The organism is Streptomyces sp. NPDC104096 (assembly GCF_055584385.1).
Map to the genome: position 1 here is coordinate 56,759 of NZ_JBVJMD010000007.1, position 56,371 is coordinate 113,129.

The 56,371-nt window shown below is 72.2% G+C and carries 52 protein-coding genes (2 of these 52 cut by a window edge); 24 read left to right on the plus strand and 28 right to left on the minus strand.

All coding sequences use genetic code 11. The annotated features are described in order from the left end of the window. The 3 genes from ACZ60B_RS10460 to ACZ60B_RS10470 all read left to right on the plus strand — a co-directional run. On the plus strand, nt 1-351 hold the 3' portion of the coding sequence (locus ACZ60B_RS10460) for an MGH1-like glycoside hydrolase domain-containing protein (RefSeq protein WP_469385606.1). It extends 1,122 nt beyond the left edge of the window; the window shows 351 of its 1,473 coding nt (coding positions 1,123-1,473); the start codon falls outside the window, past its left edge; the stop codon is at nt 349-351. Continuing rightward, nucleotides 348-2,282, plus strand: a complete 1,935-nt coding sequence (locus tag ACZ60B_RS10465) for an amylo-alpha-1,6-glucosidase (protein WP_469385607.1) — start codon at nt 348-350, stop codon at nt 2,280-2,282. Before ACZ60B_RS10460 ends, ACZ60B_RS10465 begins: the two co-directional genes overlap by 4 nt. A gap of 845 nt (nt 2,283-3,127) precedes the next feature. Continuing rightward, nucleotides 3,128-4,690 (plus strand): CDP-alcohol phosphatidyltransferase, encoded by a 1,563-nt coding sequence (locus ACZ60B_RS10470; protein ID WP_469385753.1) that lies wholly within the window; start codon nt 3,128-3,130, stop codon nt 4,688-4,690. Here the strand turns inward: ACZ60B_RS10470 and dusB are convergent, their stop codons facing one another. After that, complete coding sequence (gene dusB, locus ACZ60B_RS10475; RefSeq protein WP_469385608.1) at nt 4,691-5,833, minus strand: tRNA dihydrouridine synthase DusB; 1,143 nt, start codon at nt 5,831-5,833, stop codon at nt 4,691-4,693. A 96-nt stretch (nt 5,834-5,929) separates the two neighbouring features. Between dusB and ACZ60B_RS10480 the strand changes: the two genes are divergently transcribed. From ACZ60B_RS10480 to ACZ60B_RS10490, 3 genes are all read left to right on the plus strand, one after another. Then, nucleotides 5,930-7,381 (plus strand): MFS transporter, encoded by a 1,452-nt coding sequence (locus ACZ60B_RS10480; RefSeq protein WP_469385609.1) that lies wholly within the window; start codon nt 5,930-5,932, stop codon nt 7,379-7,381. A gap of 146 nt (nt 7,382-7,527) precedes the next feature. After that, complete coding sequence (locus ACZ60B_RS10485) at nt 7,528-7,743, plus strand: hypothetical protein (RefSeq protein WP_469385610.1); 216 nt, start codon at nt 7,528-7,530, stop codon at nt 7,741-7,743. Between the two features lie 62 nt (nt 7,744-7,805). Then, a complete protein-coding gene (locus ACZ60B_RS10490) occupies nt 7,806-8,954 on the plus strand; it encodes a serine hydrolase domain-containing protein (RefSeq protein ID WP_469385611.1) in 1,149 nt (382 codons plus the stop codon). Between the two features lie 6 nt (nt 8,955-8,960). Here ACZ60B_RS10490 and ACZ60B_RS10495 read toward each other — a convergent pair whose 3' ends face one another. The 3 genes from ACZ60B_RS10495 to ACZ60B_RS10505 form a co-directional block, all read right to left on the minus strand. Then, entirely contained in the window at nt 8,961-9,548 is a 588-nt protein-coding gene (locus tag ACZ60B_RS10495; RefSeq protein ID WP_469385612.1) for a TetR/AcrR family transcriptional regulator, read from the minus strand. A 25-nt stretch (nt 9,549-9,573) separates the two neighbouring features. After that, entirely contained in the window at nt 9,574-10,584 is a 1,011-nt protein-coding gene (locus ACZ60B_RS10500) for an aldo/keto reductase (protein WP_469385613.1), read from the minus strand. Nucleotides 10,585-10,743: 159 nt separating this feature from the next. After that, nucleotides 10,744-12,126, minus strand: coding sequence for a glycine--tRNA ligase (locus ACZ60B_RS10505; protein ID WP_469385614.1), 1,383 nt, complete (start codon nt 12,124-12,126; stop codon nt 10,744-10,746). Between the two features lie 193 nt (nt 12,127-12,319). Between ACZ60B_RS10505 and ACZ60B_RS10510 the strand changes: the two genes are divergently transcribed. From ACZ60B_RS10510 to ACZ60B_RS10525, 4 genes are read left to right on the plus strand one after another with little or no spacing between them, the layout of a single operon-like run. Then, nucleotides 12,320-13,291: a metal ABC transporter substrate-binding protein gene (locus ACZ60B_RS10510; protein WP_469385615.1), complete on the plus strand. Its 972-nt coding sequence runs from the start codon at nt 12,320-12,322 to the stop codon at nt 13,289-13,291. Nucleotides 13,292-13,311: 20 nt separating this feature from the next. Next, nucleotides 13,312-14,079 (plus strand): metal ABC transporter ATP-binding protein, encoded by a 768-nt coding sequence (locus tag ACZ60B_RS10515; protein WP_469385616.1) that lies wholly within the window; start codon nt 13,312-13,314, stop codon nt 14,077-14,079. After that, the gene (locus ACZ60B_RS10520; RefSeq protein ID WP_469385617.1) at nt 14,079-14,981 is read left to right on the plus strand and encodes a metal ABC transporter permease; all 903 of its coding nucleotides are present in this window, start codon (nt 14,079-14,081) and stop codon (nt 14,979-14,981) included. The genes ACZ60B_RS10515 and ACZ60B_RS10520 overlap by 1 nt, the downstream gene beginning before the upstream one ends. A gap of 59 nt (nt 14,982-15,040) precedes the next feature. After that, nucleotides 15,041-15,460 (plus strand): Fur family transcriptional regulator, encoded by a 420-nt coding sequence (locus ACZ60B_RS10525; protein ID WP_469385618.1) that lies wholly within the window; start codon nt 15,041-15,043, stop codon nt 15,458-15,460. A gap of 30 nt (nt 15,461-15,490) precedes the next feature. On the opposite strand, the gene ACZ60B_RS10530 is transcribed toward ACZ60B_RS10525, so the two are convergent. From ACZ60B_RS10530 to ACZ60B_RS10575, 10 genes are all read right to left on the minus strand, one after another. Further along, entirely contained in the window at nt 15,491-16,024 is a 534-nt protein-coding gene (locus tag ACZ60B_RS10530) for a YcxB family protein (protein WP_469385619.1), read from the minus strand. Between the two features lie 78 nt (nt 16,025-16,102). Beyond that, nucleotides 16,103-17,443 (minus strand): histidine-type phosphatase, encoded by a 1,341-nt coding sequence (locus ACZ60B_RS10535; protein WP_469385620.1) that lies wholly within the window; start codon nt 17,441-17,443, stop codon nt 16,103-16,105. Between the two features lie 60 nt (nt 17,444-17,503). Next, entirely contained in the window at nt 17,504-18,346 is an 843-nt protein-coding gene (locus ACZ60B_RS10540; RefSeq protein ID WP_469385621.1) for an isoprenyl transferase, read from the minus strand. A gap of 31 nt (nt 18,347-18,377) precedes the next feature. Then, nucleotides 18,378-19,127, minus strand: coding sequence for a DNA repair protein RecO (recO, locus tag ACZ60B_RS10545; RefSeq protein WP_351601675.1), 750 nt, complete (start codon nt 19,125-19,127; stop codon nt 18,378-18,380). 74 nt (nt 19,128-19,201) lie between these two features. Further along, nucleotides 19,202-20,188: a hypothetical protein gene (locus ACZ60B_RS10550; protein WP_469385622.1), complete on the minus strand. Its 987-nt coding sequence runs from the start codon at nt 20,186-20,188 to the stop codon at nt 19,202-19,204. A 39-nt stretch (nt 20,189-20,227) separates the two neighbouring features. Then, nucleotides 20,228-21,211 carry an SCO2521 family protein gene (locus ACZ60B_RS10555; protein ID WP_469385623.1) on the minus strand — a complete coding sequence of 328 codons (984 nt, stop codon included), beginning with the start codon at nt 21,209-21,211 and terminating at the stop codon, nt 20,228-20,230. 1 nt (nt 21,212) lies between these two features. Beyond that, complete coding sequence (locus ACZ60B_RS10560; protein WP_469385624.1) at nt 21,213-22,196, minus strand: SCO2522 family protein; 984 nt, start codon at nt 22,194-22,196, stop codon at nt 21,213-21,215. Next, nucleotides 22,193-23,110, minus strand: coding sequence for an SCO2523 family variant P-loop protein (locus tag ACZ60B_RS10565; RefSeq protein WP_469385754.1), 918 nt, complete (start codon nt 23,108-23,110; stop codon nt 22,193-22,195). The genes ACZ60B_RS10560 and ACZ60B_RS10565 overlap by 4 nt, the downstream gene beginning before the upstream one ends. A gap of 2 nt (nt 23,111-23,112) precedes the next feature. Continuing rightward, complete coding sequence (locus tag ACZ60B_RS10570) at nt 23,113-24,951, minus strand: SCO2524 family protein (RefSeq protein WP_469385625.1); 1,839 nt, start codon at nt 24,949-24,951, stop codon at nt 23,113-23,115. Nucleotides 24,952-24,991: 40 nt separating this feature from the next. Next, a complete protein-coding gene (locus tag ACZ60B_RS10575; protein WP_469385626.1) occupies nt 24,992-25,804 on the minus strand; it encodes an SCO2525 family SAM-dependent methyltransferase in 813 nt (270 codons plus the stop codon). 160 nt (nt 25,805-25,964) lie between these two features. Here ACZ60B_RS10575 and ACZ60B_RS10580 point away from each other — a divergent pair, with 160 nt between their 5' ends. The 8 genes from ACZ60B_RS10580 (at nt 25,965) to ACZ60B_RS10615 (ending at nt 34,935) form a co-directional block, all read left to right on the plus strand. After that, complete coding sequence (locus tag ACZ60B_RS10580; RefSeq protein ID WP_469385627.1) at nt 25,965-26,417, plus strand: GNAT family N-acetyltransferase; 453 nt, start codon at nt 25,965-25,967, stop codon at nt 26,415-26,417. Nucleotides 26,418-26,474: 57 nt separating this feature from the next. Further along, on the plus strand, nt 26,475-27,023 hold the full coding sequence (locus ACZ60B_RS10585) for a SigE family RNA polymerase sigma factor (protein ID WP_469385628.1): 549 nt from the start codon (nt 26,475-26,477) through the stop codon (nt 27,021-27,023). After that, nucleotides 27,020-28,015 carry a hypothetical protein gene (locus ACZ60B_RS10590; RefSeq protein ID WP_469385629.1) on the plus strand — a complete coding sequence of 332 codons (996 nt, stop codon included), beginning with the start codon at nt 27,020-27,022 and terminating at the stop codon, nt 28,013-28,015. Before ACZ60B_RS10585 ends, ACZ60B_RS10590 begins: the two co-directional genes overlap by 4 nt. Nucleotides 28,016-28,376: 361 nt before the next feature. Continuing rightward, on the plus strand, nt 28,377-30,008 hold the full coding sequence (locus tag ACZ60B_RS10595) for an ABC transporter substrate-binding protein (RefSeq protein ID WP_469385630.1): 1,632 nt from the start codon (nt 28,377-28,379) through the stop codon (nt 30,006-30,008). 16 nt (nt 30,009-30,024) lie between these two features. Beyond that, nucleotides 30,025-30,984 (plus strand): ABC transporter permease, encoded by a 960-nt coding sequence (locus ACZ60B_RS10600; protein WP_469385631.1) that lies wholly within the window; start codon nt 30,025-30,027, stop codon nt 30,982-30,984. Further along, a complete protein-coding gene (locus tag ACZ60B_RS10605) occupies nt 30,981-32,984 on the plus strand; it encodes a dipeptide/oligopeptide/nickel ABC transporter permease/ATP-binding protein (protein ID WP_469385632.1) in 2,004 nt (667 codons plus the stop codon). Before ACZ60B_RS10600 ends, ACZ60B_RS10605 begins: the two co-directional genes overlap by 4 nt. Further along, nucleotides 32,981-34,000, plus strand: a complete 1,020-nt coding sequence (locus ACZ60B_RS10610) for an ABC transporter ATP-binding protein (RefSeq protein ID WP_469385633.1) — start codon at nt 32,981-32,983, stop codon at nt 33,998-34,000. The genes ACZ60B_RS10605 and ACZ60B_RS10610 overlap by 4 nt, the downstream gene beginning before the upstream one ends. Further along, nucleotides 34,000-34,935: a dihydrodipicolinate synthase family protein gene (locus ACZ60B_RS10615; RefSeq protein ID WP_469385634.1), complete on the plus strand. Its 936-nt coding sequence runs from the start codon at nt 34,000-34,002 to the stop codon at nt 34,933-34,935. Before ACZ60B_RS10610 ends, ACZ60B_RS10615 begins: the two co-directional genes overlap by 1 nt. A gap of 157 nt (nt 34,936-35,092) precedes the next feature. On the opposite strand, the gene ACZ60B_RS10620 is transcribed toward ACZ60B_RS10615, so the two are convergent. The 5 genes from ACZ60B_RS10620 to leuA all read right to left on the minus strand — a co-directional run bounded on the left by ACZ60B_RS10620 (nt 35,093) and on the right by leuA (nt 41,974). After that, nucleotides 35,093-35,755 carry a response regulator gene (locus ACZ60B_RS10620; RefSeq protein WP_152884116.1) on the minus strand — a complete coding sequence of 221 codons (663 nt, stop codon included), beginning with the start codon at nt 35,753-35,755 and terminating at the stop codon, nt 35,093-35,095. Further along, complete coding sequence (locus ACZ60B_RS10625) at nt 35,752-36,918, minus strand: sensor histidine kinase (RefSeq protein WP_469385755.1); 1,167 nt, start codon at nt 36,916-36,918, stop codon at nt 35,752-35,754. The genes ACZ60B_RS10620 and ACZ60B_RS10625 overlap by 4 nt, the downstream gene beginning before the upstream one ends. 224 nt (nt 36,919-37,142) lie before the next feature. Next, nucleotides 37,143-39,218: an MMPL family transporter gene (locus ACZ60B_RS10630; protein ID WP_469385635.1), complete on the minus strand. Its 2,076-nt coding sequence runs from the start codon at nt 39,216-39,218 to the stop codon at nt 37,143-37,145. A 147-nt stretch (nt 39,219-39,365) separates the two neighbouring features. After that, nucleotides 39,366-40,064, minus strand: a complete 699-nt coding sequence (locus ACZ60B_RS10635) for a TerB family tellurite resistance protein (RefSeq protein ID WP_392616360.1) — start codon at nt 40,062-40,064, stop codon at nt 39,366-39,368. Between the two features lie 188 nt (nt 40,065-40,252). Beyond that, nucleotides 40,253-41,974: a 2-isopropylmalate synthase gene (gene leuA / locus ACZ60B_RS10640; protein WP_469385636.1), complete on the minus strand. Its 1,722-nt coding sequence runs from the start codon at nt 41,972-41,974 to the stop codon at nt 40,253-40,255. A 332-nt stretch (nt 41,975-42,306) separates the two neighbouring features. On the opposite strand from leuA, the gene ACZ60B_RS10645 reads away from it, so the two are divergent. The 4 genes from ACZ60B_RS10645 to ACZ60B_RS10660 all read left to right on the plus strand — a co-directional run bounded on the left by ACZ60B_RS10645 (nt 42,307) and on the right by ACZ60B_RS10660 (nt 46,324). Beyond that, complete coding sequence (locus ACZ60B_RS10645) at nt 42,307-43,371, plus strand: M4 family metallopeptidase (RefSeq protein WP_469385637.1); 1,065 nt, start codon at nt 42,307-42,309, stop codon at nt 43,369-43,371. A 21-nt stretch (nt 43,372-43,392) separates the two neighbouring features. Beyond that, nucleotides 43,393-43,659 (plus strand): protealysin inhibitor emfourin, encoded by a 267-nt coding sequence (locus ACZ60B_RS10650; RefSeq protein WP_469385638.1) that lies wholly within the window; start codon nt 43,393-43,395, stop codon nt 43,657-43,659. Nucleotides 43,660-43,724: 65 nt separating this feature from the next. Further along, nucleotides 43,725-45,059, plus strand: coding sequence for a GH1 family beta-glucosidase (locus ACZ60B_RS10655; RefSeq protein WP_469385639.1), 1,335 nt, complete (start codon nt 43,725-43,727; stop codon nt 45,057-45,059). Continuing rightward, the gene (locus ACZ60B_RS10660) at nt 45,056-46,324 is read left to right on the plus strand and encodes an MFS transporter (protein WP_469385640.1); all 1,269 of its coding nucleotides are present in this window, start codon (nt 45,056-45,058) and stop codon (nt 46,322-46,324) included. Before ACZ60B_RS10655 ends, ACZ60B_RS10660 begins: the two co-directional genes overlap by 4 nt. A 94-nt stretch (nt 46,325-46,418) precedes the next feature. On the opposite strand, the gene era is transcribed toward ACZ60B_RS10660, so the two are convergent. Further along, a complete protein-coding gene (era, locus tag ACZ60B_RS10665; protein ID WP_469385641.1) occupies nt 46,419-47,381 on the minus strand; it encodes a GTPase Era in 963 nt (320 codons plus the stop codon). A 165-nt stretch (nt 47,382-47,546) separates the two neighbouring features. Here era and ACZ60B_RS10670 point away from each other — a divergent pair, with 165 nt between their 5' ends. Together ACZ60B_RS10670 and ACZ60B_RS10675 are read left to right on the plus strand one after the other, a co-directional pair. After that, nucleotides 47,547-48,881, plus strand: coding sequence for an ammonium transporter (locus tag ACZ60B_RS10670; RefSeq protein WP_469385642.1), 1,335 nt, complete (start codon nt 47,547-47,549; stop codon nt 48,879-48,881). Next, a complete protein-coding gene (locus tag ACZ60B_RS10675) occupies nt 48,878-49,216 on the plus strand; it encodes a P-II family nitrogen regulator (RefSeq protein WP_469385643.1) in 339 nt (112 codons plus the stop codon). Before ACZ60B_RS10670 ends, ACZ60B_RS10675 begins: the two co-directional genes overlap by 4 nt. On the opposite strand, the gene ACZ60B_RS10680 is transcribed toward ACZ60B_RS10675, so the two are convergent. The 8 genes from ACZ60B_RS10680 to ACZ60B_RS10715 form a co-directional block, all read right to left on the minus strand. Then, nucleotides 49,110-50,186: a COG1470 family protein gene (locus ACZ60B_RS10680; RefSeq protein ID WP_469385644.1), complete on the minus strand. Its 1,077-nt coding sequence runs from the start codon at nt 50,184-50,186 to the stop codon at nt 49,110-49,112. The two genes, ACZ60B_RS10675 and ACZ60B_RS10680, sit on opposite strands and share 107 nt — an antisense overlap. A gap of 147 nt (nt 50,187-50,333) precedes the next feature. Further along, nucleotides 50,334-51,662, minus strand: coding sequence for a WxL domain-containing protein (locus ACZ60B_RS10685; protein ID WP_469385645.1), 1,329 nt, complete (start codon nt 51,660-51,662; stop codon nt 50,334-50,336). Between the two features lie 241 nt (nt 51,663-51,903). Further along, nucleotides 51,904-52,257 (minus strand): cytidine deaminase, encoded by a 354-nt coding sequence (locus tag ACZ60B_RS10690; RefSeq protein ID WP_469385646.1) that lies wholly within the window; start codon nt 52,255-52,257, stop codon nt 51,904-51,906. Between the two features lie 95 nt (nt 52,258-52,352). Beyond that, nucleotides 52,353-53,381 carry a S66 family peptidase gene (locus ACZ60B_RS10695; protein ID WP_469385647.1) on the minus strand — a complete coding sequence of 343 codons (1,029 nt, stop codon included), beginning with the start codon at nt 53,379-53,381 and terminating at the stop codon, nt 52,353-52,355. Between the two features lie 48 nt (nt 53,382-53,429). After that, nucleotides 53,430-53,789 (minus strand): MmcQ/YjbR family DNA-binding protein, encoded by a 360-nt coding sequence (locus tag ACZ60B_RS10700; protein ID WP_469385648.1) that lies wholly within the window; start codon nt 53,787-53,789, stop codon nt 53,430-53,432. Further along, the gene (locus ACZ60B_RS10705) at nt 53,786-55,096 is read right to left on the minus strand and encodes a hemolysin family protein (RefSeq protein ID WP_469385649.1); all 1,311 of its coding nucleotides are present in this window, start codon (nt 55,094-55,096) and stop codon (nt 53,786-53,788) included. The genes ACZ60B_RS10700 and ACZ60B_RS10705 overlap by 4 nt, the downstream gene beginning before the upstream one ends. Beyond that, complete coding sequence (ybeY, locus tag ACZ60B_RS10710; protein ID WP_469385650.1) at nt 55,093-55,590, minus strand: rRNA maturation RNase YbeY; 498 nt, start codon at nt 55,588-55,590, stop codon at nt 55,093-55,095. The genes ACZ60B_RS10705 and ybeY overlap by 4 nt, the downstream gene beginning before the upstream one ends. 13 nt (nt 55,591-55,603) lie before the next feature. Continuing rightward, nucleotides 55,604-56,371 carry the 3' portion of a PhoH family protein gene (locus ACZ60B_RS10715; RefSeq protein WP_152884144.1) on the minus strand. The gene runs 291 nt beyond the window's last position, so only the last 768 of its 1,059 coding nucleotides appear in the window; its start codon lies off the right edge, out of view — the gene reads right to left on this strand; its stop codon occupies nt 55,604-55,606.

A 56,371-nucleotide genomic window follows, 5' to 3' on the forward strand; every position in this document is an offset into this window, starting at 1 on the left:
AGCACCCGGCTGGTGCCGAGCTACGACCTGCTCGGCGAGGCCTTCGACCCGCACCGCTACTGGCGGGGGCCCGCCTGGTTCAACACCGCCTGGCTGCTGGAGCGCGGGCTGCGGCTGCACGGCGAACAGCCGCGGGCCGACGCGCTGCGCGCGGCGGCCCTGGAGACCGCCGACACGACCGGGTTCGCGGAGTACGTGGACCCGTACACCGGCGAGGCGTGCGGCGCGACCGGCTTCAGCTGGACCGCGGCGCTCACGCTCGACCTGCTCCACGAGCCCTTCGGGCACGGCGTGTCCGTCCCGGGCATCGGCACGTTCGACATGAGGGACAAGGGAGGGGACCGAGGATGACGGACCGGCTTCATCTGCTCGTGTACGGCGGCACGTTCGCCGTCGTGGGCGACGGTGGGGACATCAGCGGCGTACGCGGCGGCTCCCCCGACGGGCTGTTCCTGCGCGACGCCCGGCACCTCAGCCGCTGGCAGCTGACGATCGACGGCGCGGTGCCCGAGGCGCTGTCGCCGGTCGCGGACGGGGACACCGCGCGCTGTGTCCTGGTGCCGCGCGGCGGGCGCGCCGACACGCCCGCGTACACGCTCTTCCGTGAACAGGCCGTGGGCGACGGCTCGTTCGTCGAGACGCTGCGGGTCACCAGCAACCGTCCGGTGCCCACCACGGTCCGGCTGGCGGTCACCGCGGACGCCGACTTCACCGACCAGTTCGAACTGCGCTCCGACCACCGCACCTACGCCAAGGCGGGCGCGACCCGCTCCCGGCAGGTCCTCGACGACGGGGTGGAGTTCACCTACCGGCGCGGGGAATGGCGTTCCTCCACGACGGTGACGGCCGAGCCCGTGCCCGACGGCGTCGAGGAGACCGGCACCGGCGCCCGGCGGCTGGTGTGGACCCTGGAGCTCGAACCGCACGGCACGGCCGAACTGACCCTGCGGGTGATGGCCCGGCCGCACGGCGAGAAGCGGGCCCTGCGGGTGCCGCGCTCGCCCGCCGCCCTCACCGAGCAGCTCCTCGCCCTGGAGGGCACCTTCGTGGAGGGCGTGGCCTTCCCGACCGGCTGGCCGGAGCTGGCGGCGGCGTGCGCCCGCGGTCTGGCCGACCTCGCCTCGCTCCAGGTGCCGGCGACCGGCCCGGACGGCGAGGAGCTGCGGGTGCCCGCGGCGGGCGCCCCGTGGTTCCTGGCGCTGCTCGGCCGCGACGCCCTGCTGACCTCGCTGTTCGCCCTGCCCTACCGCCCCCAGCTGGCCGCCGCCACGCTCCCTGCGCTCGCCGCGGCCCAGGCCACGGACACCGCGGTGACGTCGGTGTCGCAGCCCGGCAAGATCGTGCACGAGCTGCGGCACGGCGAACTGGCCCACTTCGGGCAGGTCCCGTACGGCCGCTACTACGGTTCGGTCGACGCGACACCGCTGTTCCTCGTCCTGCTCGGCGCGTACGTCGAGCACACCGGGGACACCGCCCTGGCCCGCCGTCTGGAGTCGCACGCCCGGGCGGCGGTCGGCTGGATGCTGGACCACGGCGGACTGACCTCCCGCGGCTACCTCGTCTACCGCGCCGACCAGGGCGGCCTGGCCAACCAGAACTGGAAGGACTCCCCCGGGGCCATCTGTCACGCCGACGGCACCCGCGCCCGCGGCACGGTGCTGGCGGCCGGGGCCCAGGGATACGCCTACGACGCGCTGCGCCGTACGGCCTGGGTCGCGCGTACGGCCTGGTCGGACGAGGTCTACGCGGCCCTGCTGGAGCAGGCGGCCGCCGACCTGCGCGACCGCTTCCAGCGGGACTTCTGGATGCGCGAGCACTCCTTCCCGGCGCTCGCCCTGGACGGCGAGGGCCGTCAGGTCGACGCGCTGGCCTCGGACGCCGGGCATCTGCTGTGGTCGGGCCTGCTGGACAAGGAGTACGGGAAGGCCGTCGGCCGGCGGCTGCTGGAACCGGACTTCTTCTCCGGCTGGGGCGTACGCACCCTCGCCTCCGGGCAGCCCGCGTACCACCCCCTGTCGTACCACCGCGGCTCGGTCTGGCCGCACGACAACGCGCTGATCACCCTGGGTCTGGCCCGCTACGGACTGCACGACGAGGCCCGCACGGTCGCCCACGGCCTGGTGGACGCGGCCACCGCGACCGGGCACCGGCTTCCCGAGGTGCTGGCGGGCTACGGCCGCGACAGCCACCGGGAGCCGGTCCCCTACCCGCACGCGTGTGTACGGGAGTCCCGGTCGGCGGCGGCCCCGCTGGCCCTGCTCACCGCGGTCGGCGGCGCGTAGGGCCTTGCGACCGTCCTGTGGGATGTTGACGAGGCGTTTGCCGGGTGTTTGCCCTGGCTCGTGAACGGACACCGCGGACAGACCGTACGGGATGACGGCGGGCCCGGCCTCCCCACCACGGCCCGCCGCTCCCTCACGCGCCTCGCACGGAAGGACCTCCGTTGTCCCAGCACACGAGCACCCGCCAGGAACCGGACACGGCAGGGGTTGCCGCGGGCGAGCTCCTGGCCCCGGACAGCGACGAGGGGCCGCCTGCGACGGCGGAGAACGAGCCCGCCCGACGGGACACGTCCCCGGACCCGGAACCGGCCGGGGACGCGGAACCAGCGGCGGCGGCCGCCGGGGAGGCGGGCGAGGCGGCGGGGTCCGGGGCCGGGCAGGACGCCGACACCGAAGCCGACACGGACACCGACACCGGAGCCGGTCGGCAGGAGGGGGAAGCGGCCGAGGAGAGCGAACCGGCGGCGGCCGACGCCGTCACCGGAGCCGACGCCGGCACCGACGCCCGGGCCGCTTCGGAGGACGCGCCCGCGGCCGCGTCCGACGGCGTCGCCGAGACCGCAGTCGAAGCCACACCCGAGACCGGCACCGACGCCGTGACCGCCGCCGCCGACGCCGAGACCGAGACCGAGACAACCACCCGGACCGAGGCCGACGCCGAGACCGAGGCTCACGCCGAGGCCGGGACCGAAGCCGCCGTCGGGGACACCCCCGACGCGCCGCCCGCCCGTTCCGGGATCCGTGGGCGCTGGCGGGGCTGGCGGGCCCGGCATCCGGCCGTCTCGCGGGGGCTCTCCGTCACCACCACCGTCCTCGCCGCGCTCCTCGTCCACGTCTGCCTCCAGATGCCGAGCACGCTCTCGACCCTGCGGCTCCAGGAGTTCCTGCGGCTGCCCGCCGAGGCGGTGATGGCGGCCGTCGTGCTGCTCAGCCTGCCGCGCCGGGCACGGCTCGTGGTGTCCGCGGCCCTCGGGGCGCTGCTCGGTGCCGTGACCGTGCTGAACATGCTGGACATGGGGTACAACGACTACCTCGGCCGGCGCTTCAACATCATTCTCGACTGGGGCCTGCTCGACGACGCCCACTCGTATCTGAAGGACTCGCTCGGCGGGACGGTCACCCTGGCCCTCACCGTCGGTGTCGTCGTCGCGGTGGTCCTCCTGATCGTCCTGGTCGCGCTGGCCCTGGTCCGGCTGGGCAACCTGCTGGACCGGCACCGCGCCCGGGCGACCCGGGCCACGCTCCTGGTCGGCACCGCCTGGATCACCTGCACCGCGCTCGGCCTGGAGGTCGCGGGCGAGCCCATCGCCGCGCAGCACACGGCCGGCGTCGTCCAGTTCCAGGTGGAGACGGTGCAGCAGACCCTGCACGACGAGGCGGCGTTCCGGAAGGAGGCCGGGAAGGACACCTTCGGCAACACCCCGGCCGACCAGCTCGTGCCGGACCTGCGCGGCAAGGACATGGTCTTCACGTTCATCGAGAGCTACGGCCGCAGCGCGATCGAGGACCCGGTCATGGCGCCCGGCGTCGACCGGACGCTCGCGGACAGCACCGCGGAGCTGGCGAAGGCGGGCTTCCACGCCAAGAGCGGCTGGCTGACCTCGGCGACCTACGGCGGCAGCAGCTGGCTCGGCCACTCCACCACCCTGTCGGGCCTGTGGATCGACAACCAGCAGCGCTACCGGACCGTCATGAACAGCGACCACCTCAGCCTCACCAAGGCCTTCAAGAAGACCGGCGCCTGGGACACCGTCGGTGTCATGCCCGGCATCCAGAAGGGCTGGCCGGAGCAGCAGTACTACGGCCTCGACAAGGTCTACAACGCCTTCCAGATGGGCTACCAGGGCCCGAAGTTCAGCTGGTCCACCATGCCCGACCAGTACGCGCTGGAGGCGTTCCAGCGGCTGGAGCACAGCAAGAAGCGCGACAAGCCGCTGATGTCGGAGATCATCCTGACCTCCAGCCACCAGCCGTGGGCGCCCATCCCGAAGATGGTCGACTGGGACACCCTCGGCGACGGCTCGCTCTTCGAGGGCATCGAGAAGGCGGGCAACGACCCGGCGGACATCATCGCCGACTCCACCCGGTCCCGGGAGGAGTACGGCAAGTCCGTCCAGTACTCGGTGACCGCCCTCACCCAGTGGCTGGAGCGCTACGGCACCGACGACACCGTGCTGGTCTTCCTCGGCGACCACCAGCCGATCGCCCGGGTCAGCGGCAACCACGCCAGCCGTGACGTGCCGATCTCGATCGTCGCCAAGGACCCGAAGGTCCTCGACAAGATCGCCGACTGGAACTGGACGGACGGTCTGCGTCCCGCGCACGACGCGCCGGTGTGGAAGATGAACCTGTTCCGCGACCGGTTCCTGACGGCGTACGGCTCGACCCCGCACCCCAGCGGGAGCTGATCAGCCCCCGGACGTGTCCAGCTCCGCGTCCTCGCCGACGCCCGCGCAGTCGTAGGGGTCCTTCAGCCAGCCGTCCGGCAGCACCACACGGTTGTTGCCGGACGTACGGCCGCGGGGCCCGTCGGCGCCGGCCGGCCAGGGCTGGTCGAGATCCAGCTCGTCCAGCCCGGTCCGCAGCTCCGTCAGGGAGGACGTGATCGCGAGCCGCTTGCGCATCTCGGAGCCGACCGCGAACCCCTTGAGGTACCAGGCGACGTGCTTGCGGAAGTCGACGACCCCGCGGGACTCGTCGCCGATCCACTCGCCGAGCAGGGTGGCGTGCCGCACCATGACGTCGGCGACCTGGCGCAGGGAGGGGCGCGCGATGTCGTCGGTCCGCCCCTCGAAGGCCGCCACCAGGTCGGCGAACAGCCACGGGCGGCCGAGGCAGCCGCGGCCCACGACCACGCCGTCGCAGCCCGTCTCGCGCACCATCCGCAGCGCGTCCTCGGCCGACCAGATGTCGCCGTTGCCGAGCACCGGGATCTCCGGCACGTGCTCCTTGAGGCGCGCGATGGCCTCCCAGTCGGCCGTGCCGCCGTAGTGCTGCGCGGCCGTGCGCCCGTGCAGCGCGATGGAGGTCACGCCCTCCTCGACCGCGATCCGTCCGGCGTCGAGGTAGGTGATGTGGTCGTCGTCGATGCCCTTGCGCATCTTCATGGTCACGGGGAGGTCCCCGGCGCCGCTGACCGCCTCGCGCAGGATCGAGCGCAGCAGGTTGCGCTTGTAGGGCAGGGCGGAGCCGCCGCCCTTGCGCGTCACCTTGGGCACCGGGCAGCCGAAGTTCAGGTCGATGTGGTCGGCGAGGTCCTCCTCCGCGATCATGCGGACGGCCTTGCCGACGGTGGCCGGGTCGACGCCGTACAGCTGGATCGAGCGCGGGGTCTCGGTCGCGTCGAAGTGGATCAGCTGCATGGTCTTCTCGTTGCGTTCGACCAGCGCCCTGGTGGTGATCATCTCGCTCACGAACAGCCCCTTGCCGCCGCTGAACTCCCTGCACAGGGTGCGGAAGGGCGCGTTGGTGATGCCGGCCATGGGGGCCAGCACGACGGGCGGCCGGACGGTGTGCGGGCCGATCTGCAAGGGGGATGCGGGCGTGGGCATTACCCCATTGTCGCGTATCGGCCGTCGTGCCCCGGCGAAGACCATGTAACGGTAATTAGTTAGACGCACTATTGAAGTCGGCGTACGATGGAACGCATGCCCGAGCTCAGCCCACGGCGACGCCAACTCGTCCTCGCGATCTGCTGCATGAGCCTGCTGATCGTGAGTCTCGACGTCACCGCCCTGAATGTCGCCCTGCCGTCGATGCAGCGCGAACTCCACGCCGAGACCTCCGGTCTGCAGTGGACGATCGACGCCTACACCCTGGTGCTGGCCTCGCTGCTGATGCTCGCCGGCTCCACGGCCGACCGGATCGGCCGCAAGAAGGTCTTCATGGCGGGCCTGACGGTGTTCTCCGTCGGCTCGCTGCTCTGTTCCCTGGCGCCCAGCCTCGACCTGCTGATCGTGTTCCGGATGCTCCAGGCCGTCGGCGGCTCCATGCTCAACCCGGTCGCCATGTCGATCATCACCAACACCTTCACGGCCCCGCGCGAGCGGGCCCGGGCGATCGGTGTCTGGGGTGCCGTCGTCGGCATCTCGATGGCGGCCGGTCCCCTGGTGGGCGGGCTGCTGGTGGAGTCGGACGGCTGGCGGGCGATCTTCTGGGTCAACCTGCCCGTCGGCCTCGCCGCCCTGCTCCTGACCCTCCGCTTCGTCCCCGAGTCCCGCGCGCCGAAGGCCCGCCGCCCCGACCCCGTCGGGCAGGTGCTGGTGATCACGCTGTTCGGCTCGCTGACGTACGCGATCATCGAGGCCCCGGCCGCGGGCGCCGCCTCGGTCCTGCCGTTCGCGGCGCTGGCCCTCGTGGCCCTGGCCGGGCTGCTGTGGTACGAGCCCCGGCGCGCCGAACCCCTCGTCGACCTGCGCTTCTTCCGGTCGGCGCCGTTCAGCGGGGCCACGGTCGTCGCGGTCAGCGCGTTCGCCGCGCTCGGCGGCTTCCTGTTCCTGTCGACCCTGTACCTCCAGAACGTACGCGGCCTCGACGCGCTGCACGCGGGCCTGTGGATGCTGCCGACCGCGGTGCCGATGTTCCTGTGCGCGCCGTTGTCCGGACGGCTCGTGGGCAGCCGGGGCCCCCGGCTGCCGCTGCTGATCGCAGGCCTGACGATGACGGCGAGCGGAGTGCTGTTCGCGGCCTTCGAGGCGGAGACGTCGAACGTCACGCTGTTCGCCGGGTACGTCCTGTTCGGCATCGGCTTCGGCTTCGTGAACGCGCCCATCACCAACACCGCGGTGTCCGGCATGCCGCGCAGCCAGGCCGGAGTGGCCGCCGCCGTGGCCTCCACCAGCCGCCAGCTCGGGCAGACGCTCGGCGTCGCGGTGGTCGGGGCGGTGCTGGCGTCGGGCGTGGGGGCGTCGCCGTACGCGCGGGTGTTCGTGTCGGCCGCGCGGCCCGCGTGGTGGATCCTCGCCGGGTGCGGCTTCGTCGTGCTGGCGCTGGGCGTGCTGACCAGCGGCCGGTGGGCGCGGCGCACCGCCGAGCGGACGGCCGAGCGGCTGGAGACCGTGGAGCCGCGGGACGTGGTGGGCGCGGGCGACCGCGCCTAGGGACATCGGGCCCCGGTGCCCAGGGATCCCGGCCGGGGCGGCGCAAGGCTTGGCCAACTCGCCGTGAAGAAGTCCCCGTTGATGTTGGTCATGCTGCACACTCCTTGCGGGCCGGGGTTCGCCCGGCCGGGACCGCTGGAGGCGTCGTGCCGATCAACACGAGCAAGGTGACCCGCTGGGACCAGCACGGGCGTGAGCATGTGGTCAGGGTGCAGCGCTCGGGCGTGCAGCGCACGATCAGCTGCGACACGTGCGGCTGGCGGCAGAGCACGCAGTTCCTGCCCTGGCTGAAGGCACAGGAGCACCTGGCCGAGGCCCACCAGGCCACGGTCGACCCCACGGAGGCGCGGACGTCGCGATGACTTCCCGGCGCACGGGCAGTCGTACCCCTACGACGCTCCCGCCCCCGTCGGAAGGCCCTGCCATGAGCGCTCTGCGCGACACCCTGCGAAGGTACGTCGAGAACGGGACGGTGCCCGGAGCCGTCGGGCTGGTGGCCCGCGGCGACGACGTCGAGGTGGTGGCCGTCGGCTCCGCGGACCTCGACGGCACCGCCCCGATGGCCCGTGACTCGGTCTTCCGTATCGCCTCGCTCACCAAGCCGCTCACGGCGGCGGCGGTGCTGATGCTGGCGGAGGACGGCCGGATCGGCCTGGACTCCCCCATCGAGAAGTGGCTGCCGGAACTGTCCTCGCCGATGGCGGTGCGCACCCCGGCGAGCCCTGTCGAGGACGTGGTGCCCGCCGCCCGCCCGATCACGGTCGAGGACCTGCTGAGCTCCCGGGCGGGCTGGGGCTTCCCCGCGGACTTCTCGCTGCCCGCGGTCCAGGCGCTGTTCGAGGTGCAGAAGGACGGCCGCTTCCCGCAGGAGTGCCCGCCCCCGGACGCCTGGACGGCCGCGCTCGCCGAGGTGCCGCTGCTGCGCCAGCCGGGCGAGGCCTGGCTGTACCACACCTGCTCCGACCTCCAGGGCGTGCTGGTCGCCCGTGCCTCGGGCGGCACGCTGCCGGACTTCCTGACGGAGCGGATCCTCGAGCCGCTGGGGATGCGGGACACGGCGTTCGAGGTACCTGCCGACCGGCGCCACCGCTTCACCACGGCCTACCAGCCCGGTCCGGACGGCGCCCTCGTCCTGGCGGACCCCCCGGACGGCGCGTGGAGCCGGGTGCCCGCGTTCCCGTCCGGCGGCGGCGGGCTCGCCGCCACGGCCGACGACTGGCTGGCCTTCGCCCGGATGCTGCTGGCGGGCGGCGAGGCGAACGGCCGCAGGCTGCTCTCCCCCACCTCGGTGAGCCGGATGACGACCAACCACCTGACCGCTGGGCAGCGCGAGGCCGGCACCCTCTTCCTGGAGGGCCAGGGCTGGGGCTACGGCGGCCAGGTCGACGTCGCCCCCGTCGACCCGTGGAACGTGCCCGGCCGCTACGGCTGGGTCGGCGGCACCGGCACCACGGCCCATCTCGTCCCGGCGACGGGCACGGTCACCGTGCTGCTGACCCAGGTGGCGATGACCGGCCCCACGCCCACGCCGCTGATGCGGGACTTCTGGCGGTGCACGGCGGGCGGCCGGTAGTCGCCTTCAGCCGCGCAGGCCGCGTACCAGCAGGTCGACCAGCGACGCGAAGTCCGCCCGCGCCTCCGGCCGGGTCCACACCCGGGCGTAACCGGGGTCGTGGAAGCGGCCGGACGCCTGGAAGACGGCGCGGGCCGCGGCGGCCGGGTCGGGGACGGCGAAGGCCCCCGTCCCGGCCCCGTCCTCGATGATCCGGGCGAGCTGGCCGGTCAGGTCGGCGATGTGCGCGGCCACCGCCTCGGCGCTCTCGCCGGCCAGCACCTGGTACGTGGCGAACAGCTCCGGGTCGTCGCCCGCCTTGCGGCGCTTGGCGTCGAACAGGGACCGCAGCCAGTCGCGCAGCCTGGCCTCGGGGTCGCCGGGGCCGGAGGCGAACGCGGCGAGGCCCTCGGCGGTGCGGTCCAGCCACCGTTTGGTGACCGCCTCGCGCAGCGCGGCCTTGGTGCGGAAGTGGCGGTAGACGCTGCCGTGGCTGACGCCGAGCGCGCGGGCCACGTCCACCACGGTCGCCTTCGCCGGGCCGTGGCGGCGCAGTACCTCCTCGGTCGCCTCCAGGATGCGTTCGGCGGTCAGGGTCTCGGTGCTGGGTGCCATGCCTCAGACCGTACCCACGCGGTGCTCAGCGCTCGCTGTCGAGGTGGGCCAGGGCGGCGGCGCCGTAGCGGTCGCCGGCGGCGGCGTCGGCCGGCACCGCCTGCTCGATCGCGGCGAGGTCGGCTTCGTCCAGCCGGACGTCCAGCGCGCCCAGCGACTCCGTGAGCCGCTCCCGGGTGCGGGCCCCGACCAGCGGCACGATGTCCTCGCCCCGGGCCAGCACCCAGGCGATGGCGATCTGCGCGACGGAGACGCCCTTCTGCTCGGCGATCTTCCGCAGCGCCTCGACCAGGCCGAGGTTGTGCCGGAGGTTGTCGCCCTGGAAGCGGGGCGAGAAGGCGCGGAAGTCGTCCGCCGCGAGCTGCCGGTCGGCGGTGAAGTGCCCGGAGATCAGACCGCGCGAGAGCACCCCGTACGCGGTGACGGCGATGCCCAGCTCACGGGTGGTCGGCAGGATCGACTTCTCGATGCCCCGGGAGATCAGCGAGTACTCGATCTGGAGGTCGGCGATCGGCGCGGTGGCCGCCGCCCTGCGGATGGTCTCCGCGCCGACCTCGCTGAGGCCGATGTGCCGGACGTACCCCTGCTCGATCAGTTCGGCGATCGCGCCGACGGTCTCCTCGATGGGTACGGCCGGGTCGAGCCGGGCGATGCGGTAGACGTCGATGTGGTCGACGCCCAGGCGCTGGAGGGAGTACGCGGCGAAGTTGCGGACCGCGGCCGGGCGTCCGTCGTAGCCGGACCAGCCGCCGTCCGGGCCGCGCAGGGCACCGAACTTCACGCTGACCAGGGCCTGCTCCCGCCGGGCCGCGGGGGCGGAGCGCAGGGCCTCGCCGATCAGCATCTCGTTGTGGCCCATGCCGTAGAAGTCGCCGGTGTCCAGCAGGGTCACGCCCGCCTCCAGGGCGGCGTGGACGGTGGCGATCGACTCGGCACGGTCCGCCTCGCCGTACAGCGCGGACATGCCCATGCAGCCGAGGCCGAGGGCGGAGACCCGGGGGCCGGTGGTTCCGAGGGAACGGGTTCGCATCGTCATGCACACCAGCCTGGCATGACAGATGACAGATTTCAATATTTGTCAGCCGTTCGGCCGCCCCGCCCCGCCTGCGCGCGGCCCTCGCCCCGGGGTGGCCCCGGGAAACAAGAAGTTCCCCGCACCCGTGAAGGGGTGCGGGGAACTTCCGGCGCGTGGGACCTAGCAGCCGACCAGGCGGCCGGCGAGGTAGCCCTCGATCTGGTCCAGGGAGACGCGCTCCTGCTTCATCGAGTCGCGCTCACGCACGGTCACGGCGTTGTCGTCCAGCGTGTCGAAGTCGACGGTCACGCAGTACGGGGTGCCGATCTCGTCCTGACGGCGGTAGCGGCGGCCGATGGCGCCGGCGTCGTCGAACTCGATGTTCCAGTGCTGCCGCAGGGCGGTGGCCAGGCCCTTGGCCTTCGGGGACAGCTCCGGGTTGCGCGACAGCGGCAGGACCGCGACCTTCACCGGGGCCAGGCGGTGGTCCAGGCGCAGCACCGTGCGCTTCTCCAGCTTGCCCTTGGCGTTGGGGGCCTCGTCCTCGATGTAGGCGTCGAGGAGGAAGGCCAGCATCGCGCGGCCGACACCGGCCGCGGGCTCGATGACGTAGGGGGTCCAGCGCTCGCCGGCCTCCTGGTCGAAGTAGGAGAGGTCCTGGCCGGAGGCCTTGGAGTGCGCGCCGAGGTCGTAGTCGGTGCGGTTGGCGACGCCCTCCAGCTCACCCCACTCGTTGCCGCCGAACTGGAAGCGGTACTCGATGTCGGCGGTGCGCTTGGAGTAGTGGGAGAGCTTCTCCTGCGGGTGCTCGTACCACCGCATGTTCTCCTCGCGCATGCCGAGGCCGGTGTACCAGTTCCAGCGCTGCTCCATCCAGTACTCCTGCCACTGCTCGTCCTCGCCCGGCTTGACGAAGAACTCCATCTCCATCTGCTCGAACTCGCGGGTGCGGAAGATGAAGTTGCCGGGCGTGATCTCGTTGCGGAAGGACTTGCCCATCTGGGCGATACCGAACGGCGGCTTCTTGCGCGAGGCGCCCTGCACCAGGGCGAAGTTGGTGAAGATGCCCTGGGCGGTCTCGGGGCGCAGGTAGGCGACGGAGCCGCTGTCCTGCGTCGGGCCGAGGTGGGTGGAGAGCAGACCCGAGAACTGCTTGGGCTCGGTGAAGGTGCCCTTGTTGCCGCAGTTCGGGCAGTTGAGGTCGGCGAGGCCGTTCTCCGGGAGGCGGCCGTGCTTGGCCTCGTAGTGCTCCTCCAGGTGGTCGGCACGGAACCGCTTGTGGCACGAGGTGCACTCGGTCAGCGGGTCCGTGAACGTGGCGACGTGACCGGAGGCGACCCACACCTCGGGGGCCAGGATCACGGACGAGTCGAGGCCGACCACGTCCTCGCGCGACGTCACCATGTAGCGCCACCACTGGCGCTTCAGGTTCTCCTTGAGCTCGACGCCCAGCGGTCCGTAGTCCCAGGCGGCGCGCTGGCCGCCGTAGATCTCACTACAGGGGAATACGAAGCCACGGCGCTTGCTCAGGCTGACGATGGTGTCGATCTTGTCGGCGGCCACGGTGCTCTCTTCATAAGGACGACGGGCGGCGAAGCGAGAAGCTTCCAGCGAATGCTTCAGGGTACCGGCGGGGGCTCCCCCTCAATCAAATCGGGCCTGCTTCCGACGGCCGTCCGGGCTCATCGGGCCCTCGCCGGGCCCTCGTCGGCACGCTTGTTGACAACGGTTTCCATGTTTGTTGAAAATGACTGTCATGAACGTACGACGACGGCACATATCCGGGGTCGCGATCGCCGTGGCCTGCGCCCTCGGGCTCGCGGGCCTGTCCGCCTGCACGACCGACCGCGCGGCGGCCGCCGGCAGCGGGAAGTTCGACGTCGTCGCGTCGTTCTACCCGATGGCCTTCCTCGCCGAGCGGATCGGCGGCGGCCATGTGCAGGTCACCAGCCTCACCAAGCCCGGCCAGGAACCGCACGACCTGGAGGTCAGCGTCCGCCAGCGGGTGCGGCTGGAGGAGGCCGACGCGGTGCTCTACCTCAAGGGCCTGCAGCCCACCGTGGACGAGGTCGTCGCCCAGTCCGAGACGAGGACGAAGATCGACGCCGCCGCCCTGACCACGCTGGAGCGGCACGGCACCGAGGTCGGCGGCCACGCGGCCGAGCACGACACCCACGACCACGACCACGACCACGACGAAGCGTCCGGCAAGGACCCGCACATCTGGCTCGACCCGGTGAAGTACGCCGAGGTCGCCCGGGGCGTCGGCGCGGCCTTCGAGAAGGCGGACCCGAAGCACGCGGCCGACTACCGCAGGAACACCGCGGCCCTGGTCGAGAAGCTCGGCGCGCTCGACACCCGGTTCCGCGAGGGCCTGGCGGGCGCCGGCTCCAAGGTCTTCATCACCACGCACGCCGCCTTCGGCTACCTCGCCGAGCGCTACGGCCTCACCGAGGAGGCCGTCAGCGGCCTCGACCCCGAGTCCGAACCGAGCGTGAACCGCGTGAAGGACCTGGAGACGATGGCGAAGGCCGACGGCGTCACCACCGTGTTCTACGAGACGCTCGTGTCCGACCGGACGGCCCGGACCATCGCCAGGGACGCGGGTCTGCGCACGGACGTCCTCGACCCGATCGAGGGCATCACGGACCGGTCCCGCGGCACGGACTACTTCTCGGTCCAGGAAGCGAACCTCGAGGCGCTGCGCACCGCGCTGGGCGCCGAGTGAACCCCACGGAGGAAGCAACCATGAGCGAAGCCGTCATAGCGCTGCGCGGCGTCCGCGCCGAGCTGGGCGCGCGACCCGTCCTGCGCGGCATCGACCTCACCGTCCGCCGCGGCGAGGTCGTCGCGCTGCTCGGCGCCAACGGCTCCGGCAAGTCGACGGCCGTGCGCAGCGTCATCGGCCAGGTGCCGGTCAGCGCCGGCGAGATCGAACTGTTCGGCACCCCGCGCGCCCGCTTCCGCGACTGGCGGCGGGTGGGTTACGTACCTCAGCGCACCACGGCCGCGAGCGGGGTGCCCGCGACGGTCACCGAGGTCGTCGCCTCGGGCCGGCTGTCCCGGGCCCGCTTCGGCCTGCTGCGCAAGGCCGACCACGCGGCCGTGCGGCGGGCCCTGGAACTGGTCGGCATGGCGGACCGGGCGAAGGACTCCGTCGACGCCCTGTCCGGCGGCCAGCACCAGCGGGTGCTGATCGCCCGCGCCCTGGCCTGCGAACCCGAGCTGCTGATCATGGACGAGCCGATGGCCGGCGTCGACCTGGCCAGCCAGGAGGTGCTCGCGCACACCCTCGGCGAGCAGGTCGCCCAGGGCACCACCGTCCTGCTGGTGCTGCACGAACTGGGCCCGGTGGAGCCCCTGATCGACCGGGCGGTCGTACTGCGCGACGGCTGCGTCCTGCACGACGGCCCGCCCCCGCAGGCGGTCGGCCAGCACGCGCTGCCCGGCCACGACCATGTCCACCCGCACGCTCCGGCGGGCGCCGAACCGATCCGCACGGGACTGCTGAGCTGATGGAACTCCTCGACTACGCCTTCGTCCAGCGGGCCCTGCTCGCCGCCGTCCTGGTCGGTGTCACCGCGCCCGCCGTCGGCATCTACCTCGTCCAGCGCCGCCAGGCCCTGATGGGCGACGGCCTCGGCCATGTCGCGATGACCGGCGTCGGCCTCGGCGTCCTGCTGAACGCCTCGCCGGTGTGGATGGCGACGGCCGTCTCCGTCCTCGGCGCGGTCCTCATGGAGCTGATCCGCTGGTACGGCAGGACCCGCGGCGACATCGCCCTCGCGATGCTCTTCTACGGCGGTATGGCCTGCGGCGTGATGTTCATCAACCTCGCGCCGACGGGCTCGAACGCCAACCTGACGTCGTATCTCTTCGGCTCGCTGTCGACCGTGTCGCAGTCCGACGTGACGGCGATCTGCCTGCTCGCCGGCTTCGTCGTGCTGGTCACCCTGGGGCTGCGCCGCCAGCTCTTCGCGGTCAGCCAGGACGAGGAGTTCGCGCGGGTGACCGGGCTGCCGGTGCGGGCGCTGAACCTGCTGACGGCCGTCACCGCGGCGGTCACGGTGACCGTCGCGATGCGGGTGGTCGGCCTGCTGCTGGTGTCCGCGCTCATGGTGGTGCCGGTCGCGGCGGCCCAGCAGCTCACCCGCAGCTTCGCGGCGACCTTCGCGATCGCCGTGGCCATCGGCGTGACCGTGACGATCGGCGGCACGGTCACCTCGTACTACCAGGACGTCCCGCCCGGCGCGACGATCGTGCTGCTGACCATCGCGGCGTTCCTGGCGCTGACCGCGCTGGCCGCGCCGCTGGCCCGGCGCCGCGCCCGCGCCCTCGCCGCGGCCCAGCCCGCGGGCGACCCGGCAGAGTGCGCGATTCCGGCCAGCCGGGGGGCCGACGGCCCGGTCGGCGTCTGACCACGGGCAGGCCGGGCTGGCACAATGGCCCGGCAGGCGCAGACGTGAGGAGGCACCCCGTGACGACCGCTGGACCGCCCGTGAAGGGCCGCTCCACCCGGCAGCGCGCCGCCGTCGCGGCGGCGCTCGACGAGGTCGACGAGTTCCGCAGCGCCCAGGACCTGCACGACATGCTCAAGCACAAGGGCGACTCGGTCGGTCTGACCACGGTCTACCGCACCCTCCAGTCCCTCGCCGACGCCGGCGAGGTCGACGTCCTGCGCACCTCCGACGGCGAGTCCGTCTACCGCCGCTGCTCCAGCGGCGAGCACCACCACCACCTGGTCTGCCGCGTGTGCGGCAAGGCGGTGGAGGTGGAGGGCCCGGCGGTGGAGACGTGGGCGGAGGCGGTCGCGGCGGAACACGGCTACGTCAACGTGGCCCACACGGTGGAGATCTTCGGGACCTGCGCGGACTGCGCGCAGCCTCGGCAGGGCTGAGCCGGCGGGCGCCGGTCCGACGGGTGCCCGTCAGACGCGCGTCAGATGGCGGTCGAGCATCGCCCGCAGCCGGTCGGCGTCGGCGGGGTCCGAAAGACCCCGCTTGGGCAGCGGCGTGAAGCAGGTCGCGTTCCTGTCGTCGCTGTAGAGCGTGAACAGCTCCGCGCTCTCGCGGTAGCGGGGCTGTCCCGACCAGTTGACCGTGGACGAGCCGTGGTCCGTGGTCACCGTCACCCCGTCGTCCGTCACGGCCGCGCGGAAGACACCGTTGCGGGCGGCCGTCCGCTGCACCGCGCGCGCCTGCATCCGCGGTATGAACAGCAGCACGACCGCGCTGACGGCCGGCCAGACCGTCAGGAACAGGTCCACCGCCGCGCCGGCCGCCCCGGCGGCGGCCTGCACGGCGGCCAGGCAGAACAGCAGGCCGATCACCAGGTTGCCGCGGCGCCCGGACCTGCTGAACCGTCGGCGTTCCCACAGCACCTGGCTGAAGTCCCGTGTGGTCAGCCGGTAGGTCAGCTCGACCGTCTCCGGTGCCGCGTCCCGCCCCGTGCCTGTATCCATGTCCATGACCATGAGGCGGGATCGTACAGCGGGCGACCGAAAGACGATCATCTACGACCGAAAGGCGACCATCGGTGATCACTGACGGTCGAAGCAGCGCTCCAGCTCGTCGAGGTCGTAGAACGTGCTGCCCGCGGCGATCGGGCGGCAGCCCTTCCTGAAGGCCGTCTCCTTCTCGTTGTAGAGCATGCGCACCAGGTAGCGGCCGCCCTTGGCGAAGACGTCCCACTGGATGTTCGCGCCCAGCGGTGCCACCGAGGCGCCCCGCCAGGGGTTGGCGGCGTAGGTGTAGGGCCGGTCGGCGGTGACCGGTCGGGTGCTGCCCGGCAGGCCCATCAGGGCGGCCAGCGGGATGATCTCCTCGGCGTGGGTGAAGCGGAGTTCGGCGCCCAGGTCGCTGGTGCCGTCCCGCTTGGCCTCCACCTGCCGGAAGAAGTCGTCGAGCAGCACACCGGCCATGCCGTACGTGATGTCGCTGTCCGCGAAGCCGGGGCCCTTCTCGTAGAAGTCCTCCGCGTCGCCCAGGTATCCGAACCAGGCGGCGTCCCGGGTGGAGATCCAGCGTTCCGTCCGCCAACCCTTGCCGTCCGGGCTCTCCTGGCTCATCGCGGGGGCGATGGCGTACAGGTTGTAGACGGCCTGCGCGGCGGCGACCCGGTCGGCGTCGGGGAGCTGTTCGACGAAGTCGGCCGTGAAGATCCCGCGCAGCACCCGGCGGGCGGCCTCGTGGGTCCTTGGCCGGTCCGTGATGTCCGCCAGCGTGTCCGCCAGCCGCCGGTCGTTCGCGAGGTAGTCGCGGTAGGCGGCGCCCCCGGCGGCCTTGTGGAAGTAGAGCAGGTCCTTGTCGGTGCGCACCGGGCCGATGAGCGGTGCCAGCGCCGGGTCGGTGGCGGCGAGCGCCGCGGTGAAGAGGGTGCCGCTGTCGACGGCCCGGCCCTGGCCCGAGCTGACGACGTCGATCCGCTCGCCGTCCACGGCGATCCGCGTGAACAGGGACGGCAGCCGCTCGGCCGTGCGGACCGCCGTGTCCCGCATCTCCTGCTTGCCGCGCCCGCTGAGAGCGCCGTAGCCGACTTCGGCCATGGCGGCCTCGAGGGCGCGCACCTCGGGGCCGAACGCCTCGCCCGCGCGGGTGAGCCGGCCCTCCGCCCGCGCCCGGTCCCAGAGCGCGAGGACCAGGTCGCCGTCCTCGCTGTCGGTCGCGGCGCGGGAGCCGTGCCGGGAGACGTTCTCCGTGAAGACGGGGGTGAAGCCGGCCGGGGGCCGCCGGTAGGCGCGCGGGTTCTGCTGCGCGGAGTACGGAGCCTTGGTGCCGTAGCTGTCGAGGTGGGCGGGCTGCCGGTCCGCGGCCCGCGCGGGCAGGACCGTGACCAGCAGCGCGCACACCGCCAGCGTGAGGGTGGGAGTCAGGCGTCTCATGGACGGATCGTCGACGACCGCCGTGAACCCCCGGTGGCCCCGAGGTGGCCGTCGGCGACGCTACTCGGCGGCCGGGTCCCCGCCCTCCATCGCCAGCAGCTCCTCGTTCGGGATCGCGCCGCCGAACCGCCGGTCGCGCGAGGCGAACTCGACGCAGGCCCGCCACAGGTCGCGGCGGTCGAAGTCCGGCCACAGCACGTCCTGGAACACCATCTCGGCGTACGCGCTCTGCCAGATCAGGTAGTTGGAGGTGCGCTGCTCGCCGCTCGGGCGCAGGAACATGTCCACGTCCGGCATGTCCGGGTAGTACATGTACTTCGAGAGGGTCTTCTCGTTGATCTTCGACGGGTCGAGCCGGCCCGCCTTCACGTCCTCGGCCATGGCCTGGGCCGCGTCGGCGATCTCGGCACGGCCGCCGTAGTTCATGCAGAAGTACAGCGTGAGCGCGTCGTTGTCCTTGGTCTGCTCCTGGGCGATCTGGAGCTCCTTGGCGACCGACTTCCACAGCTTGGGCATCCGGCCCACCCAGCGCACCCGGATGCCGAGCTCGTCGAGGGTGTCGCGGGTCTTGCGGATGAAGTCGCGGTTGAAGTTCATCAGGAAGCGCACCTCGTCGGGCGAGCGCTTCCAGTTCTCGGTGGAGAAGGCGTACAGGGAGATGCTGCCGACGCCGATCTCGACCGCGCCCTGGAGCACGTCGAGCACGCGCTCGGCACCGACCTTGTGCCCCTCGGTGCGCGGCAGCCCCCGCTCCTTGGCCCAGCGGCCGTTGCCGTCCATGACGATCGCCACGTGCTTGGGGACCAGCTCGCCGGGGAGCTTGGGCGCGCGGGCGCCGGACGGGTGCGGCTCCGGCGCCTTGTACTCGCGGCGCTGGCGTCCCAGGAACCCGCGTACCACCATGTGCTTCTCGTCTCCTCTTACGGCCTACGGCTTATTTCTCAACGTACCGAAGCGAGCGCAGCCCGCGTTCCAGATGCCAGTGCAGGTAGGCGGACACCAGCCCGCTGCCCTCCCGGACGTGCCTCGGCTCGCAGGCGTCCGCGGTCTCCCAGTCTCCCGTAAGCAGCGCGCCGAGCAGCTCCAGGGTCGCCGGTGAGGGTACGACACTTCCCGGCACCCGGCAGTCCACGCACAGGGAGCCCCCGGAGGCCACCGAGAAGAAACGGTTGGGTCCGGGCATTCCGCACTTCGCGCAGTCGTCGAAGCTGGGCGCGTAGCCGTTGACGGCGAGGGAGCGCAGCAGGAACGCGTCGAGGACGAGATGCGGGGCGTGCTCGCCCCGGGCGAGGGTGCGCAGGGCGCCGACGAGCAGCATGTACTGCTGGACGGCCGGCTCGCCCTCGTGGTCGGTGAAGCGCTCGGCGGTCTCCAGCATGGCCGTCCCGGCGGTGTACCGGGTGTAGTCGGTGACGATCGGACCGCCGTACGCGGCGATGATCTCGCTCTGGGTGCACAACGGCAGCCCGCGGCCGACCAGCTCGCTGCTGCCCCGCGCGAAGAACTGCACGTCCACGTGGGAGAAGGGTTCGAGACGGGCCCCGAACTTCGACTTCGTACGCCGCACCCCGCGGGCCACCGCCCGCACCCGGCCGTGACCACGGGTGAGCAGCGTGATGATCCGGTCCGCCTCACCCAGCTTCTGGGTGCGCAGCACGATGCCGTCGTCGCGGAACAGACTCATGGGCCCATTGTCGCCTACGGCAGATGCGCTCCGGGGACGGAGCCCGGAAGGAGGCTGCGGTCAGGATGCGGCGGTCAGGAGGCGCCCGGCTCGGGCGGGGTCGTCGTCGTCCGCACGGAGTCCGGTAACCCGTTCTGGCTGATGCCCCACAGCTCGGCGAAGCGCTTGACCCGCTCCTGCACCTCCTTCTCGGTCGCGTCCACCGTCGTCCAGGAGGGCACGCCCATCTGGTCCGCGGTGATCTCGTAGGACAGCGCGCCGTCGAAGATGATGAAGTCGATCATCTTGCCGCGCTGGGCGTTGATCGGGAGGTGCGGCAGGGCCACGACCCGCACCTCGATGCCGATGCTCCGCTGCTCCTCGCAGAGCTCGTCGAGGGTGGCGATGTCCTCGGGCTGCTTCACCACGAACAGCCGCCGCACCTTGACCCTGCGCTGCGGGTCGTCGATCGCCACACGCTGTGCCTCCAGATACCGGCCGGCGGGCTCGCTGTTCCAGAAGTCGCCGTCGACGGGCGAGGTGCTGATGGCGTCGATGGAGGTCGTGGCGCACTTGGTGAGCGTCAGCAGCCAGTCGTGGTTCTCGCCCGGCGACTTGGCGTTGAGATTGGCGAAGTTGTACATGTACCCGGCGAGGCGCTCGATCTCCTGGCCCGCGAAGTCGTGCAGGATCTTGGGCCCGTTGGCGACCACCTTCGTGGCGTGCTCGGCCAGCCGGGGCACGCCGTCGCCCCGCAGTTGTTCCACCTCGTTGAAGAGCTTGGTCGCCTCGCCGATGTCCACGAAGCGCTGCTCGACCACCCCGCGCAGCTCGCCCAGCTGCTGAGCGAAGGTGATCATGAACTGGACGATCAGGATCGCCCCGCCGAACAGGACGGACAGCACCACCCGCCACAGGTCGTCCGGGCCCGGGGAGATGACGTTGGTCAGCACGTAGGCCCCACCCCCCGTCGCCACGGTGATCAGGAGTTTGCGCAGCAGCGAACGCGCGCTTTCGTCGGATCCCCGGTCCCCTCGGCCGGCCGTCGTGCTGTTGGTCCGCGTAGATATCGGAGCGTTCATCTCGTTTCTCCCCCGTCAGGATCGAGCTGCTGTGCGCGGTCAGGGCGCCATGAGGGACTCTCGCTGCGCCGATGCGGCCCGCAGGGCGAGTTGGTCCCGGACCCGCTGCACCTGGGTGTGCCACTGCCGGCTGAAGCCGGGGTCGTCCTCGAGTACGTCCCACAGGGCGACGAGCCTTCGGTCCACCCGCGCTCTCGGCATCCACAGGTGCAGCAGATGGTCGACGAGCGGGCCCAGCACCTTCAACGCGGCTGCCCCGTCCGCGGATCCGATCCGGATGCCGTCGAGTTTGTCGACGACGGTCGTCAACAACCAGTCGTGCACCGCGAAATCCTCGGCGAGCCGGGCCACGGCGGTGGGTTCGATGCCGTCCGGCACCCTCAACTCGACCAGTCGCACCCCTCCTTCGGCGACCGTGAAGCGTTCGAGCGACACGCCCGCGCCCGCCGCCGCGGGCAGCGCGGCCCAACGCAGGCTGGTGGTACGGGAGGTGAGGGGCACGTCGTAGTCGGCGAGCAGCCGGTTGCGGGAGACCGTGCCGAGGAGGCCCTCGGCCATGGAGCCGACGTCGAGTTCGTCGCCGCCGGGCGTCCGGTCGTAGGCCAGGAAGCCGTGCGCGGCCGCGGTGGCGGGGAGTCTGCCGACGGGGACGAGTACGCCCGGCCGGACCAGGTAGTAGCCCCACGGCCGGCGCCGGTCCGGGCCCGCCGCGGGGGCCGAGAAGTACGCCGACGCCTGCAGGACGCGGCCCTCCGTGAGGCTCGCGCGGGCCGCCACCGTGCCGACCACCCGGGCCTTGGCCCGGGTGGCGGTGGGCAGCCGGCAGTCGACGCCGGTGAGCACCTCGGGAGAGACCACGTACAGGTTGGGGCGCTTCGAGGTGCGGATCCGTTCGTCGGCGCGCAGCCGCAGCAGCCGTTCGGAGACGGCCGCGCCCACCGCGTCCCGGCACGGCAGCAGACAGGTGCGCACCTCGCCGCAGGCGAGCTGCGGGCGGCGCTCCGTCTCCCCCGTCGCGCCCATGTCACAGCCCCGGCGGGAACACGTAGGACGTGCGCTCCACGACGCCCTCCGGCACGGGGTGGCCCTCGGCGGCGGCCCGCGCGACGACCTGCTCCTGCGCTCCGGCGTCCACCTGGGTCTGTTCGAGGACGACCCGGACCGCGTGCTCGACGGGCAGGAAGCGGGACGGGAGAACGCTGCACGTGCGGTAGGCCGTGAAGGGCGCCGCCGAGGGGTCGAGCCGCAGCAGGCTCGGCAGGGCGTCCCAGTCCTCGGGGAAGGCGGCGCCGTCCCGGGTCTCGGGGACGAGTACGGCGTCGCCCTTGTCACGCAGCAGCCCCAGGCGGGCCAGCTGCCACACGGCGGCCAGGAAGGCGCAGGACCAGACGCGGCCGCCGGTCTGCTCCTGCCACAGTTCGACGTCGACGAAGACGGAGTGGCCGCGGGCGCCGGTCTCGCTGGGCGGCTGCCAGGCGGCCGCGGTGTCGAGGGCGGCCGTGGTGCGCCGGTCGGGGGCGCGGCGGCCGTTGCTGAGCCAGCCGGTGCGGCCGAGGGGCGGGCGGAAGCCCCTGCTGCCGGGCGGCGGTGTCTCGACGAGCCGGTCCAGGACGGCGTCGGCGAGTCCGCCGCGCTCCGGCCGCCTCGGGTCGGTGCGGGCGCAGCCGGACTCACGGGCCAGGTAGTCGATGCCCAGGCCCGCTCGCTCGGCCGCCTTCAGCAGGGGCGGCAGGAGCTCGGCGGGGGTGGCGAGGCGGCTGAAGTAGTCGTCGATCAGGAAGCAGGTGCTCACCCGGGGCGGCCTGCCGTCCGGGAGCGCGGGCACCGAGGCGAGCGCGGCCTGCACCCAGGGCCGTACGGCGGTGAAGTGGTGGTACAGCCGCTCGGGGCCCTCCGCGAAGTCCTCCATGTACAAGTGGCCGAGTTCCAGGGACAGATGGGAGAAGGGCACGGCCTCGGTGCGCGGCTGGGCACTGGTCTCCTGGAAGACGGCTCCGCTTTCGCTCACAGCTGCCCCCAGTACTTGTCGTCGGCCAGCCGTTCGGCGAGTCTGCCCATCGCCTTCCAGGTCTCGACGTTGGCGATCCCGCTGTCGAACACGTCCTGTTCGGTGATGAGTTGTTCGCGCAATTGCAGAACGGGTTCCAGCGGCACCGATCCGAGAACTCTGCTTCTGCCGATGCCCAGATCCGCGGCAATGGTCTCCAGTTGTTTGTTGTACTCGTGCATCCACGACGACTGGGCGGGCGGCACCTGGGACCACAGCGGCGATTTGAGATCGGGTACGGCCGCCCGTACGAAACGGATGGAGCCGAGCAGGGTCTGCCGGTCGTGTCCCATGGCCTCGCCGGCGCTCACGATGCCCTGTCTGCCGCCGACGAGTTCGGCGGCTGCCGTCACATGCTGGCGGGTCCAGCGGTGGTAGACGAGCCAGCGGGCCTTGATGCGCCGTAATTCCTCCTGCGCGGTGGCCGCGAGTGCCAGGTCCATCGCGTAACTGCGGCCGGCGCTCAGGTCCACGACGATCACGTGGAATTCGCGCTTCAGACGGAGGATCAGATCCACGCAACGGTGGAGGTTCTCGGTGTCGGTGACGAATTCGCCGCCGCTGCGGTCCCCGGGCAGCAGAACGAGCCGTCCGGAGCGATCGGGTTTGTCGCGCAGGACGTAATGCTCCGTGCGCGCCCAGACGTCGACGCGCATCGGTTCCCCCGTCTCGCCTTTCAGATACGAGTGCAGGCCGCACCCTTCGGCCTCCTTGAGGACGTCGGGCAGGTCGAAGACGGCCGGGGCGGTGGGCGAGCCGAAGTCGAAGTCGAGGTAGCAGACGTCGACCCCGTCGAGGGCTCTGCGGTAGGCGAGGTTGGCGCTCGTGACCGAGCGGCCGGTGCCTCCCTTGTCGGAGGCGGCGAAGACCAGCACGGTCACACCCCCGAACCGGTGTCCCTGGCCCGGGCCAGGGTGTCGAGCCTGCGCAGCACCCCGTAGGCGAGGGCGCAGGCGGTGCCCGGCTGGTTGTCGAGGACCAGGCGGGCGCGGCGCAGGTCCGCCACGACGCTCGTCAGTTCCTCGCCGCCGCGGCTCTTGGCCGGCGGGGCGGGCTTCATCTGCTCCTTGCCCAGGAGGTGGGTGGCCTCGCTGAGCAGGGCCCGCGCGAGGGAGGTCAGTTCGGTGCTGCGGATGGGCGACTGGTCGTAGAGCTGGGAGGCGGCGACCATGCACTCGGTGACGCGCTCGGTGATGCTCCAGGACAGAGGTCCGGTGCGCTCCTGCGAACTGGGATAGACCGCGTGGACGTTGTCCCACAGGCCGGCGCCCTCGCCCTCACCGACGCGTCGCCGCCACAGGTGGCCGAGGATGTCCTCGGCGAGCTGGAGCAGCCGGTCGCGGGAGGCGAGGTTGCGGGACAGGGAGCACAGCTGGATGGTCCGTTTGAGCAGCTGGGCGGAGAAGTCGGTCATGGCCCACTGCATGGCCGGGCCGTGCCGGTCGCTGCCGAGCAGGGGCAGCGAGACGCCAGGGTTGTGCAGGCGGACCGCCGGATCGTCGTCGGTGGCCCGGCTGGTGATGCGGCCGCGTTCGGCGAGCCGCTCCATGACGTCGACGGTGCGGGCGAGGTCGTCGTCGGTGGCGCGGCGGCGGACCAGGTCGTGGACGAGGATGGAGGCCACGCAGAGCGAGAAGTACTCCGACTCGAGCTGCTGGCCGGTGGTCCGCCAGGGGATGTCCTCCAGGGGCCAGCGGTCGTCGCCGAAGCGGGCGATGCCCGACCAGTACTGCTGGGTGATCTCCCACCGCAGTCGTAACGCCTCGGCCAGCCGCTGCTGTTCGGGATTCAGCAGGGCGAGGGTGAGGGTGCGGTCGGAGAACAGGTCCTGGATGCCGTCGAGGGCGACGACGGTGAAGTAGAGGTAGGGGACGGCGTCGGCGGCGCCGGGGGGCTGGGCCCCGATGTCGTCGGTGGTCTCCACCTCGGGGGCGTCCTTGACCAGGCTCCAGGCCCAGCCGCACTCGAACAGACGGTTCTCGTTGCGGAGTTGCTCCTCGACCTCGACGCCGAGGGTCAGGTTCTCGCCGACGACGGCGCGCAGTGCCTTGAAGCGGTCCTGGAACCGCTGGAGCACCACCCGGTCGGAGGCGCGCCCCCGGCCGAGGAGGCGGCACATGGCCTGTCCCTGGGAGGAGTCGACCTCGAAGACGTTGACCGTGAAGGAGCGCAGCAGACTCACCATGGCGGAGGTGAGCCGCATGCTGGTGGTGTCCCAGAGCCCCTGGATCAGTCTCTGCGTCTCGGCGCGGGTCGTTCTCGTCCGGTAGACCCGCAGGAAGCCGAGGGTGGCCAGGCACAGGGTGACGGACATCGAGAAGGAGTCGACGACCCCGAATTCCCGCTGTTCCTTGGTGAGTTCCTGCTCGGGGTCCGCCGGGAGGAAGTAGTAGCCGCCGGCGAACGTGGGGCCGAGGTCGCCGCCGTGGTGCTTGGCCATGAACTCGTTGAGCACCCGGACCAGGTTCCCGGGAATCTCGGTGGCGTCCCCCGCCTCCTTGAGGGCCTGCTCCACGTCCTCCTCGGTGACGTCGGGATTGTCCAGGCCGAATTCGGGAATCTCGGTGGCGGGATACATGAGACAGAGCAGGCGTTCGGCGTCGGCGACGCTGCTGCGGCCGCCCCATTCACCCCAGTTCCACTCGCCGCTCTCGAAGGTATGGCCGGCGATGGCCTGCCATACGTCGAGAAGCTGCGCGCGCGGTTTGATCTGCATTCCCCATGCCCCCTCACACAGGTGCGAAAAACAACCGCGGTCAGTCGTTCCGGTGACCGCAGGCCAGAATCATTCCCGTGTAGCCGTCGCGAAGGTCGTCCGGCTTTCCGAGATGCATGGGATCGACATCGCTCGCGAATCCCTTCAGCAGGTTCCTGATCTCCACGGCGCCGACGTAACTCGCCGGAAAGTCCTCCCCGCCCACGGGATATCCACGGGAATTCTCCATGAATGCGGCGGCGAACGGAGCACCCGGTTCCAGGGCGTTCATGAAACAGGCGACGCCGTCCGCGAACTCGTCCCGCGACTCGGTGATCGACTCCGCGACGAAGAACATCGTGCCCATGGCCCAGCGTTCCGTTTCGCCGTCGGGACCCGGCCTGCCGAGGTCGTACAGGTTCCCGGACCGGACGGTGACGGTCCGCCGGAACCGCGCCCTGGGGTCCGGGCCGAGCGCGGCGTACCCCTCGCCGCCCTCGCCCTCGCACAGGACGTCCCAGAACGGGTCCCAGGTGGGGGCGTAGCCGGGGAGCTGGCTGCGCAGATGGGCCACGTTGGCGGCGGACCACTCGTACTGGGTGACGGCCTCGCACCAGGGAAGCATGGTGAAGGCGGGATACAGGTTCGGTCCCGCGCCCACATCGATACCGGACCTGACACGACCCGGTTTCCTCCGAAAATGATCACCGAAGTGATCGCGGACGACCGACAGGATCAGCTTGTCGTCAGGATGAAGCGCGAGGTAGTTGCGGCTGATGTATTCCTGGGGGTCGAATTTGTCCCAGTCGACATCAGCGTTCAGCTTATCCGCACCAGTCAGCGATCCCGAGGTCATTGGCTCAATGTAGCGCACGACGGCCGTGAAGCGGGCCAGGCAATCACGTCAAGTCCCGTTGCTGTCTTGAGTGAACAGAAGAGGTCGGGCGAAGATAGGGAAACATGCGCGCCCATCCCGTTCGGTATGCATATCCCATCATTGGTATGCATCTTCGAATCTTCCACAAGGGGACGATATGCCTCCTCTTCTGCAGATCAGAGCGGTCACCGAAGCGGATCTTCCGGAACTGGTCCGCCTGGACGCGGAGGCCTTCCCCTCCGGACCGTATCCGTACTTCGTCCTGCGGCAGTTCCTCGACGCGTACCGCGACCACGTGCTGGTACTGGACGACGGCGCGAGCCTGCTCGGCTATGTGTTCGCCACCCCGCCCCACCGTGACATCAGCTGGATCCTCAGCCTCGCCATCACCCCGGGCCTCCAGGGCCAGGGACTGGGCCGCAGGATGATGTCCGAGATCCTCGACCACCTGCGCTCCGAAGGGGTGAAGGAGGTCTGGCTCACCGTCGAACCCGGCAACGACACGGCCGTCCTCCTCTACCGCTCGCTGGGCTTCACGCCGGAAGACGCGTCCCGCAAGGACTACTTCGGCCCGAACCAGCACCGCCTGCGCATGACGCTCCTCCTCTGAGGACACAGGCAACCGAATCCGCCCGAGCAGTGGTCTGACGGGCGAGGAGGGTGCCGGATGCAGGCCGAACTGGAGGCCCAGTATGAGGAGTTCGTCAGAGCGCGGTGGTCACGCCTGGTGCGTACCGCGTATCTGCTCACGGGCGACGCCCACCACGCCGAGGATCTGACGCAGACCGCGCTGGCGAAGGCGTACCGGTCGTGGCGGCGCGTCGCGCGCAGCGACAGCCCGGAGGCGTACGTCCGCCGGATGCTGGTCACCTGCAACAGCGACCGCTTCCGCAAGCGGCGGGTCGCCGAGGCGCTGACCTCGGCGCCGCCGGAACGGGCGAGGCGGGACGACGCGGTGGGGCGGGTCGAGGAGCGCGGTGCGCTGATGGCCGCGCTGGCCGGACTGCCGCCCCGGCAGCGGGCGGTAGTGGTCATGCGCTATTGGGAGGACCTGTCCGAGGGCGAGGTCGCCGAGGTGCTCGGCTGCTCGGTCGGCACGGTCAAGAGCCAGGCGTCCAAGGCGCTGGCGAAGTTGCGCGCGAATCCGGGGCTGGGGCTGGTCGCGGACGCGCCGGAGCCCAGCCGTACGTCGGCCGGACAGGGAGACAGCAGGTGAGCGAGGAAGAGCGGTGGCCGTCGGAGGCGGGTTCCGGGGCCGGATCCGGTGGCGCCCCCGCGAGCGGCGAGGACATCGACCCGCGCTTCGAGGGGCAGGTGCGCGAGTTGCTGGCCGAGGACGCGTACGCCTTCCGGCCGTCGCCCGCGCCCTATGCCGCGGTGCGGCGCCGGGGTGTGGTCGAGCGGCGCCGGCAGGTGGTGGCGGCCGGAGCGGTACTGGTGACACTGGCCGCGCTGCCCGTCGGGGCGTACGCGGCGGGTTTCGGCGGGAGGTCGGAAACCGCGTCGCCGCGGCCGTCCGCCAGCGCCCCGCCCAGCCCGCTGCCGGAGTCGTCCGCGCCGGCGTCCGCACCGGCCACGGAACCGGCCCGGCCCGCCACGGAGGGGCAGTTGCTGGACGGCATCACCTGGGAGCAGGCCACGGACGGGCTGACGAAGTGCATCGCCTACAGCAGGTCGGTCACGGGGGGCCTCGGCGGGCCGGACCTGGGGAAGGCCGCGGACTACCGGATCATCCTGGCGCTGAGCAGCACCGGCGACTCCAACGCCCCCGGTGACGGCATGTACGTCGTGGCGGTCTCGAAGCAGGCGTCGGCGGCGAAGGCGATCCGGCTGATCTGCACCGTGAAGGACGGCCGGGCGAGCGGGATCGGCACCAGCACGCAGGGCGACGCGCCGAAGGGCGTCGGCGCCGTGTACGCCGACATCAACAGCGGCAAGCTCTACCAGCAGTCGATCATGGACCGGGGCCACTGGAAGCTCCCGTTCCGCTGGGGGATCATCGGCACGGTCGACCCCTCGGTGGCCAGGATGACCGTCTCCTACGGCGACGTCGCGGGCCAGGCCGTCCTGGACCACGGCTGGTTCGTCGCCTTCGGCACCCTGGACCGGCAGGTCACCAGGGCTCCGCACCTCAAGGGCTACGACACGGCCGACAAACTCGTGTACGACTCCGACCAGGACAAGTACTACGAGAAGACGCTGCCCTAGGAACCCCGGCGGCATCAGACGCCTCACCGTGCGCCGCGCGCCCTCGGCATCAGGGGCGCGCGGCGCCGTCATGTCGGCGCGCCACCGCGCAGCGCCATCGGATGTCCCGCGTCACACGTCCGGCGGTGTCCATGGACCGTAGGGCCTGACAGGCCGTCGATTCAGGCACCTGGCCGCGCCATCGGTCGGACCTCCGGCGGATACCGCCATTCGTGTGCGGGCCCTTGACCGCCCTCACGGCCGCTCCTATGGTCGCGCTGACCACCGGACGTAGGACGTCGTATCTCCGCGGACAATTCGCCCGCCCCGGGCCCGAACCCCTCGCCCTCCTCTCCCCCGAGACCCCTTCGCTGGAGGAACCGTGCGCGACGTGACCCACGACGTTCCGGCGCCGCACCGCCGGTCGTTCCTGAAGTACACCGGCGCCCTGGGCGCGGCCGCGACGCTCTCGTCGTCGCTGGCGGCCTGCTCGACCGGGCCGGAGTCGACCAACGACACCGGTTCGGGCGCCGGCGGGCATCGCACGCTGACCGCGGTCATCGGCTACGGCAACGACGGCAGCTGGGATCCGACGCAGACGGCGTCCGCCTTCGCCATGGCCGCCAACAACCACATCTACGAGGGGCTGGTCGACACCGACCCGATCACCCGCGAGCCGTACGCCGCGCTGGCGACCCGGGTGCCGGCGGACCCGACGGGCACCTCGTGGACGTTCGCGCTGCGGCCGGGCGCGAAGTTCCACGACGGGCGGCCGGTCACCGCCGACGACGTCGTGTTCGTCTTCGACCGGATCCTCGACCCGGACACCCGGACCCTCGCCAAGGGATTCTTCGCGAGCTGGCTGAAGGACGTCCGGAAGATCGACGCGCACCACGTGGAGCTGGTGCTGAGGTTCCCCTTCCCGGAGGGGGTGTCGCGGCTCACCCTCGCCAAGATCATGCCGAAGCACGTGTACGAGCGACCGGGCGCCTGGGACGACGCGATCCGGGGCAAGGCGGTGGGCTCGGGCCCGTACCGGCAGACCGCGCACCACCCGAAGTCCAACACCACCTTCGCCGCGTTCGCCGGCTACAACGGCCCGCGCAGGCCCGCCTTCGGCAGGATGAACTGGCTGACGATCGTGGACGCCGCCCCGCGGGTCGCCCGGATCTCCGGGGCCGCCGCGGGCGCGCAGATCGCCGACAACATCCCGTACGCCGACATCCGGCAGCTCCGCAAGGGCGGCATGTCGGTGGTGGGCGGGGCCGGGATGAACAACCTGTTCCTGATGTTCAACACCCGGCACAGGCCCTTCGACGACGTACGGGTGCGCCAGGCGCTGCACTACGCCGTCGACACCGGGAAGATGGTCCAGGTCGCCCTCAAGGGCCACGGCAGGCCCGCCTCGTCCTTCCTCGACGAGGGCAACCCGTCCTACCGGCGGGCGAGGACGGTCTACGACCACGACCCCGAGAAGGCGAAGGCCCTGCTGAAGGCGGCCGGGGTGAGCGGGCTGAGCGTCGAGCTCCTCGCGGTGAACGTGAGCTGGATCGTCGACTGCCTGCCGACCGTCAAGGCCTCCTGGGACGCGATCGGCGTGCGGACCACGCTCGCCCCGCAGGAGACCACGGCCGTCTTCACCAAGCTGGACCAGAAGCAGGACTACCAGGTGGTCGCGGCCGCCTCGAACCCCAACCAGTTCGGCCTCGACGCCGACCTGATCATGCACTACAACTACGGGCCGCAGAACCTCTGGATGCAGTACGCCCGTTGGGCCGGCGACCCCGTCGCCAGGCAGCTCTTCGAGGACATGGACCGGGCCACCCGGGAACCGGACCCCGCGCGGAAGAGGGCGATGATCCAGGACTGCCTCGACGTCGTCGCCGAGCAGGCCGTGCTCTACCCGGTCGTCCACAACGAGCTGATGACCGCCTGGAACCCGAGGAGGCTGACCGGGATAAGGGCTCAGCCGTACCCGGGCGTGAACCTCCTCCAGGCCAAGTGGACCCAGTGACAGGGAAGTCGTCCTCGTGATCGCCGTCGTCAGGATCCTGGCCCGCCGTCTCGCCCTGCTCGTCCCGCTGCTGCTCGGCATCGTGCTGTTCGTGTTCCTGGTGATGCGCTTCTCCGACGTCGACCCGGCGTCCGCGTTCTTCCAGGGCGCCGACCCGACGCCGGGGCAGCTGCACGACTTCCGCGAGCGCAACGGCCTGCTGGACCCGCTGCCCGTCCGCTACGCCGATTTCGTCGGCGACCTGCTCCACGGCGATCTGGGCACCAGCGCCCTGACCCGGGCGCCGGTCGCCGACCAGGTCGCCACCGCGCTGCCGCTCACGCTCCAGCTCACCTTCCTGGGGCTCGGCATCGCGGTGGTGCTGGCGCTGGCCGGCGGGGTGACCGCCGCCGTGTACCGGGACCGGCTGCCGGACCAGGTCATCCGCGTCGTGTCCCTGACCGGGGTCGCCGCACCCTCCTTCTGGCTGGCCCTGCTGATGATCCAGTACCTGGCGGTCGACCGGGGCTGGTTCCCGGCCGGCGGTTACGTCAACCCGGCCGACTCCTTCACCGGCTGGCTGCGGACGATGACGCTCCCGGCGCTGGCGCTGTCCCTGCCGGTGGCCGCGCAGCTCACCCGGGTGGTGCGCACGGCGGTGGTGGAGGAGCTGGACAAGGACTACGTACGGACGGCGATCGGCAACGGGCTGCCGCCGCGGGTCGTGGTGGGCCGCAACGTGCTCAGGAACGCGCTGGTCAATCCGCTGACGGTGCTCGGGCTGCGGGTCGGCTACCTGCTGGGCGGCGCCGTCGTCATCGAGACGATCTTCTCGCTGCCCGGCATGGGCAAGCTGATGATCGACGCCGTGCAGAACGGCGACCCGGCCGTCGTCCAGGGCGTGGTCCTGACCACCGCGACCGGCTTCGTGGTCGTCAACCTCGTCATCGACGTCCTCTACCTGCTGGTCAACCCGCGTCTGAGGGAGGCGACATGACCTTCACCCGCGAGGGCCTGGCCCGGATCCTGTCCCGGCCCGGCATCCGGCTGCGCGGCTGGCGTCGGCTGCCGCCGCTGTCGAGGACGGCCGTGTGCTTCCTGGCCGTCGTCGCCCTGGCGGCGCTGTTCGCCCCGCTGCTGGCCCCGCACGACCCGCTCGACCAGCAGCCGCCCGTCGACGGCACCGGACATCCGTCGGCGGCGCACTGGATGGGGCAGGACAGCCTCGGCCGCGACATCCTCGGCCGGCTGATGTACGGCGCCCGCTGGTCGCTGGCGATCGGGCTGGGCGCGACCGCGCTCGCGCTGGTCGTCGGCGCCCTGCTCGGCGCGGTCGCGGCGACCTCCCGCAAGGCGGTCGACGAGACGCTGATGCGCGCCCTGGACGTGGTGATGGCGTTCCCCGGCATCGCGCTGGCGGCGGTGCTCGTCGCGGTCTTCGGCGGCGGCATCACCGTACTGATCTGCGCGATCGCGTTCCTGTTCACGCCGCCGGTGGCCCGGGTCGTACGGGCGAACGTGCTCGACCAGTACGGCGAGGACTACGTGACGGCGGAGCGGGTGATCGGCGCCCGCACCCCGCACATCGTGCTGCGGCACGTGGCCGTCAACTGCGCGGCGCCGGTCCTGGTGTTCTGCACGGTCCAGGTCGCCGAGGCCGTCGTGTTCGAGGCGTCGCTGTCCTTCGTCGGCGCGGGCGTACGGCCGCCGGACCCGTCCTGGGGCAGTGTGATCGCGGACGGCAAGAACATGGTGCTGACCGGCGGCTGGTGGGCGACGGTCTTCCCCGGCCTGCTGATGCTGGTCACGGTGCTGTCGCTGAACATCCTGTCCGAGGGCGTCTCCGACGCCTGGGCGGCCCCGGCCCCGCGCGAGGTCGCCCCGGACGCGCGGGAGGACCGGCCGGAGCGGGCCGGGCCGGGCGGCGGCGAGGTCCCGGCGCTGCCGTCGCTGGCCGAGGCGGCGGCCCGGCTGCGCGCGCGGGCCCGCCCGCTGCCCGAGGGGCCGCCGGTGCTCGTGGTCGAGGACCTCGCCGTCGGCTTCCCCGGCCGTCACCGGGGCGTCGACATCGTCGACGGCATCGGCTTCGAGGTGCGCCCCGGCGAAATCCTCGGCCTGGTCGGCGAGTCGGGCTGCGGCAAGTCGCTCACCGCGCTCACCGTCATGGGCCTCGAGCCCAAGGGCGCCCGGGTGCGCGGCCGGGTCCGGTTCGGCGGAAGGGACCTGACGGCCGAACCGGCGCGGGTGCGCCGCAGGCTGCTGGGCCACGAGATGGCGATGATCTACCAGGACGCGCTGTCCTCCCTCAACCCGGCGATGACGATCCGCGCGCAGCTCGGGCAGGTCGTGCGGCGGGGCGGGAGCCGGGAGCCCGCGGAACTGCTCGCGCTGGTCGGCCTGGACCCCGACCGGGTCCTGCGCAGCTACCCGCACGAGCTGTCCGGCGGACAGCGCCAGCGGGTCCTGATCGCCATGGCCCTGTCCCGCGAGCCGAGGCTGATCGTCGCGGACGAGCCGACCACCGCCCTCGACGTGACCGTGCAGGCGCAGGTCATGGAACTGCTGCTGGCGCTGCGGGCGGAGCTGGGCTTCGCGCTGGTCCTGGTCTCGCACGATCTGGCGCTGGTCGCGGACGTCACGGACCGGATCGTGGTGATGTACGGCGGGCGGATCGTGGAGAGCGGCGTGACCGCCGACCTGGTGGAGGCGCCCGCCCACCCCTACACGCGCGGGCTGCTCGGCAGCGTGCTGTCCCTGGAGTCGGCGGCCGCGCGCATGACCCAGATCAGGGGGGTCGTGCCCGCCCCCGCGGACTTCCCGCCCGGCTGCCGCTTCAGCTCCCGCTGCCCGCTGGCGGACGACGTCTGCCGTACGACGGCGCCGGACCTGGTGGGCGGCGCCCGGCACACCGTGGCGTGCCACCGTCCGGCGGTCGATCCGCCGGCCGGGGAGGGTCCCGGGAGCTCGCAGAGCTCGGAGAGCGAGCCGGTGACATGACGGCCCTGGTGGAACTGTCCGACGTGCACGTCGTGCACAGGGCCCGCAGCGGCGGCCTGTTCGCCCGCGACCGGGTGTACGCCCTGACCGGCGCCGGTCTCTCCGTGGCGCCCGGGGAGACGGTCGGCGTGGTCGGCGAGTCGGGCTGCGGCAAGTCGACGCTGGCGAAGGTGCTGGTGGGCGCCCAGCGGCCGACCTCGGGCACGGTCTCCTTCGGGGGCCGCGACCTGTGGACGATGCCGCCCGCCGAACGCCGGACGGCCGTCGGGGCGGGCACCGGCATGATCTTCCAGGATCCGTCGACGGCCCTGAACCGCCGGCTGACGGTACGGCGGACCCTGCGCGACCCGCTGGACGTGCACCGCCGGGGCACCGCCGCGGCACGGGAGGAGCGCGTACGCGAACTGATGCAGCTGGTCGGTCTGCCCCGGGCGCTGGCCGACGCGCTGCCCGGACAGCTCTCCGGCGGCCAGCGCCAGCGCGTGGCCATCGCCCGCGCGCTGGCCCTCGAACCGGCTCTGGTGGTGGCCGACGAGCCGACCAGCGCGCTGGACGTGTCGGTCCGCGCGCAGATCCTCAATCTGCTGCTGGACCTGAAGGAACGCCTGGGTCTGGCCCTGGTGTTCGTCTCCCACGACATCCAGACGGTACGCCGGATGAGCGACCGGGTGATCACGATGTACCTGGGCCGGATCGTCGAGGAGTGCCCGGCCGGCCGGGTCACCGACGGCGCCCGGCACCCGTACACCCGCGCGCTGTTCTCCGCCACCCCCGGTCTGCTGGACCCGGTCGAGCCGATCCCGCTGACCGGACCGGTCCCCTCGGCGACCCGGCCGCCCGGCGGCTGCCCGTTCCGCACCCGGTGCTGGCGGACCGATCAGGAGTGCGTGTCCGTCATGCCGGATTTCTCGGCCGCGTCGGACCCCGGGCATCGCTACCGCTGCCACCATCCTGTGGAGGAGGACCGGCCGACCCGCGGCCTCGTACGTCGGAGCCAGCACCCCAGGGAGCCTTGATGACGATCCCCGCCCCGCCCACCGGTGTCGTCCCGCCCGTCTGCACCCCCCTGACACCGGAGGGCGAGGTGGACGTCCCCTCGCTGCTCAGGCTGGTCGACCATCTGACGGCGGCCGGGGTGCACGGGCTGTTCGTGCTCGGCTCGACCTCGGAGGCGGCCTATCTGACCGACCGCCGGCGGGAGCTGGTGGTGCGGACGGTGGCCGGGCACGTGGCCGGACGGCTGCCGGTGCTGGCGGGCGCGATCGACATGACGACGCCCCGCGTCCTGGACCACGTCCGGGCGGTGACCGAGGCGGGCGCGGACGCGGTCGTGGTGGCCGCCCCCTTCTACACCCGCACCCACCCGGCGGAGATCGCCCGCCACTACCGCCTCGTGGCGGCCGCCGCGTCCGTCCCCGTCATCGCCTACGACATCCCGTCCGCCGTCCACACCAAGCTCCCCGCCGCGCTCGTCCTGGAGCTGGCCGCGGACGGGGTGCTGGCCGGACTCAAGGACTCCAGCGGCGACCTCGCCGGCTTCCGCGAGGTCGTCACCGGCGTCCGCGCCCACCCCGGCATCACCGGCTTCAGCGCCCTGACCGGCTCCGAACTGGTCGTCGACAGCGCGCTCGCGCTCGGGGCGGACGGCGCGGTGCCCGGCCTCGCGAACGTCGACCCGCACGGCTACGTCCGCCTCGACCGGCTCTGCCGGGACGGCGAGTGGCCGCGGGCGCGGGCCGAACAGGAGCGGCTGTGCGCTCTGTTCGGGATGACCGGGGCGGGCGATCCGGCGCGGATGGGCGGCAGCTCGGCGGCGCTCGGGGCGTTCAAGGCGGCCCTGTACCTGCGGGGGATCATCGACTGCCCGGCCACGGCGGAGCCCCAGGTGGCGCTGTCGCCGGAGGAGGTGGAGCGGGTGGGCAAGCACCTGGCGGCGGCGGGCCTGCTGTAGTGCTGTGCCCGGGTCGGCCCGGCAGCGCCACCCGGCGGAACGTGATCGTCTCGTGGGGTGCGGCTCAGCCGGGTCATCGCTCTCCCCGGTGCGGGTGCCGTCCCGCGCGGGACGCCGACCGGTCCGCGGCCCGCGCGGAACGCCGACCTGTTGTCCGTCACATCCTGCCCGGCGTCACCAGCCCCGACTCGTACGCCACGATGACCAGCTGGGCCCGGTCGCGGGCCCCCAGCTTCCCCATGATCCGGCTGACATGGGTCTTCGCGGTCAGCGGGCTCAGCCCCAGCGCCTCGGCGATCTCGGTGTTGTTCAGTCCGCGCCCGACCAGGGCGAGCACCTCCCGCTCGCGGTCGGACAGGCACTCCGGTCCGCCGGTCGCCGGTGCCGAGGGGCTGCGCAGGAACCGCGCGATCAGCCGGGCGGTCGGTCCCGGGGACAGCAGTGCCTCCCCGGCCGCCACCGTGCGGATGGCGTCGAGGAGTTCGGCCGGCCGGGTGTCCTTCACCAGGAAACCGGAGGCGCCGGCCCGCAGCGCCTCGACGATGTTCTCGTCGGTGTCGTAGGTGGTCAGGACCAGCACCCGGACATCCGTCAGGTCCTCGTCGGCCGCGATCAGCCGGGTCGCCTCGATGCCGTCCAGGCCGGGCATGCGGATGTCCATCACGACCAGGTCGGCGCGCCGGGCCCGGGCCAGCTCCACGGCCTCCCGGCCGGTGCCCGCCTGTCCGACGACCTCCATGTCCCCGGCCGACTCCACGAGCATCGCGAACGCGGCCCGTACCAGGGTCTGGTCGTCGGCGAGCAGCACCCGGATGGTCATGCGGTCCCTCCCAGCGGCAGCAGTGCCGTCACCTCGAAGCCTCCGTCGGCGCCCGGTCCGGCCTGTACCGTCCCGCCGACGCTGCGGGCGCGTTCCCGCATCCCGACCAGCCCGAAGCCGGGGGTGCCGGGCCCGGCGCCCGCTCCGTCGTCGCTGACGCGCACCCACAGGGCGCCCTCGCCGTCGTCCACGTTCACCCGGACGGTGAGGTCGTCCCGGCCGCCGTGCCGTACGGCGTTGGTCAGCGCCTCCTGCACGATCCGGTAGGCGGCGGCGCCGACCGCGGGCGGGGCCTCGCCGGCGGTCACGGCCAGTTCGACCCGCGCGCCCGCGAGCCGGGCCGCCTGCGCGAGGTCGGGCAGCCCGTGCAGGCCGGGCAGCGGTCCGCGCGCCTCGGGCGAGTCGTGTTCGCGCAGCACCTCCAGGGTCGTGCGCAGCTCGCCGCGTGCCGTCCGGCAGGTCTCGGCTATGTCGTCGAGGGCCTGCGCGACGGCCGTACGGTCGAGGCGGTCGGGGTCGGCGGCCAGGACGTGGGCGGCCACCGACGTCTGCACGCCGATCAGGGTGATGCTGTGCGCGAGCAGGTCGTGCAGGTCGCGGGCGATCCGCAGCCGCTCCTCCGCGACCCGCCTGCGGGCCTCCTCCTCGCGGGTGCGTTCGGCGCGCTCGGCGCGTTCGACGATCGCGGCCACGTACTGGCGGTAGTAGCGGACGTCGACGCCGAGGAAGAGCACCGCGATCACCCAGCCGGAGATCCGCAGCAGTTCGAGGGCCTGGTGGGTGTTGACCGTGAGCATGACGCTGAGGGAGATGCCGAGGACGGTCAGCCCGGTCAGTACGGTGCGCAGCGGGCGGCCGGTGACGGCGACGGTGTAGAGCGCGATGTACTCGGCCGCCGTCGGGGCCGCGTGGTTGTTGTCCAGCGCGTGGTAGGGCACGACCAGGGCCACCACCAGGGCCAGGACCAGCAGCGGGCGCCGCCGCCGCCACACCAGCGGCACGGCGGCGGCGAGCAGCAGCGCCCAGCCGAGCGCGTCCGGGCGGCGCGCCGGGTCGGTGGTGAGCGCGATCGCCGCGGAGAACACGGCGGCGGCGGCCGCCAGCCACGCGTCGTTGCGGGTGGCGTGCGGGGCGGTCCGGGGGTCGCGGTTGACCACCGCCATGATCCGCTCGATCCGGCGGGGCGGTGTCACGGCGCCGGCCCGCGCGGACGGGACGGGCTCACCGGGCTCCACGGACGGCACGGACGGCACGGACGGCACAGCCCGCGCCGACGGCACGGACGGCACGGACGGCACAGGCTGAGCGGGTCGCGCGGATCGGTCGGGATGCACGGGTTCATCTTCCGGTAGGAGGGCGCCCCTCCGGCAGGGAGGGGCGCCCGGGATCACACGGGCTCCGGCTGCCGCTCGGTCCGTACCGGCTCGGGTGTCCGCGACAGCGGGCCCGGCCACCACACCTTCCGCCCCAGTGCCACGCTCGCGCTGGTCACCAGATAGGTCCGGACGAGGAAGGTGTCCAGCAGCACGCCGACCGCGATCACGAAGCCCAGCTCGACGAGCTGCACCAGCCCCATGTTGGTCAGCACCGCGAAGGTCGCGGCGAGGACCAGTCCCGCCGAGGCGATGACCCCGCCCGTCGTGCGCAGCGCGGTCAGCGCGGCGGCCGAGGGTTCCGCGCCCCGCCTCGACTCCTCCCGCATCCGGTGCATGAGGAAGATGCCGTAGTCGACGCCGAGTGCCACCAGGAACACGAAGGACAGCAGCCCGAGCCCCGGGTCCGTGCCGCCGAAGCCGAACAGCGGCCCGAACACCAGCCCGCCGATGCCGAGCGCCGCGCCCCACACCGCGACGACCGCGGCGACCAGCAGCAGCGGCGCGACCAGCGAGCGCAGCAGCAGGACCAGGATCAGCAGCACCGAGGCGAGGACGATCGGTACGACGACCAGCCGGTCCCGGGCGTTGGTGTCGACGAGGTCGAGCTGCTGGGCGCTGGGGCCGCCGACGTAGGAGCCGGGCAGGACGTGCCGCAGTTCCTCGATGGTCCGGGTCTCGGCCGCCGACTGGGGAGTGCCCCGCGCGATGACGGAGATCTCGGTCCAGCCGTCCCCGGTCCGTCCCCGCTGTGCGCTGTCGACGCCCCGGACGGCGCGGACGGCGCCCAGCGTCGCGTCGGCGCGCCCGGCCGGGGTGATGACGGTGATGGGCTGGCTGGAGCGCTCGGGGAAGGCCCGGGCCAGGGTCTGGAGGGCGGCGACCGACTCGGGCCGGTCGACGAAGGTGTCCGTCTGCTTGAGTCCGCCGGGCAGGTTCAGCGCCCCCAGGGCGAGCGCGCCGAGCAGCGCGGCGCCGCCGGCCAGGACGGTCAGGGGGCGCCGGCCCGCCGAGGTGCCCATCGCGGCGAACAGCGACCGACGCGCCCCCGGCGTGCTGCCGTAGGCGGGCACAAGCGGCCAGAACACCCGGCGCCCCAGGAGCACGAGGAGCGCGGGCAGCAGCGTCAGCATCGCCACGAGCGCGCACAGCACGCCCACCGTGCCGAGGGGGCCCATGCCGCGGCTGCTGTTGAGGTCGGCGGCGAGCAGGCACAGCAGCCCGGCGGCGACGGTCGCCGAGGAGGCGAGCACGGCGGGCCCGCAGCCGCGCAGGGCGGCCAGCATGGCGTCGTGGGGACGCTCGTGGCGCCGTAGCTCCTCACGGTAGCGGGAGACGAGCAGCAGCGCGTAGTCGGTGCCCGCGCCGAAGACGAGGATGGTCATGACGCCGGAGTTCTGTCCCGACACCGTCGTCCCGAAGGCCTGGTGGAGACCGTAGGCGACGCCCGTGGACAGGAAGTCGGCGACGCCCGCGACGACGAGCGGCAGCAGCCACAGCACGGGACTGCGGTAGATGAGGATCAGCAGCAGGGCCACGACGGCGACGGTCGTGTAGAGCAGCGGCCCGCCGAGCGAGGCGTAGACCCCGGCGGCGTCGGTGGCGAGCGCGCCCGGACCGCCGACCTGGACGCTCAGCCCGTCCGCGCCCCGCGCGACCTCGCGCACGTCGTCGACGAGGGCGTTGCGCGCGTCCTCGTCGGTGCCGGGCTCGTTGCTGGCGACGGGGTACATCAGGGTGGTGCCGTCCGCGGAGGGCACGCCCCGCGGGGGCGCGGTCAGTGCGTGCCGTCCGGCGATCCGCGCGAGCTGCTCCCCCGCGCGGGCCCGGTCGGCCGCGGTGAGTCCGCCGTCGCGGTGGTAGACCAGCACCAGTTCGGTGGTCTCGCCGCCCGGCAGCCGGTCCTGGATCCTGGCCACCCGGGTGGAGTCGGCGCTCGCCGGAAGGTAGTCGGTGACCCGGTCGTGCTGTACGTCGGCGAGTTTCGCGGCGAACGGTGCGACGGCCGCGAGCAGCGCGATCCACAGCGCGAGCACCGCCCAGGGCACGGCCCGCCGCCGTGTCCGCGTACGTGTCTCCAAGGCCCCCATGGCCAGGGCTCCCTCCGGTCCGGTCGTCTGCTGACGCCGTCCAGACTTCCGGGCCGGGGGGCGGTTTTCGTCCGGCGCGGGAGCGAGCCCGGGCCTACTGCGGCGGGTGGCCCGGGGACGCCGTTACTCCCCGGGGAGTACCGCGTCCTACGACGGGGTCCGGGCCGCCGCCGCCAGCAGGCGGGTGACGTCGTCCGTGCAGATCGCCAGGGCCGCGCCCACGGTGACCAGGACGTCCCGTTCGGCGGGGGTGTAGGGGCCGTCGGCCAGGGCGATGCGGGCGCCCTGGAGCAGGATCGACTCGCGGCCGACCGCGGCGAGGTGCGGGGTGAGCGGGTCCAGTGCCTCGTGCAGCTCTATGGCCAGACCGGCCCCGCAGGGCGGGCCGAGGACGCGCCCGGTGTCCGCGGCCAGGGCCTCGACGAGGGCGCCGAGCTGGTCCCGGGTGCAGTCCTCGAAGCCGGCCGCGCGGACCGTGGCCGCGGCCGCCTCCAGGGAGGCGGGGGCGCAGGTGCCGCCGGCGGCCAGGACGGCGAGGGCGACGGTGTGGACGGCGTCGCGCAGCATCGCGGAGAAGCGGGTGGTGGTCGGGTGGTCCAGGACGTCGGCGCCGAAGTGGCGGCGGCAGGCGGCGCACTCGACGACCGGTCCGGTCTCGCCGCGCGGCAGCACGGGCACGCCGAGCAGGGTGAAGCGCCGGCGGCCGGTCAGCCGCTGGTAGTTGCGGTCGCCTCCGCAGCCGGGGCAGAAGAACTCGCCGTCGCCGACGGGCGTCCATGAGGTGCGGGTGCCCAGGATGCGCGCAAACCTGGTGGCACGGCCGTCTTGTCCGCGTACTGGCAGCACGTCGCACCTCCGTAACCCCGCGGCAACATCGCCGCGCTTGCGTGATGTTAGCCACATCGGTGAGGCCGCGTCAGTACCCCGTACGAGACCTGTCCGTGACCTCGCCGGTCGGATGGCCGGTACACGACGGTGCCCCGGCCGCCCGGGCAGGCGGTCGGGGCACCGGAAGGGCCTCGTCGGAGGTGGTGTCAGCGGGTCGCGCGGTTGACGGCCGAGACGACCGCCTTCAGCGAGGCACGCGTGGTGTTCGCGTCGATGCCGATGCCCCACAGCACCTTGTCGCCGACCGCGCACTCGATGTACGAGGCGGCCTGGGCGGAGGCGCCCTCGCTCATCGTGTGCTCCTGGTAGTCCAGCAGGCGTACGTCGACGCCGATCGACTCCAGGGCGTTGAAGAAGGCCGAGATCGGACCGTTGCCGGAGCCGGACAGGACGGTGTCCTCGCCGTCGACGGTCGCCTCCACGGTCAGCGTGTCCACGCCGTCGGTGTCGGTCGTCGACTGGCCGGTGCGGACCTGGATGCGGCCCCAGGGGTTCTCCGGGTTGGGCAGGTACTCGTCCTGGAAGACCGACCAGATGTCCGAGCCGGTGACCTCGCCGCCCTCGGCGTCCGTCTTGGCCTGGATGATCTTCGAGAACTCGATCTGCATCCGGCGCGGCAGGTCCAGCTTGTGGTCGTTCTTCAGGACGTACGCGATACCGCCCTTGCCGGACTGCGAGTTGACGCGGATGACGGCCTCGTAGGAGCGGCCGACGTCCTTGGGGTCGATGGGCAGGTACGGGACCGCCCACTCGATGTCGTCGACGGTGACGCCCTTGGCCTTCGCCTCGGCCTCCATCGCGTCGAAGCCCTTCTTGATGGCGTCCTGGTGGGAGCCGGAGAAGGACGTGTAGACCAGGTCGCCCACGTACGGGTGGCGCGGGTGGACCTCCATCTGGTTGCAGTACTCCGCGGTGCGACGGATCTCGTCGATGTCGGAGAAGTCGATCTGCGGGTCGACGCCCTGGGAGAACAGGTTCATGCCCAGGGTGACCAGGTCGACGTTGCCGGTGCGCTCGCCCTGGCCGAACAGGCAGCCCTCGACGCGGTCGGCGCCGGCCATCAGGGCCAGCTCGGCGGCGGCGACGGCGGTGCCGCGGTCGTTGTGCGGGTGGACGGACAGACAGACGTACTCGCGGCGGGTCAGGTTGCGGTGCATCCACTCGAACCGGTCGGCGTGCGTGGACGGCGTCGAACGCTCCACCGTGGCGGGCAGGTTCAGGATGATCTCGCGGCCCGGGCCGGGCTGCCAGACGTCCATGACCGCCTCGCAGACCTCCAGCGCGAAGTCCAGCTCGGTGTCGGTGAAGATCTCGGGGCTGTACTGGTAGCCGAACTCGGTCTCGGGGCCCAGCAGCTTCTCCGCGTACTCCACGACCAGGCGGGTGCCGTCGACGGCGATCTGCTTGATGTCGTCCTTGGAACCGCGGAAGACCACCCGGCGGAAGACCGGCGCGGTGGCGTTGTACAGGTGGACGGTGGCACGCTTGGCGCCCTTCAGGGACTCCACCGTGCGCTCGATCAGGTCCTCGCGGGCCTGGGTCAGCACGGAGATCGTCACGTCGTCCGGGATCGCGCCCTCTTCCTCGATGATCGAGCGCACGAAGTCGAAGTCGGTCTGGCCGGAGGCCGGGAAGCCGACCTCGATCTCCTTGTAGCCCATCTTGACCAGCTGGTCGAACATCCGGCGCTTGCGCTCGGGCGACATGGGGTCGATCAGGGCCTGGTTGCCGTCGCGCAGGTCGGTGGAGAGCCAGCGCGGGGCGGCGGTGATCCGCTGGGCGGGCCAGGTGCGGTCCTGGATGTCGACCTGCTCGTACCGGCCGTACTTGTGGATCGGCATGGAACTGGGCTGCTGGCGGTTGGCCATGGTGGCGTGGGCTCCTCGTGAAGGTGTCCTACAGGACGGCCGACGACACAACGCCAAGCTCCGCGGGGAGGGGGTCGGCCTCGACTACAGGCCCTCGCCGCGGCAGCTAAGGAGAAGCAGCCCGAAACGCATGATGCTGCGCAGCCTAGCCGAGCCGCACCGATGGCGCGGGGGTGTTCCAGTATGCGGGACCGGATGGACGTAGGGAACGAAACGGGCAAAAAGGTGTTCCATACCACTCCGTGACCAAGACAAGGCTGTTTGTCCCTGTATTTCACCAATCATGGTTGCGGGTAGTGACATCGGGACAACGCGGTGCGAAGGTGCCGGGCATGACGACACACGGGGGCTCCGAGCCCGTCTTCTGCACGATCGTCCCGCCGCACGTCCTCGACAAGCTCGCGCGGCACGAGGACCCCGCGCTCTCCGGTCCCGCCCGCCGCTCCCTGGAGCACGACGCCCTGGAGCGCACCCGCCGCCGGCTGACCACCGTGGTGGGCGCCCCGGCCGTCGCCGCGCCGGCCGCGGCCGGCAAGCCGCACCGCACCCTCTACGACGCCCGCCACCACACGGACCTGCCCGGTCACAAGGTCCGCGGCGAGGACGGCCGGGCCGTCAAGGACGCCACCGTCAACCGCGCGTACGCGGGTCTGGGCGCCACCTTCGAGCTGTACCTCAGCGCCTACGGGCGCGACTCGATCGACGGCTCCGGCCTGCCGCTGGACGCGACCGTGCACTACGACCGGGACTACAACAACGCCTTCTGGAACGGCGAGCAGATGGTGTTCGGCGACGGTGACGGCGAGATCTTCCTCGACTTCACCCTCCCGGTGGACGTCATCGGCCACGAACTCACCCACGGCGTCACCCAGTACACCGCCAACCTCGCCTACTTCGACCAGTCCGGCGCCCTCAACGAGTCGCTGTCGGACGTCTTCGGCTCGCTCATCAAGCAGTACACGCTCGGCCAGACCGCCGCCGAGGCCGACTGGCTGATCGGCGCCGGCCTGCTCGCCCCCCGGGTCACCGGCACCGCGCTGCGCTCGATGAAGGCCCCGGGCACCGCGTACGACGACGACGTCCTCGGCAAGGACCCGCAGCCCGCGACGATGGACGGCTTCGTGCGCACCGGCCGCGACAACGGCGGCGTCCACATCAACTCCGGCATCCCCAACCACGCCTTCTACCTCGCCGCCACCGCCCTCGGCGGCCACGCCTGGGAGCGGGCCGGACAGATCTGGTACGACGTGCTGACCGGCGGCGAGCTGAAGAAGGACGCGCTGTTCGCCGACTTCGCCACGCTCACCACGGCCGCGGCGCGGGCCCGCTACGGCACGGGCGAGGAACTCCAGGCCGTCCTGAAGGCCTGGGAACAGGTCGGGGTGCGCACGCTGTGATTCCGTACTAGACACAGACCCATGCGTATTCGGATCAGGCGCACGGGCGGGTTCGCGGGCATCGAGCGGGTCGCCGAGGTGGACACCTCGGGGCGGCCCGACGCGCCCGAGTGGCATGCCCTGGCCGAGAAGGCACTGGCCGCGGGCCGGGGCACGCCGGCGGACGGGGTTCCGGACGGCTTCCGCTACGAGATCACGGTGGACGGCCGGACGGTGCACGCGGCCGACCCCGGGCTGACCGAGGAACAGCGCACGCTCGTCTCCCGGGTCCTGAAGGAGGGGGCGTAGGGCCTGCCCGGCGGGTGATGCCGCAGTTCGCGCAGAGGCGTTGACTTCCGTTACCGGCGGTACCGATGATCCGGCGCATGGCGACTGAACCGCGCGCGGCCGCGCACCCGATCCCCCGCTTCCCCGACGGCTTCCTGTGGGGCGTGTCGACCTCGGCCCATCAGATCGAAGGGGCCGTGGACCAGCGCGGGCCGTCCGTGTGGGACGTCTTCGGCGCCGGGCCCGGACACATCAAGGACGGCTCCACGGCGGCGGTGGCCTGCGACCACTTCCACCGCTACCCCGAGGACGTGGCGCTGCTGGCCGACCTCGGCGTGGACGCGTACCGCTTCTCGATCTCCTGGCCCCGGGTGAACTCCCCCGGTGGCCTCGATTTCTACGACCGCCTCGTCGACGCGCTGTGCGCGGCCGGCGTACGGCCGGTGCCGACCCTGTTCCACTGGGACCTGCCGGCGGAGCTGGACTGGCTGGACCGGGACACCGCCGAGCGGTTCGCCGAGTACACCTCGGTCGTCGCCGGACGCCTCGGCGACCGCGTCAAGAAGTGGATCACCCTCAACGAGCCCGCCGAGCACACCCTGCTCGGCCACGCGCTCGGCGCGCACGCCCCCGGCAAGCAGCTCCTGTTCGACGCCCTGCCGGTGGCCCACCATCAACTCCTCGCCCACGGGCTGGCCGTACGGGCCCTGCGCGCGGCCGGGGCGGGCGACATCGGGATCGCCAACTCGCACGGCCCGACCTGGGCGGCCTCGGACCGCGCCGAGGACGTGGAGGCGGCCGACTTCTACGACCTCCTGCTCAACCGGCTCTTCGCCGACCCCGTTCTGCTGGGCCGCTACCCCGACGGCATCGGCGAGCTGATGCCCGGTGACGTCGAGGCGGACCTGAAGGTCATCGGGGAGCCGGTCGACTGGTACGGGATCAACTACTACCAGCCGACCCGGGTGGGCGCGCCCGAGGGCGCGGAGATCGAGTTCGGCGGACTGACCCTGCCCGCCGAACTGCCCTTCACCGTCAAGGAACTGGAGGGGTACCCGGTCACCGACTTCGGCTGGGCGGTGGTGCCCGAGGGGCTCACCGAGCTGCTCACCGGCTTCCGCGAGCGCTACGGCGACCGGCTCCCGCCCGTGATCATCACCGAGAACGGCTGCTCGTACGAAGGTATCGACGACCAGGAGCGGATCGCCTTCCTGGACGGTCATGTCCGCGCCCTGCACCGGGCGTCGGAGCAGGGCGTCGACGTACGCGGCTACTTCGTCTGGTCGTTGATGGACAACTTCGAGTGGGCGGAGGGCTACCAGCGCCGCTTCGGTCTCGTGCACGTCGACTACGACACCCTGGAGCGGACCCCGAAGGCCTCCTACCACTGGCTGCGGGACGCCCTGCGGGCGCGGGGATGACCGCGGCCGAACCGGCCGTGCCGCTGCCCGTCTCCGCCCTCGCCGAGCCGGTCGAGCGGGTGGGCCGGGGCTGGACCTCGGCGCTCTCGCTCGCCAACGGGGCGATCTGGGTGGGCTGGTACGGCCCGCTCCAGATCCTGCTCGCCTCCCAGGCAGAGGACTTCGCGCCCGGCTCCGGCATGTCCAAGGAGACGATGCTGGCCTGGGTGACGGGCGCGGGCGCGGTCGTCTCGCTGGTCGCCAACCCGCTCTTCGGCGCACTGTCCGACCGGACGACCGCGCGCCGGGGCCGCCGTACGCCGTGGATCGTGGCCGGGGCGGCCGGCGGGGCACTGTCCCTGCTGCTCCTCGCGGGCGCGGGCGGGGTGTGGACGATGGCGGCGGGCTGGTGTCTGGTCCAGCTCACCCTGAACGCCGCGTTCGCCGCCGTCACCGCGGCCGTGCCCGACCGGGTGCCGCGGCTCCAGCGCGGCAGCGTGGGCGGCTGGCTGGGCGCGGCGCAGATCCTCGGCGTGGTCGGCGGCACGGCGCTGGCGACGGTGGCCGGGGGCACCGGCGGCGGGTACGCGGCGTGCGCGGTGTTCACCCTGGCGGGCGTCCTGCCGTACGTCCTGCGGTACGAGGACCTGCGGCTGCCGGTGTCGGCCCGGCCGCCCTGGTCGGGGCGGGCGTTCCTCGCCTCGTTCCGGCTGAGTCCGCGCGCGCACCCGGACCTGGCGTGGGCCTGGCTGACCCGTTTCCTGATCAACCTCAGCAACGCGCTCGTGCTGCTGTACCTGCTCTACTACCTGCGGGACAGGCTGCGCCTCGACGACCCCGAACAGGGTGTCCTCGTCCTGACCGCGGTGAACGGGATCACGCTGCTCGCCACCGTCGTGGTGGGCGGGGTGTGGTCGGACCGGCTGGGGCGCCGCAAGCCGTTCGTGATCTGGTCCGGCGTCCTGATGGCGGTGGCCACGGCGGCGCTGGCCTGCTGGCAGACCTGGCCCGGCGCGATCGCCGCCGCGGCCGTCCTCGGCATCGGCTTCGGGGTCTTCACCTCGGTCGACTTCGCCCTGATGACCGACGTCCTGCCGAAGGCCCTCGACCGCGGCAAGGACCTGGGCGTCATCAACATCGCCAACGCCCTGCCGCAGGTCGCGGCCCCGGTGCTGGCGGCGCCGATCGTGACGTACCTGGGCGGCTACCGGATGCTGTACGCGGTGGCGGCGCTGATCGGGCTGGCGGGGGCGGTGCTGGTCGGGCGGATCCGCGGGGTGGACTGAGCAGGGGTGGAACGAGCCGGGGCGGAACGAGCCGGGGCGGAACGAGCCGGGGCGGACCGGCCCGGTGGGTCCGCCGGGCCGGCCGCCCCCGGGCTCAGAAGCCGAGCTTGCGCAGCTGCCTGGGGTCGCGCTGCCAGTCCTTCGCCACCTTCACATGCAGGTCGAGGAAGACCGGCGTGCCCAGCAGCGCCTCGATCTGCTTGCGGGACTTGATGCCGACCTCCTTCAGGCGCTTGCCCTTGGGGCCGATGATGATCCCCTTCTGGCTGGGGCGCTCGATGTAGACGAAGGCGTGGATGTCGAGGAGGGGCTTGTCGGCGGGGCGGTCCTCGCGCGGGAGCATCTCCTCCACGACCACGGCGATGGAGTGCGGAAGCTCGTCCCGCACGCCCTCCAGCGCGGCCTCTCGGATCAGCTCCGCCACCATCACCTGCTCGGGCTCGTCCGTCAGGTCGCCCTCGGGGTAGAGCGCGGGCCCCTCCGGCAGCAGCGGGACGATGAGGTCGGCGAGCAGGTCGACCTGCTTGTCGGCGACCGCCGACACGGGGATGATCTCGGCCCACTCGAAGCCGAGCTCAGCGCCGAGCCGGTCGATCGCGATGAGCTGCTCGGCCAGCGCCTTGCCGTCGACCAGGTCGGTCTTGGTGACGATCGCGATCTTCGGCGTCTTCTTGATCGACGCCAGTTCCTTCGCGATGAAGCGGTCGCCGGGACCGAGCTTCTCGTTCGCGGGCAGACAGAAGCCGATCACGTCGACCTCGGCCCAGGTGGTGCGCACGACGTCGTTGAGCCGCTCGCCGAGCAGGGTGCGCGGCTTGTGCAGGCCGGGGGTGTCCACCAGGATCAGCTGGGCGTCCGGCCGGTGCACGATGCCGCGCACCGTGTGCCGCGTGGTCTGCGGCTGGTTCGCCGTGATCGCCACCTTCTGGCCGACCAGAGCATTCGTGAGGGTGGACTTGCCCGCGTTGGGGCGGCCCACGAAGCAGGCGAAGCCGGCGCGGTGGGCGGCCTCGGCCGACTGTTCGGATGACGGGGTACGAACGCTCATGACGCCCATTCTCCCTGATCCACGAACCCCGGCTGCACGCGGCGCCGACCACCCCGCGGCAGTGAGCTCCCGGAAACCTTCCGGCAATAGGAAACTCCGCCGAAACACCCCTGTGCACAACCGGAAACGCCCACCGGTGACCCTCTGACGAGCCCCCATCCCGTTGGAGACACCGTGACCCTGGCCGCGCCCCTCTCCGCCCCTCTCGCCGAAGGGCGCATCGACACCGGCGACACCGCCTGGCTGCTCGCCGCCACCGCCCTCGTCCTGCTGATGACGCCGGGCCTGGCCCTGTTCTACGGCGGCATGGTCCGCACCAAGAGCGTCCTGAACATGCTGATGATGAGCTTCGTGTCGATCGCCCTGGTCACGGTGGTGTGGCTGGTCGCGGGCTACTCGCTCGCCTTCGGCGACGACATCGCGGGCGGCCTCCTCGGCGGGCTCGGCCACCTCGGCATGGCGGACCTGGGCCCCGACAGCGTCCGGGGGAGCGTGCCGACCCTGCTCTTCGCCACCTTCCAGCTCACCTTCGCGATCGTCACGGCCGCGCTGATCAGCGGCGCGGTCGCGGACCGGGTGCGGTTCGGGGCGTGGCTGGTGTTCGTCCCCGTCTGGGCGCTGCTCGTATACGTGCCCATCGCCCACTGGGTGTGGGGCCCGGGCGGCTGGATCGTGGAGCACCTCGGCGCCCTCGACTTCGCCGGCGGGCTCCCCGTCGAGATCGCCTCCGGCGCGTCCGGCCTCGCCCTGTGTCTGGTGCTCGGCCCCCGGCTGGGCTTCAAGAAGGACGCGATGCGTCCGCACAACCTGCCGATGGTCATGCTGGGCGCCGGTCTCCTCTGGTTCGGCTGGTTCGGCTTCAACGCGGGTTCCGCCCTGCACGCCGACGGGCTGGCCGCCGCCGTCCTGCTCAACACCCTCGCGGCCGGCGGCACCGGTCTGCTCGGCTGGCTCTTCGTGGAGCAGCGGCGCGACGGCCACCCCACCACCCTGGGCGCCGCCTCCGGCGCGGTCGCGGGACTGGTCGCCGTCACCCCCTCCTGCGGCTCGGTCTCGCTGCTCGGCGCGCTGGCCGTGGGCCTCGCCGCCGGTGTCGTCTGCTCGTACGCCGTGAGCTGGAAGTTCCGGTTCGACTACGACGACTCCCTCGACGTCGTCGGGGTCCATCTGGTCGGCGGAGTCGTCGGCACCCTGCTCATCGGCGTGTTCGCCACCTCGCGGATGACCGGTGGCGTCGCGGGCCTGCTGGACGGCGGCGGGCTCGGTCTGCTCGGCCGGCAGGCGGTGGCCGTGGCGGCCGTGGCGGCGTACGCGTTCACGGTGACGTACGGCATCGGCAGGCTGCTGGACCGGCTGCTCGGGTTCCGGGCGAGCGAGGAGCAGGAGCACACCGGCCTGGACCTTACGGTGCACGCCGAGACGGCTTACGATCACGGGGTCCTGGGCCACGGCGCCCCGGTCGGCCACTCCGCCCTCCCCTCCGCGCAGAAGGTCAAGCCCCAGGCATGAAGCTCATCACCGCGATCGTCAAGCCCTACCGCCTCGACGAGGTCAAGACGGCTCTCCAGGAGCTCGGTGTGCACGGTCTGACCGTCACCGAGGCCAGCGGCTACGGCCGCCAGCGCGGGCACACCGAGGTGTACCGGGGCGCCGAGTACCGGGTGGACCTGGTGCCCAAGGTCCGGATCGAGGTCGTCGTCGACGACGCCGGGTCCGACGCCGTCATCGACGCGGTCGTCAACGCGGCACGGACGGGGAAGATCGGCGACGGGAAGGTGTGGGCGACGCCGGTCGAGACGGTGGTGCGGGTACGGACCGGCGAGCGCGGCCCCGACGCACTCTGACGAGGAGCACCCCGCCGACGACTCCGGCGACGAACGCCAGTGCCACCAGCAGCCACGGCAGCGCGAGGAACGACGCGCTCGCCGACTCCCGGGCGCCCTGGGCGCTGGCCGTCAGGGTGACGTCGCCCCGGTCGAGCTGGGGAGCGCCGTGCCAGGGCTCGCTGAGCCGGACGCGCTGCCCCGGCAGCAGCTCGGCGGGGATCCTGGTCAGAGCGCGGCTGAGGAGCGTACGCCCGAACAGGCCCCGGGCCGTCAGCTCCACCTTCGGGTCGAGGGTGACGTTGCCGGTGTTGCGCAGGGTGTAGGTGATCGTCGCCGTGCTGGCGCCGAGGCCGGGCACGAGGGGCTGGTGGTGGCTGATCCGGACGTCCTCGACGGAGATCGCGGGGAGGGCGGGGCCGCTCACCCGCAGATAGACCCGGGCCCCCACGGCCCGCTGCACCCCGACGGCGAGTGCTCCGGAGCCGGTGTCGACGCGTTCGTCGAGTGCCACGATGGCGCCGGGGTGGTCGCCCGGTTCGGCGTCCCGGGGCACCGTCAGCGTGACGGGCACGGTGACCGAGCCGTGGGCGGGCACGGTGACCCGGCTGCGCGCCGGCTTCGCCCAGGCGCCGACACCGCGCATCCGCTCCTTCACCGTCCGCACGGCGAATCCTCCGTCGCGGGCGGTGTTGTAGGCGTCGGCCGCGTAGAGGCGGAAGGTCAGCGGCGAGCCGGTCCGGTTGGCGACGACGACCTTGTCCCGGACGGTCTGGCCGGGGTCCGCGGAGACGTAGAAGTAGGGGCGTGCGGCGGCGGCCGGGGAGGCCGGGTAGACGGACCAGCTTCCGTTGTCGGCGGCGTGCGCGGGGGCCGCCGTGCCGGCGAGGAAGAGGCTCAGGAGCAGGGACAGCGGCAGGAACAGCCGCAGCGCCGGGAGCAGGGCGGCCGGACGTGCGGCCGAGGGCGGGTGCAGGTGCGGCTTGCGCATGGGTGCGGACCCCCCGCTGAGGTGGTCGAGCCGGGACGGACGAGCCGGGACGCAGGAGCCGATACGGACGGGCCTCGGTGGACGGGCCGAGGTGGACGGGCGGGTGCGGACCCGTGGCGGGGCGCCCGTCCCCCGAAAAGGGCGCGGTCAGGTGAGCGTCAGCGTGAGGATGCCGGAGTACGTGCCCGGCGGGGTGAACGCCGGTACGTTCAGCGACAGTCCGGCGTCCACGGTGAACTCGCCGCCGGTGAGCGCGGAGTCGGGGGTGGCGGCCAGCGTCGCCCCCGAGGTGCCCACCACGCCCGCCGAACCGGCCTGGCAGGTGCTCGGGCTGCCCGCCTTGGTGGCGCAGGCGGGGGTCCAGCTCAGCTTTCCGGCGTCGATCTTGGCGCCGGGTCCGGTGAAGTCGGTGACCTTGCCGGTCAGGGACCAGCCCGCGGGTCCGCCGCGGAAGTCCTTGACCGTCACCGTCCGGAGGGATCCGGCCGAGGCGCCGCCCTGACCGAAGTCGACCGCCGACAACTGCACCGCGTCCCCGGCCTGGGACATGGACAGCGTCCCCGCCCTGACCGTGGTGGTCAGCTTCTGACTGCCCTCGGGTACGGGCGTGTTGTCGACGACGACATAGGCGGCGGGTCCCGCCCCCTTGTCCGGGCTCCACGCGCCGCCCTCGTACGCCACGACCCCGGTGGTCGTCCTGTCGTTGACGACGAGCGGGCCGCTGAAGGCGCCCTGGGCGTCGGCGGTCACGGTCGCCGTGTCCGCGGTCTGGGCGGTCCCGGCCCGGCCGGCCAGGGTGACGGTCGCGCCCGGGGTGAAGTTGCCGCCGGTGACGGTGACGCTGTCACCGGGGTTGCCGGAGGCCGAACCGAGCGCGATGGAACGGGTGTTGGGCTGGCTCACGTCCGTCGCGGTGACGGTCTCGGAGACCGGCGCGGGCGGGGTGATGACCGTGCAGGGGGTGTCCAGCTCCAGGATGTAGCTGGTGTGGATGTTGTAGTCGCCGGGCGAGAGCGTGATCGCGCCGGGCGCGGTGACCGTGAACGTGCCGGTCATGGAGAACGACGGGAAGGCGCCCCGCCCCGGCACCGGGTCGTTCTTCTTCGGCCCGGCGACCGTGACGTTGCCGGTCTGCGCCCCGCCGAGGACGACCGTGCCGGTCGGCGTCATGATGTCGGCCGGCAGGGCGAGGTCGGTGGGGTTGCTCGCGGCGGCCGTGACCACCGTGTAGGTGACGGTGACGGTGTCGCCGACCTTGGGGCTGGTGTTGTCCACCGCGATGTTCGCGGTGGTGGTGCCGTCGATCGGCGGGAGGCCCGCGATCGCGGGCGGGATGCAGTGCGCGGCGAAGTCCACGTTCGTGGACGCGGCTCCGGCCGGACAGGCGAGTGCGCCCCCCGCGGTGACCGCGAGCGCGGTCGCCCCGAGCAGCGACGCCCACCGGCGCCATAGGGATCTCCGGGGTTCTGGACCCATGCTTGCCCCCTCCGAGGGATGCGGGCGCAGCGGCTCGTCTGCGCCGACAGGGGGCCATTGATGTGCAGGCCGCACGAGAAGTCAATGGAGACGCGACAGGGAAACTGACGCTGCATCAGTTTTCCTGTCGCGGAGCCTCGCCCGGGTCCAGCCGGACTTCACGACTCCATTGACGCGTACGGGCCGAAGAACGGCAAGGACGAGTTCCGGACCGCTCTTCGGGCCGCCGGGACGGAGGTGCTCAGCCCGCGGTGACGGTCGCGCGGACCGTGCCGTCGGGTGCGGCCACCAGCACCGGCGTGGCGGGTCCGCCCAGGTCCCGTACCGCCGCCCGGTCCTGCGCGGACGCGGACTCCGCCTCGGTCACCACCGCCGCCGCCTCCAGCGACTTCGCGCCGGACGCCACCGCCATGGCCACCGCCGTCTGGAGGGCGCTGAGCTTCAGGGAGTCGAGAGCGACGGTGCCGGCCACATACGTACGGCCGGTCTCGTCGCGTACGGCCGCCCCCTCGGGCACACCGTTGCGGGCGCGGGCGGACCGGGCCAGGGTGACGATCTTGCGGTCCTCGGGGTCGAGCGCGTTGCTGTCGGTCATGCCCCGAGCATACGAAGCCCCGGACCGCCCACCCGGCCACGGGGTGCACCGCCCCGCGTCGGCGGCCCGCCGCCGGGCGGCCCGGCCGGCGCCGCTCAGTCGAGGGTCTGGACGATCTCGCTGCGCGTGGCCGTGTGGACGACCCGGGCACGCGCTCCGTTCACCAGCGGCAGGTACGGCGGGACGTGGCCGCACTCGACGTCGGCGACGATCGGCACGCCGAGCGGGCCGAGGGCGTCGAGGACCGCCTCGTGCTGGGTGAGCGTACGGCCGTCCGGCGCCCCGGTGCGGCCGACGAGCACCGCCTTCGCCGCGTCGAAGAACCCCGCCAGGCGCATGCCGTGCAGATTGCGGCAGATGGTGAAGGCGTTGTCCTCCGCCGCCTCGACGTACACCAGCAGCCCCTCCGGGGCCAGGTCGCGGGCGAAGGACCGGACGTCGAGGTACGGCGTGCCCGCCAGGTTGACGAGGGTCTCGACACAGCCGCCGATCAGCCGCCCCTCGACGTCCACGTCCCCGTCGCCGTCCAGCCGGGTCCATCCGCCCGCGGTGTCCAGGGTGAGCTCGCGGACGTCCGGACGGGCGCGGTAGTCGTCCCAGCCGCTCGTGCGGTGGCGGCCCGGCGGGGTCTGGGCGAGGGGCTCGCCCCGGGGCGCGGCGACGATGTCCAGCCAGGACAGCAGCCCGTCCGGCACCCGGTAGGGGGTGTCCATGAGGTTGTTGCCGTGCACGGTGGCGACGCCGGTCAGCAGCGTCAGGGGCGTCATCAGGGTGGACAGGTCGGAGAACCCGACCAGCCAGGTCGGCTCGGCCTCGCGCAGCCGGTCGAAGTCGAGCAGGCCCACCAGGTCGATCGCGGTCTCCCCGCCCCACGGCGGCACCACGGCCCGGATGCCGGGGTCGGTCAGCATCTCCATCAGCTCGGCGGCCCGCTCGGCGGCCGGGGCGCTGAGGTGTCCGGCGCCGTCCATGCACCGGCCGACGGCCACCTCGTACCCACGGGCCCGGAGATCGCCCACGGCCACCTCGAACCGGGCCCCGAGCTCTTTCGGGACCCCGCTGGAGGGCGAGGTGATGCCGACACGGTCACCGGGGCGCAGCGGGCGCGGGTATCGAACTGGCATGCGGGGATTCTGGCACGGCGTCAGGGCGGCCGGCAGGGGAACCGGGCGTCAGGGCCGGTCCAGCCGGAGCCGCTGCGCCCTGGGCAGACCGGCCACCACCAGGTCGTAGGAGTCCTCGACGAGCTCCCTGACCAGCCGGCCCGGGAGTCCGCCGTCGGCCGTGACGGTGTTCCAGTGGCGCTTGTTCATGTGGTACCCGGGGACGATCAGTCCGGGGTGCTCGTCCCGCAGCCGGGCCGCGTCCTCCGGATCGCACTTGAGGTTGACCGTCAGGGGCCGCGCGTCCAGGTTCGACAGGGCGAACATCTTGCCCAGGACCTTGAAGACGGAGGTCTCCGGGTTGAACGGGAAGTCCTCCACGACCGCGTTGAAGGACAGGCACAGGGCGCGCAGCTCCTGGGGGGTCACTCCGGCTTCGTCTCCTTCTCGTCGCCCGGTCCGGCGACGCCCACCGGCTCCACCAGGACCGTCACGATCTTGTTCCGGCGGCCGGCGGAGGCCTCCGCGGTCAGCCGCAGCGCACGGCCGTCGGGGAGTTCGACGGCCGCCGACGCCCCGGCGATGGGCACCCGGCCCAGTGCCTTGGCCAGCAGTCCGCCGACGGTCTCCACGTCCTCGTCGTCGTACTCCTCCAGGCCGTACAGCTCGCCGAGGTCGGTGATGTCCAGGCGGGCGCTGACCCGGTGGCGCTCCTCGCCGAGCTCCACCACCGGCGGGATCTCCCGGTCGTACTCGTCGGTGATCTCGCCGACGATCTCCTCCAGGATGTCCTCGATGGTGACGATGCCGGCCGTGCCGCCGTACTCGTCGATGACGACGGCGACGTGGTTGCGGTCCTGCTGCATCTCGCGCAGCAGGTCGCCGGCGTTCTTGGTGTCGGGGACGAAGGCGGCGGGCCGCATGGCCGTCGAGACCAGTTCGCTCTCCGCGTCCCGGCTGATGTGCGTCTTGCGGACCAGGTCCTTCAGGTACACGATCCCGACGATGTCGTCCTCGCTCTCGCCGGTGACGGGGATGCGCGAGAAGCCGGACCGCAGGGCGAGGGTGAGGGCCTGCCGGATGGTCTTGAAGCGCTCGATGACGACGAGGTCGGTGCGCGGGACCATCACCTCCCGCACGAGCGTGTCGCCCAGTTCGAAGACCGAGTGCACCATGCGGCGCTCGTCGTCCTCGATCAGGGACTCCTTCTCGGCGAGGTCGACCAGCGCGCGCAGTTCCGCCTCGGAGGCGAACGGGCCGCGCCGGAAGCCCTTGCCCGGGGTGAGCGCGTTGCCGATGAGGATCAGCAGCGAGGGGATCGGGCCCATGATCCGCGCGAGCGGCAGCAGCACGTACGCCGCCGCCGTCGCGGTGTTGAGGGGGTGCTGGCGGCCGATGGTGCGCGGGGAGACGCCGACGGCGACGTACGACACGAGGACCATGACCCCGATGGCGATCAGCAGGGCCTCGGGGGTGTCGTCGAACTCCTTCAGGCTGCCGTAGGCGACCAGCGCGGCCGCCGCCATCTCGCAGACGACCCGGACCAGCAGCGCCACGTTGAGGTAGCGGGTGGGGTCGGCGGTGATCTGGGACAGCTTCGCGCTGCCGCGGCGGCCGGACTTCACCGCCTCCTCGGCGCGGAAGCTGGACACGCGTGCCAGGCCCGCCTCCGCGCAGGCGGCGAGCCAGGCGACGACGATCAGCGCGATCGCGCCGAGGACGAGTGGCGCACTCATGAAACGGTGGGAGCCGGAGACGGGCCGGTCAGGCCGTTCTCCGCGCGCCAGCCGTCCACGATGGCGGCCTGGAGGCCGAACATCTCGGCCTTCTCGTCGGGCTCCTCGTGGTCGTAGCCCAGCAGGTGCAGCACGCCGTGGACGGTGAGGAGCTGGAGCTCCTCGTCCATGGAGTGCTCCGTGGGCGCCTCCTTGCCCTGGCGTTCGGCGACCTCGGGGCAGAGCACGATGTCGCCGAGGAGGCCCTGCGGGGGCTCGTCGTCGTCCTTCGACGGCGGACGCAGCTCGTCCATCGGGAAGGACATGACGTCCGTGGGCCCCGGCAGGTCCATCCACTGGATGTGCAGCTGCTCCATGGCGTCGGCGTCCACGACGATCACCGAGAGCTCGGAGAGCGGGTGGATGCGCATCCGCGCGAGCGCGTAGCGGGCGATGTCGAGGATCGCCTGCTCGTCGACATCGGTTCCGGACTCGTTGTTGACGTCGATCGACATGGTGCTGACTTGTCTACTTCCGTTTGGTGCGGCCGCCCTTGTGGGTGCCGTTCTCCGTACCGTTCTCGCTGTCGTACTTCTCGTACGCGTCGACGATACGGCCGACCAGCCTGTGCCGGACGACATCCTGGGACGACAGCCGGGAGAAGTGGACGTCGTCCAGACCCTCCAGGATGTCCTGCACCTGCCGGAGGCCGGACTTGGTGCCGTTGGGGAGGTCGACCTGGGTCACGTCACCCGTGATCACGATCTTCGAGTCGAAGCCGAGCCGGGTGAGGAACATCTTCATCTGCTCGGGGCTCGTGTTCTGGGCCTCGTCCAGGATGATGAAGGCGTCGTTGAGCGTGCGGCCGCGCATGTAGGCCAGCGGCGCGACCTCGATCGTCCCCGCGGCCATCAGCCTCGGGATCGAGTCCGGGTCGAGCATGTCGTGCAGCGCGTCGTACAGCGGACGCAGGTACGGGTCGATCTTCTCGTACAGCGTGCCGGGCAGGAAGCCGAGGCGTTCGCCGGCCTCCACCGCGGGGCGGGTCAGGATGATGCGGTTGACCTGCTTGGACTGCAGGGCCTGCACCGCCTTGGCCATGGCGAGATAGGTCTTGCCGGTGCCCGCGGGACCGATGCCGAAGACGATCGTGTGCTTGTCGATCGCGTCGACGTACCGCTTCTGGTTGAGGGTCTTGGGGCGGATCGTGCGGCCTCGCGAGGACAGGATGTTCTGCGTCAGCACCTCGGCCGGGGTCTCCTGGCCGTCGCTCGTCCCGTTCTCGCTCGCCCTCAG

Excerpts from the sequence above, each read along its gene's own strand:
- ACZ60B_RS10480 (WP_469385609.1), top strand. The coding sequence starts at position 5,930 with ATGCCCGAGCTCAGCCCACGGCGACGCCAACTCGTCCTCGCGATCTGC.
- ACZ60B_RS10530 (WP_469385619.1), bottom strand. The coding sequence starts at position 16,024 with ATGGATACAGGCACGGGGCGGGACGCGGCACCGGAGACGGTCGAGCTG.
- ACZ60B_RS10500 (WP_469385613.1), bottom strand. The coding sequence starts at position 10,584 with ATGACGATGCGAACCCGTTCCCTCGGAACCACCGGCCCCCGGGTCTCC.
- ACZ60B_RS10685 (WP_469385645.1), bottom strand. The coding sequence starts at position 51,662 with ATGGGTCCAGAACCCCGGAGATCCCTATGGCGCCGGTGGGCGTCGCTG.
- ACZ60B_RS10650 (WP_469385638.1), top strand. The coding sequence starts at position 43,393 with ATGCGTATTCGGATCAGGCGCACGGGCGGGTTCGCGGGCATCGAGCGG.
- dusB (WP_469385608.1), bottom strand. The coding sequence starts at position 5,833 with ATGCCCACGCCCGCATCCCCCTTGCAGATCGGCCCGCACACCGTCCGG.
- ybeY (WP_469385650.1), bottom strand. The coding sequence starts at position 55,590 with ATGTCGATCGACGTCAACAACGAGTCCGGAACCGATGTCGACGAGCAG.
- ACZ60B_RS10520 (WP_469385617.1), top strand. The coding sequence starts at position 14,079 with ATGGAACTCCTCGACTACGCCTTCGTCCAGCGGGCCCTGCTCGCCGCC.
- era (WP_469385641.1), bottom strand. The coding sequence starts at position 47,381 with ATGGGCGTCATGAGCGTTCGTACCCCGTCATCCGAACAGTCGGCCGAG.
- ACZ60B_RS10465 (WP_469385607.1), top strand. The coding sequence starts at position 348 with ATGACGGACCGGCTTCATCTGCTCGTGTACGGCGGCACGTTCGCCGTC.
- leuA (WP_469385636.1), bottom strand. The coding sequence starts at position 41,974 with ATGGCCAACCGCCAGCAGCCCAGTTCCATGCCGATCCACAAGTACGGC.
- ACZ60B_RS10585 (WP_469385628.1), top strand. The coding sequence starts at position 26,475 with ATGCAGGCCGAACTGGAGGCCCAGTATGAGGAGTTCGTCAGAGCGCGG.
- ACZ60B_RS10605 (WP_469385632.1), top strand. The coding sequence starts at position 30,981 with ATGACCTTCACCCGCGAGGGCCTGGCCCGGATCCTGTCCCGGCCCGGC.
- ACZ60B_RS10470 (WP_469385753.1), top strand. The coding sequence starts at position 3,128 with ATGCCGAGCACGCTCTCGACCCTGCGGCTCCAGGAGTTCCTGCGGCTG.
- ACZ60B_RS10535 (WP_469385620.1), bottom strand. The coding sequence starts at position 17,443 with ATGAGACGCCTGACTCCCACCCTCACGCTGGCGGTGTGCGCGCTGCTG.
- ACZ60B_RS10540 (WP_469385621.1), bottom strand. The coding sequence starts at position 18,346 with ATGGTGGTACGCGGGTTCCTGGGACGCCAGCGCCGCGAGTACAAGGCG.
- ACZ60B_RS10615 (WP_469385634.1), top strand. The coding sequence starts at position 34,000 with ATGACGATCCCCGCCCCGCCCACCGGTGTCGTCCCGCCCGTCTGCACC.
- ACZ60B_RS10680 (WP_469385644.1), bottom strand. The coding sequence starts at position 50,186 with ATGCGCAAGCCGCACCTGCACCCGCCCTCGGCCGCACGTCCGGCCGCC.
- ACZ60B_RS10550 (WP_469385622.1), bottom strand. The coding sequence starts at position 20,188 with ATGAACGCTCCGATATCTACGCGGACCAACAGCACGACGGCCGGCCGA.
- ACZ60B_RS10655 (WP_469385639.1), top strand. The coding sequence starts at position 43,725 with ATGATCCGGCGCATGGCGACTGAACCGCGCGCGGCCGCGCACCCGATC.
- ACZ60B_RS10580 (WP_469385627.1), top strand. The coding sequence starts at position 25,965 with ATGCCTCCTCTTCTGCAGATCAGAGCGGTCACCGAAGCGGATCTTCCG.
- ACZ60B_RS10695 (WP_469385647.1), bottom strand. The coding sequence starts at position 53,381 with ATGCCAGTTCGATACCCGCGCCCGCTGCGCCCCGGTGACCGTGTCGGC.
- ACZ60B_RS10610 (WP_469385633.1), top strand. The coding sequence starts at position 32,981 with ATGACGGCCCTGGTGGAACTGTCCGACGTGCACGTCGTGCACAGGGCC.
- ACZ60B_RS10630 (WP_469385635.1), bottom strand. The coding sequence starts at position 39,218 with ATGGGGGCCTTGGAGACACGTACGCGGACACGGCGGCGGGCCGTGCCC.
- ACZ60B_RS10645 (WP_469385637.1), top strand. The coding sequence starts at position 42,307 with ATGACGACACACGGGGGCTCCGAGCCCGTCTTCTGCACGATCGTCCCG.
- ACZ60B_RS10705 (WP_469385649.1), bottom strand. The coding sequence starts at position 55,096 with ATGAGTGCGCCACTCGTCCTCGGCGCGATCGCGCTGATCGTCGTCGCC.
- ACZ60B_RS10690 (WP_469385646.1), bottom strand. The coding sequence starts at position 52,257 with ATGACCGACAGCAACGCGCTCGACCCCGAGGACCGCAAGATCGTCACC.
- ACZ60B_RS10490 (WP_469385611.1), top strand. The coding sequence starts at position 7,806 with ATGAGCGCTCTGCGCGACACCCTGCGAAGGTACGTCGAGAACGGGACG.
- ACZ60B_RS10515 (WP_469385616.1), top strand. The coding sequence starts at position 13,312 with ATGAGCGAAGCCGTCATAGCGCTGCGCGGCGTCCGCGCCGAGCTGGGC.
- ACZ60B_RS10510 (WP_469385615.1), top strand. The coding sequence starts at position 12,320 with ATGAACGTACGACGACGGCACATATCCGGGGTCGCGATCGCCGTGGCC.
- ACZ60B_RS10660 (WP_469385640.1), top strand. The coding sequence starts at position 45,056 with ATGACCGCGGCCGAACCGGCCGTGCCGCTGCCCGTCTCCGCCCTCGCC.
- ACZ60B_RS10495 (WP_469385612.1), bottom strand. The coding sequence starts at position 9,548 with ATGGCACCCAGCACCGAGACCCTGACCGCCGAACGCATCCTGGAGGCG.
- ACZ60B_RS10555 (WP_469385623.1), bottom strand. The coding sequence starts at position 21,211 with ATGGGCGCGACGGGGGAGACGGAGCGCCGCCCGCAGCTCGCCTGCGGC.
- ACZ60B_RS10620 (WP_152884116.1), bottom strand. The coding sequence starts at position 35,755 with ATGACCATCCGGGTGCTGCTCGCCGACGACCAGACCCTGGTACGGGCC.
- recO (WP_351601675.1), bottom strand. The coding sequence starts at position 19,127 with ATGAGTCTGTTCCGCGACGACGGCATCGTGCTGCGCACCCAGAAGCTG.
- ACZ60B_RS10570 (WP_469385625.1), bottom strand. The coding sequence starts at position 24,951 with ATGCAGATCAAACCGCGCGCGCAGCTTCTCGACGTATGGCAGGCCATC.
- ACZ60B_RS10625 (WP_469385755.1), bottom strand. The coding sequence starts at position 36,918 with ATGGCGGTGGTCAACCGCGACCCCCGGACCGCCCCGCACGCCACCCGC.
- ACZ60B_RS10675 (WP_469385643.1), top strand. The coding sequence starts at position 48,878 with ATGAAGCTCATCACCGCGATCGTCAAGCCCTACCGCCTCGACGAGGTC.